Here is a 40,979-nt window from a genome sequence, read left to right as displayed (position 1 = left end):
GGAGCGGATTACAAGATTCGAACCTGCGACCTCAACCTTGGCAAGGTTGCGCTCTACCAACTGAGCTAAATCCGCGTCTGCTGGCTGCTCAGCCAATGCCCTACTTTCGTAAGGCGCTGCAAATATAGGGTAATTGAAAAGACCCTTGCAAGTGTTTGCCCGTTTTTAGGAAGAAGTGTTGCGGGGCTATTTCCTAAGTGCCCTGATTTTCAGGGAAATAAGGGCGGAACTGTCATAAAACTTTTTCCTGCCGCTTGGCCTCTGCGTGAATCAGTCAGCGAGCAAGTCCTCAACCGTGAGTGATTCGGTAACCGGTCCGACCCGGGTCAGTTTTCTCTCGGCCATGGCCCGACCGGCCAGGGCGCAGTCTCGCAAGTTCTTATCGGCCAGGTAAGCGGCGAGGAAGCCGGACCAGAAGGCATCCCCGGCTCCGGTCGTGTCGACGACATCGACGGGGCGGGCGGGGAGGTGGAAACTTTCTTCGTGGGTGAGGATGTGGCAACCTTCCTCGCCGAGCGTCAGACAGACCAGGCTAGCACCGAGCTTTAAGATGCGGTGGGCGGCATTTGCCGGAGCCGTTACGGGTTCTCCGAAGAGCCGTTCAAAGTCAACTTCACTGACCTTGACCATTCCCCCCGCTCCCGCGATCTTAGTGAGCGCAGCCAGGCCGGCGGCCCGGTCATCCGCCCAGAGTTTGTCGGCGTAATTAAAGTCCACACTCAACCTGGCACCCGCGACCGCGCCCTCCTGCATTGCCCCCAGGATGACGGAGCGCGCCGGTTCTTCACTGAGGGCGAAGGCCGTGGTGTGCAGGACTTTGGCGGACTTGAAACTGAGCCGCTCGAACTGAGCACGGGTAATCAGACGGTCCGCCAGGCGATAGGGTTCGAAGTTACTGACGGCACGGCTTCTGGTGACGAGGATCAGCGTGGTAGGAGCCGCCGCGCGCGCGATCCCGTCCGTGGACACCCCGGCGTCGCGCACGGCGTCGACTAGTAAATCGCCCGCGTCGTCCTGACCGACGGTAGCGATGAGACCAACGTCCCGGCCAAGTTTTGCCAAGTTCATGGCTAGATTGGCGGGGCTACCGCCGGGCAGTCGCTGATAGCGGTCGGCGGATTGAAAATCATCCGCGTATTCCGTACTGATGAGGTCGATTAATAACTCGCCGATGGCGATAATCTCGGGGCTGTTGCTCTTTTCCATAAGGACTAAATGTAAGCAGGTGGAGCGAAACCGGGGGCGTCCTTTAAACAATGACCGCGGCTTATCTTTACCCTTATTCAGTAACTCCCAACCGCATGACCGCTCTCACTACCCGTTCCGCCACGCTCAAAAAGCTCAGTACCCAGAAATTTGATCTCATCGTCATCGGCGGGGGCATCACCGGTGCCGGCGTTGCGCTGGACGCCGCCAGCCGCGGCCTGGACACCCTTATCATCGAGCGCAACGACTTTGCGTCCGGGACGAGTTCGAAGTCGACCAAATTGATCCACGGAGGGCTACGGTACCTGAAAAATCTCGAGATCGGACTCGTCCGTGAAGTTGGCCAGGAACGCGCGGTCGTCCACGAATTGGCCCCGCACCTGGTGCGCCCGGAAAAGATGCTGCTCCCCCTCGTCGAGGGCGGTTCGCTCGGCAAGCTGTCCACCAGCATGGCCCTTTGGGTTTATGATTTCTTGGCCGACGTGGAGGGAGACGATAAGCGAATCATGCTCACCAAAGAGGAGACGGCTAATTACGAGCCGCTCTTACGCGACGACATCCTCAAGGGCGGCGGTTTCTATGCCGAATACCGGACGGACGACGCGCGCCTCACGATCGAGAACGTCAAGACCGCCATGCGCCACGGGGCCACGGCGGTGAACTACGCCGAGGCGGTCGACTTCACCTACGATGAGCAAGAAACCATCAACGGCGTAGTTATTCACGACCGGCACACCGACCAAACGATTACCGTGCGGACGGAGCACGTAATCAGTTGCACCGGCCCGTGGGTTGATGACCTGCGCAAAGTAGATAAGAGCATGACGAACCGGGGCGTTTTCCTGTCGAAGGGCGTTCACATTGTCGTCAGCCGGGAGCGGTTGCCACTGCAGCACGCCGTTTATTTCGACGTAGCGGACGGGCGCATGCTCTTTGCCATCCCACGCCTCCGCTGCACCTACATCGGGACGACCGATACGCCCTACAAGGGCGATCCGAACGCGATCCCCACCTTTCTGGAGGACGTTCAGTATTTGCTCGACGGGACCAACGCGATCTTTCCGACCGTCAACTTGAAGGTGGAAGACGTTGAATCCAGCTGGGCGGGGGTACGGCCGCTGATTTACGAGGAAGGAAAATCGGCGGGCGAAATGTCGCGCAAGGACGAGATATTCGAATCTAAGAGCGGGCTGCTAAGCATCGCCGGGGGTAAGTTGACGGGCTACCGCAAGATGGCGGAGCGGGTCGTCGACCGGGTCGGCAAACAGATGAAAGCGGATGGCTCGAAACTGAAAAAAACGAGCACTAAGGACCTCGCGCTCACCGGTGGTCCCTTCGCCGACTACGAGGAAGTCCTGACCTACGAAGAGACAATTGCTAACCAATTACTCGCATCAAGTTTGGCTCCCGACCGGGCGGGCTACCTCGTCGCCAATTACGGAAAACAAACGCCCGCCATCATCGAAGCGGCGACCAAGCGTAGTGAAGGCACCGACGTTGCCCGCCTGGCCTGCGCGGAAGCGGCCTATTGCATCGACAACGAGTTAGCACTTTACCCCCTCGACTGGGTGGAACGGCGGTCCGGGCGGCTGTACTTCGACATGCCGTCAATCGAGCCGGTGCTCAATGAGGTAACGGACGTTTTCGTGAAAGCCTACGATTATACCGAGGCGGAGCGGGAACAAGAACTGGAAAAAGTCCGGGCGGCAATAAAGTGGGTGAGTGAGTTTGCGGCGGAACCGGTCGCTACTCTTTCGGAGTAAACCCTACACCCCCCTTAATATCTAAAAGAATCACTTCACTCGATTCTCACAAAGTCCTCACTGTAGAGGCCTTGAAGCAAGCTGTTTCCCGCCTTGTCGAGCACTAGTCCACCGTATCTTGCCGCGCCGTAATCCTCCGCCCTACCCTCCTGGAAAAAGTATGAGTCCGCGCCAATGTCCACACTCCAATCTTTTTTGAGGTAGCGGATCGGGAACTCGCGTGCAGCTAGCGGCACGTTGTGTTGCTGGACGCGCTCCAGGCGACCGAGGCCGTCGCCGTCCACGCTCACGATGAGAAAGCCGCGCTTGGGGTCGGTAGCGCGGTCGACCTCGCGGGTGATGGCGTAGTCGAGCCGCATGTAGTCGCCCTGCAGTAGTGAACGGGGGTCCGCCGGTGCGAGCCGGAGGAGTACGAGTTTACCTTCATCAAGCAGGCGCTCACTTTTCTGAACGCTGTAAGCGACGTAGATCAGCATCGCCAGTAAGTTGCCGACAATGAGCAGTTTAGTGAGCGGCTTCATGGACGGTTAGTTTGCGGTGAATGGCTAAATAGGTAAGGAGGAAGAATACACCCGAAGCGGCGAGCACGGCGGATTTGGCCAGTAGCGTCAAGTTCAGATCGTAGTAGTACTGACCCATAAAATAGATGAAGCACAAGCAACCGAGCGTCAGTCCGAGTCGGTGGTTGACGCGAAAACTAAGGATGATGATCAACAAGCCGGGCGCGGCCGCGGGTGCAAAGTAGAGTGGGGAGAGGAGCAGCGCTAGTCCAGCTACGTAACTCCAAGCAGGTACCGAATCCTCCTTCAACGTACGGATCGTATAATACGCAACGTAAAGGATAATGGGAATCAGCAGTGTGTATAAAACTGGCGTAAACCAACCTAGTTCAGCGATTTCCTGCGGCTTTGCCCACTGGTAGAAATAACCACAAGTGATGGTGGCGGCCAAGAATGATACAATCGAGCCGGTACGAATAGCTGAATACCTTGCGGCTAAGTACCGGCTACCGGTCACCAAGTGACTTTCCAAAAGCACCCATGCGGCGATGAGGTACCCAGTCACCGCGACGTACACGATGACCCAAGTTATGTCCTCCGTGAGCATCAAGTAGCTTACTATCGACAGGTGCACACCCAACACGGCTAGCAATTGCACTAAGCCATTGCGAAACAGGAGCAGAATCCCGGCACACAGGAGCAACGCAACTAGCGTAATCGCGGCTTCCGTAGCAAAGTATTCCGCGGATGCGTACAGTACCAGTAGCGTACCGGCCGTGACGCTGGCTACCTCCAGCGCACCCAGGAACGGTTTGTCAACGGATTTGTCCACCAGCAGCGCACCACTCACCAGCAGTACTCCCACGACTAGTCTCGCCACAATCTCATCCATCACCCCGATCAGGAACAGGAAGGCCACCAGCGTCACCATGGCCATCAGGCCACCGAACAGACTAAGTAGTTGCAAGCCGAGTGGATATTCGTTTTCTAAGGCAGCCTGGTATTCGTTTTCCAGTTGTGGCGTGCCGGCGAGGTCGGCTAAGTTTGTGACCTGCCATGGACTTTTCTCGAAACCTCCTTCGCCGTGGGCTTCGGCGGTAGCCTCGCTCCTTTCCCAATCCCCTGCACCCGCGGCCGCGCCCGTAACCGCAGTACTTGGCGACCATTCATTGCGCAGGGTGTTAATCGTGATGGCGGCGAAAGTCGTTGCCCCCAGCACCCACAGCCCGGCGAAGTAAAAGCCCGCATCATCATTCGATAAAGTAATGAGGACCGCCAGGCTGGCGATGACCGCCAGCGACATCACGCTCAGTAAGCCTAACCAACGCCTAAAATAGCCAATCGCTAAGCCCCCGAATAAAACGCCCAGTACGCCGAACCGCACGACGTAAAATAGTGAACTCATTTCATCCGACCAGGCCGTCAGGGCAATTGCGGCCACCGCCACCACGCCGAGGCCGAGCGCAATCGTATTGAGGAACCAGGCGGGGTAATTTTGCTCGCCGCGGTTGCTAAGTACGGTAAAGGTTAAAAGCGCCAGGCCACTCGTGACGACGGAAGCGCCCAGCGTTTCGTAAGTCCGCCAGTGTTCCAGCACCTGCTCGCCAAAGAAATACAGCGTCAGGTTACCCACGATGAGCCACAGAATCCACAACGCGGGGAAGTCCACGACCACCGCCCACACCGTCGTGAATACGAACCACGCCAGAAAGTACTCGTAGTTATCCGCCCCGGTTTGGTAGATCTGCCCGTAGACCGCAAACAGCGCCCCGACCATCATCGCGGCGGCGGTCATCAGCATTTTACGGATGAAGGGAGAGAAAACAGGAAATAGCGCCATCAGCGTCGGCACGACCACCCCGGCACCCGCCAGCGATAGCTTGGTTACAGTAGTGAGTACGTCCCAATTGAAGGCCAACAGGTAAACGAGCGCCGAAGTCACCAGGCCCAGCCCGAGCGTCAGTAAAGTAATGCGCACGAAAGTTTGCCACTGTGGTAGCGTAGCGTAAACGTTCTCTCGTAGCGCCCGACCGTAGACCGGTGCCCGAATGGCACCGCGACGCGCTAAAAAAAGGAGGTACTGGCGGGTGGTGACCATAATGGTGGGGTGATTCGTAGCAAATCGTCCGTCGGTCACCAGTGCGGCGCGCGAACGAACGCTAAACTCGGTGAAACCCTGGTTTGGTTCGGTGAGCAAAGCAAAACACCGTAAACCAAACCAAGACGCGAAAGATAGCGTTACGGTACGGAATTACACCACGCAACACCGGCCCCACGTGGCCGAGTCTATCTTCGTGCGCTCTCTATACCTACCTCACCTTACTCGCCCCGTCTATGAAATACGAAGTTAAAATTGGAATACTCGCCATTGTTGCCATCGGGATGGCCATCTGGGGTTTCAAATACATCCAGGGCAGCAATCTATTCTCGAGTTCCAACGAATACTTCGTTCTCTACGAAGACGTGGCCGGCCTGACCATCGGTACGCCCGTACAAATCAGTGGCGTCAACGTCGGCTCCGTCAGCAACATCAAGCTGGACCAACAGACGAAGCTGGTACAGGTGACCATGGACGTGCGCGATGACATCAACATCCCGACCACCACGACGGCCTACATCGTCTCCGTTAGTATGCTCGGTGAGAAAGCCATCGACCTTACTTACCAGCAACCATGCTTCGGCGAAGACGACTGCGCGCCGAGCGGCACGACTATTCAGGGTGCCACGAAGAGCATCCTGGCAGGTTTGTTGGGCACGGAAGAGGGGGATGACCCGCTGGGGGATATGAAAGGTCAATTCGGCACCATCGTCGATAGCCTTCAGTACACCTTATTCTCCCCCGAAAGCGATAACCCGATCGCCCGCTCTATGCACGACCTCGCCATTACGATGGAAAATTTGCGGGGCACCAGTACCCAGTTGAGACGGGTTATCGATAACAATACTGGCGAGATCAACCAGTCCATGCGTAACATTGCCAGCCTCACCGAAACGTTGGCCAGCAAGCAGGAGGCACTGGGCGGCATCATCGATAACGCCAGTGGTTTTGCCAGTAAAATAAACCAACTCGAAGTAGAGCAGACGGTCACGGAAATCAACGAGGCCGTCAGCGAACTAAAAAGTACGGTTACGAAGGCCAACGGTGCCATCGACGAAGTATCCGGCATCCTCGCGGATGTGGGTAACGGTAAGGGAACCCTGGGCAAACTGCTCAACGACGACGGTGTCGTTTACGACCGGCTCGAGTCGGCCACGATGGAAGCGGACACCTTGCTGAGCGATTTTCAGGAGCGCCCCTACCGGTACATTCCCTTTAAGAGCCGCAAACGCGTTTTAAAGCACGACCGTAAGGATCAAGCGCTGCAATCAGTAGGCCCGAAGCAGTAAACCAACTATTCGTTCAAGACTCCCGCCCCGAAGTACTACAACTTGGTTGGCGTAAATCCCTCCCACATGCAAATCCTGAGCGGCCAGCAGCTACGGGCGTTGGATGAGATGACGGTGCACGAGGAGGGCATCACCAGTCTGGAATTGATGGAGCGGGCGGTCACGGCATTCACCGGTTCATTTTGCAAGCAATTTCGGCCGTCCTCCGGTCCGATTTTGATCGTTTGCGGAACCGGCAACAACGGCGGCGACGGGTTCGCTACCGCCCGACAACTGCACCGTGCGGGCTACAATACCCACGTCGTCGCTGCGGAGTTTGGCAAACGAAGTCCCGATAATCAAGCAAATTTCAACGCAGCTAAGCGACTCGACTTTCCGTTTACGCTACTACGGGCGGGAAATCCATTCCCCAAGCCCGCCCCCGGGGTCATCCTCATCGACGCGCTGCTCGGCACGGGACTGTCCCGACCCCTCGAGGGCTACTGGGCGGAACTGATCGAACGGTGGAACGAAACTGAAGACATCACACGCGTAGCACTGGACGTACCGAGTGGTCTGCCGGCTGATGGCCCCGCGACGGGTGCGGTATTTATGGCGGATCACACATTCGTGCTTGGCTACCCCAAAGTCGCGATTTTCGCACCGGAGAACGCAGTTTACGTCGGCGAGATGTCGCTAGTCAAATTCAAACTATCGTCGGTACGAACCGTGCTACACGTGGGGCCGGAAGGAGACATTCGTCCGAATCAGATGTTGACGGAAGGCTACGTGGCTACGCTCGTAAAGAAACGGGGCAACAGCGACCACAAGGGAACTTTTGGTCACGCGCTGCTCGTCGCGGGGTCATTCGGCAAGATGGGGGCGGCCGTGATCGCGGCGCGGGCGGTACTCCGCGCGGGCGCCGGATTGGTAACGTGCCACGTACCCCGGAGTGGTTACGAAATTATGCAGATCAGTTTTCCGGAGGCGATGTGTACAGTCGATGCGCACTGGTACCAAACGACGGGAGTGGGTGATCTTTCGCAGTATGCAACAATCGGCATCGGCCCTGGCCTGGGCACGGAACAATTGACCGCCGCGGCGCTGCGGGATGTGCTCACGCGCTACGCCAAGCCCCTAGTCATCGACGCCGACGCGTTGAATTTGATCGCTCAGTCTCCCAGCTTGTTTGCCCTGATCCCCAAAGGTTCCATTTTAACGCCCCACCCCAAAGAGTTCGAACGGTTGTTCGGAAAAACAGCGGATAGTTTTGCCCGGTGGCGGGTGCAGGGGGAAGCCGCAAAGAGAAATGAGTTGGTCATCCTCCTCAAAACAAATCACACGACGATCGCCACGCCTACCGGTAAGATTTACGTCAACACCACCGGTAACCCGGGCATGGGCACCGCGGGGACGGGTGACGCGCTGACGGGGATCCTCACCGGTCTGCTCGCGCAAGGTTACGAACCCGCTACCGCCGCTACGCTCGGCGTTTATCTCCACGGGCTGGCCGGGGATTTGGCCGCCGAAGCACTGTCTCAGGAGTTCCTGCTCGCCGAGGATGTCGTCAACCACGTCGGCGCTGCGTATCAGGAATTAGCGCGGGTCCGAAACTAGCTTCGCACCTAGTTACCGACCTTTGCGCCGCACCTACTCCCCTACCCCACATGCACCGCTTTTTTCCACTTACCCTGCTCCTGCTGACGAGCCAACTCCTCATGGCCCAAAAACTCCCCCAAGCCTACAATCTCTTTGACGCCAAGGGCAAGGAAAAGAAGTACCGTAAGCTAATCAAAGCGGTGGAAGACGCCGACGTGATCCTGTTCGGTGAAGCCCACAACGACGCCCTCGGCCACTGGCTACAGAACGTCGTTATCCGCGACGTCGCGGCGGTCGACAACCGTCCCCTGGCGCTCGGGCTGGAAATGTTCGAGACCGATCAGCAGGCCGCGCTGGAGGATTTCCTGGCGGATAAGATCAAAGCCGCCGATCTGGATAAAGTGGGGGAAGGGCTGTGGAACAACTTTGCCACCGACTACGAACCGATCATCCGGTGGGCCCACGCTAATGACGTGGCCGTACATGGCACCAACGTTCCCCGCAAGTACGCCCGCATCGTGTTTAGCGAAGGCTTTGAAGGGCTAGAAGCCGAGCGCACAATGGCCGGCACCGAGTTTCCCGAGCTCCCCATCGCTTACGATCCCGACCTCAAAGCGTACCAAGAAATGCTGGAGATGATGGGCGGCGGCCACGGCGGGGCGAATTTCCCCAAGGCCCAGGCGATTAAAGACGCTACGATGGCCTGGCGGATAACCGAAGCGATTCATCCCGGTGGGCGCTTATTTCACCTCAACGGAAGCTTTCATTCTGACTTCCGCCAGGGTATCGTGTGGTACTTACGGCAATATCAACCGACGCTAAAAGTGTTGACCATCAGCGTCGTGGAGCAGGAGTCCGTAGATGATCTTACGGAAGAAAACTATGAGCGGGCCGACTACATCTTTGCCGTACCCAGCATCATGACCAAGACCTACTAAGTGCTGATACCCGTGATGTCTGATCTTTCCGAAAACAAACAGTTCTGGGCGTAGGATTACCGATTGCGATGCCCACGAACACGAGTCCCTATTAAAAGGACCAGTCGCGTTTCCACAGATCGATCAGGTCGAAGCTTACCTTAAAGGACGTCGTCGGCGCTGCATTATTCGCGTCCGCCAGCACGCCGTAGGCGCCCAACCGCAACCGTCGCCGCGCCCCGACTTTGAAAACGCGCTCCACGCCTACGAATAGTTCCTGGTAACGGAAGTTCTCTTTCGGCAGGTACAGAAGACCGCCACCGACGACCGTCTTGATGCGTGTCTTTTTCAGCAGCGGCACGTTGTTGATTAGCGCCCCGTTGAAGTGGTGAATGTGGTGGTATTCCAGGTAAAGATTGGAGGTCGTCAGGGAGGTATCCAACGACTGGAACGAATTTGTTGGGTCGGACATCAGCAGCGGGTCGGACTCCCGGAAGCGTTTGAAGTCGACGAAGCGCAAGTCGTTCGTATTGATAAATTTACCCACCCGAGCTTCGTAATGCGTGGTACCGAGGGCACCCAGGATGATGTTCTGATCGATGAAGAACCGCAGGTAATCAAAGTCAATATCGCTACCCAACGCGCCGTCGATACCCTTCTTGTGCATGAACGAGAAAGTCGGCCACTTGCTCCCCAAGCGGATCTTACGGTCCGGCTCCCGGAGGTATTTCAGGCCCGGTGTGTAGCTCAGTACGGTAGTGGCGATGAGGGCTTCGTAGGCTTCAAAGTCCAGTAATTCATCCCGGTCGCCGACCACGTCCTCCAGAAAGGAATCGGTATCTAAACCCGTCAGGGGCTGGCGGCGGCTCAAATCCAGCTCGTTGAAGACGAATAGCCCGTTCACCAACTCGATTTTATTGCTGATGCGCGCGGCATCCTGCAAAATGTAATTAGACGGGCGCAATTGGTTCAGGTAGGCGTCGTACTGATTGATCGACTCGAAACTCCGACCACCGGAGATAGACACGTCACCCAGTTTGAAGGCATCGTAGCGGTACCAGAGGTGCGCGTCACCCTGCACGTCCTGGTTTTCAAACCCGTAGTTTAGCGTACCGGAAGCGTTCAGCATGGTCCCGGAAGCGTAGCGCCGTTGGTAGCTGGCATAAGGGCCGATGCGCCAGCCGCCGACGGGCGAAAAGTCGATGAGAGAAGCGAGGGGCCCAAGGTACAAGTGCTGTTTTTTGGCATTATTGCGAAAACCCACCCCGTCCCAGGCGACTTCCAGCAGCTTCACCTTATTGTACTGCTCCTGGATGCTATCCTGGTACACTTCACTGTTCGTCACCGCCTCGATACTGTCGCGTAGCTGGACGAGTTCGGCTTCTTTGCGCGTCAGGGCAACCGTGCGGTTTCCTTTCCAGTAAGAACTGTCGCGTTCGTACGCCTCGCGGGTGGTGACGGCGATCTCGTTACCAAAAAACTTGGGCGGAAAGGTATAGTTGTGTTCGTAATTAGTGTAGCTCAGCGTGGTTTTACCCTTAAAGCTCAGCTTCTTACCCTGCTTGGCCGAGTAGTCAAATTCTTGCTCCCGCACGATCCAGAGACTGTCCCCCACCGGGGCGTACGTCTGGCGGAGTCGAAAGTCGTCGAAGAATTTCAGTGCGTACTTGGAAAAGCGCAGATCGATACTGTTGATCGTCCAGGAACCTTGGTTTACCTCCACCACCCCGGCGGCGGTGCTGTTGCCTTCCTTGCGGGGGATGACTTTGATCTTGTAGACGATCTGTCCGCCCACGAGGTCCGTGCTCAGTAGTTCGAACTTGTAGGACAAGATGGCCGTGTTGCTGAAGGGGCTGATCACGGGAGCGTCGGCGATGCCTTTGAGTGACACCATGTTCCGGTAAAAATTAAAATCGGTCTCCCCGAAGTTCGGGACGAAGAGCCCGCGGGTATCGCCGTATTTCTCCAGGCCGGTGCGCTCCTCCTTGTAACTCCTGGGCTGCTGGAAATTGAGCGTCAGGTTCATTTCCAGCAGGTTCAGGCTGGACAGTAGCTCCTTTTTGGCCCGTTCTTCCGCCGCGAAGGGATCGGGGACGCCGGTGTCCGTGACTTCGACGTCTGGTTTTTTAGTAGACTTTTTCCGATCGATCTCTTCGGTGGCCTTCACGTAGATTTGGGTACGGTAGCTGTCGGCGGCGCGGAGGTGGCGGGCCTTGTTTTGCACGACCTTGCGCATGATGCCGTAGGCGGGGTCTTTTGCGTTGGCGCGGACGGTAATTTCTTCGAGTTGTACGTTGGAGCTGAGGAGGTTGAGATCGACGACTATGTCTTCCGCACCGACAATAACGGTTGTCTTGTTCGTTTCGTAGCCCAGGCTGGAGATGATCAGTCGGTAGCTACCCTCGATGTCGAAACTGAACGTGTAGTTGCCGTCATCGTCCGAGATGGTGCCCGTCGCCAGTTCCTGCACGAAAATGTTGGCGTAAGGCACCGCTTCGCCGTTCTCGTTACTCACCCGGCCACTGACGGTTTGGGCGGTAGCGGCGAGCGTAGCGCAGAGCAAGGCCAGACTTAGTAAAATGCGTTTCATGTGTTGCTAGTGGTGGAAACCGCAAATGGTTCCGCTTACCTAAAGACACGACACGCTGATTAAGTACACCGGTTAGTCGGGTTTAACGGAGGTTTAGCACTAAGGGGGCGGTGGGGCGCGGTCGCCGGTGCCGGGTGAATTGGTTAAGCGCAGGGTCGCCCTGGCGACCGACGAGGCGAAACGCAGGCCGGACGGCAACCTGGTGCCGTTCCCTATCTTTGTGGTTACACCGAACGGCCGTTGATTATACTGAATACGCAACGGCTTGGTCGGTCGATCAAACAGCCAAAGTGCTCCGCCCATGCAGTTTACTTTTCGACTCGTCACCATTCTTTTGCTTCCAATTTTTCTGTTAGTCCCTTCCTGCGGCGAAGAGGTCAACCCCAATTACGCTGAAGAGATAGCGGACCCGGAATTTTATCACCGTTCCGTCAAGCAGTTAACCGACGTGATCGTGCACGACATCTTTTCCCCGCCCGTTGCCGGCCGTATTTACGCGTACTCCAGCATTGCCGGCTACGAAGCCCTGGCGGCGGGGTCCGATGATTTGGGGTCATTAGCCGGCCGCATTACCCACCTGGCACCCGCGCCCACGCCTCCGCAAGACGCCACGATTAGCTACGAACTCGCCGCCATCGCCGCCCAGCATAAGGTAGGAAAGCAACTGATTTTCAGTGAGGAAAAGCTCGAGACTTTTTTTGCGGAACTAATGGCCGACGTAAAAAAAATCGGCGTACCGAAAGAAGTCATAACCAACTCAATCAACTACGGCAACGCCGTGGCCGACCACATCATCGCCTGGTCCGACGGTGACCTCTACAAGCAGACCCGCACCTTCCCCAAGTACTCGATCACCAGCGACCCGTCGAAGTGGCAGCCCACCCCGCCCGATTACATGGACGGCATCGAACCGAGCTGGGCCAAGGTCCGCCCCTTTACCCTTACCAGCCCCGATCAATTTACCCCCGCCCCGCCCACGCCCTACAGCGCCGAGGAAAATTCCGCCTGGAACGAAGGCGTCCAGATCGTCTATAATGCGCTGAAGGTGGAGGACGAAGCGGAGCGCGCCGAACGCATCGCGATCGCTAAATTCTGGGATTGCAATCCTTACGTGAGCCACCACGTCGGCCACGCCATGTTCGCCACCAAGAAAATTACGCCCGGTGGTCACTGGATCAACATTGCGGCAATTGCCAGCCGCGTCGCCGAAGCTGATTTTGCGACGGCGGTCGAAGCCTACGCCAAGGTCGCCATGGCCATGCACGATGGCTTCATTGCCTGCTGGGACGAAAAGTACCGCTCCAACCTCGTCCGCCCGGAAACCTACATTCAGGAGAACGTCGACGAAGACTGGGCACCACTCCTCCAAACGCCGCCCTTCCCCGAGCACACCTCCGGCCACTCCGTCGTCAGCCGGGCCTGCGCCATCGTCTTGACCGATCTCTACGGCGACGACCTATCGTACGCCGACGACTCCGAAGTAGAATACGACCTCCCCGTACGCAACTATACAAGCTTTCTGCAAGCTAGCGAGGAGGCCGCCATCAGTCGCTTGTACGGAGGCATTCACTATTTACCGGCCATCACCGAGGGGCTCATCCAGGGTGAACAAGTTGGCAACCACTTACTCACCACACTGGGCGGTAAGGCAGTTGTCTCCAAAAAGTAAGCACCGGATGAATTACGTGCTCGCTTTTCTCGCCCAGGCGGTTTTGTACTTGGTTTGCCTCGTGCTCGACGAATACGCGGGAATGTTGTTCGCCATGATCATCGGCTCGATCTGTGGATTCATTTGGGTAGTTAGTTTAATCGTGGAATTGATCGAACCCAGCCGGGTAGCAAAAGCGTATTACCGGTACATCACGACCGGGTGGCTCGCCCCGGCCTCTGCCCTCGTTCTTTACGTGGTTTTGCGGGGGGGATTCGAGTGGATGCGCTTATGAACGACTTTATCAACTTTTGCAGATCACGGTGGGCGGCTTTTGGCTTCGCCTTCAAGGGCGCTTACGACCTCCTCGTTAACCACGCGCCTTCCAAAATTCACCTGGCTGCCTTCGTCTTCATGATGATCGCGTGCACCGTACTCGACTTTCCACTCTGGAAATGGACGGTCGTGATTATCTGCGTGGGCATGGTGCTCTGCGCCGAGGCGCTGAATACGGGGATCGAGTACGTCGTCGACTTAGTTTCGCCCGACTACAACATCCTCGCTGGCAAAGCCAAGGACGTTGCCGCCGCCGGGGTCCTTTTCGCTTCGATGTCTTCCGGCGTCGTCGCCATCCTACTCATCGGTGACGCCCTGCTGAACGGCTAGAATTGGCTATCTTCGTGGCCTCACCACCGCAGCTTTGACGCCCACCGAAGTACTACAAAAATACTGGGGTTACCCCGCTTTCCGGCCCGGCCAGGAAGAGATCATCGATGCCGTCATGGCGGGTCGGGACACCCTGGCCCTCCTGCCGACCGGCGGGGGGAAATCAGTGTGCTTCCAGGTCCCGGCCGTCGCACTACCGGGCGTCACGATCGTCGTTTGTCCGTTGATCGCGCTGATGAAGGATCAGGTAAGGCAACTTAAAGCACGTGGCATCATCGCCGAAGCCATCTACAGTGGGCTGCGCCACCAGGACATCGACCGCATCCTCGACAATGCCGTCTACGGTAAAACGAAATTACTCTACCTAAGCCCCGAGCGCCTCCGCACGGAACTGGCCCAGGTGCGGATCGCGAAGATGAACGTATCACTCATCGCCGTCGACGAGGCCCACTGCATTAGCCAGTGGGGTTATGACTTTCGGCCGCCCTACCTGCGCATCGCCGAGATCAGGGAGGCGCTGCCGCGGGTGCCGGTGATTGCGGTAACGGCAACGGCCACGCCCGAGGTAGTTCTGGACATTCAGGAGAACCTCAAGTTTCGTCCCAACGCACTAATCGTCCAGCAGAGCTTTGGCCGCGATAACCTCGCCTACGTCGTGCGCCGTCCGGGGGGTAAGGAGCGGCAGATGCTGAAGGTGCTGGAAGGCGTACCAGGTTCCAGCATCGTTTACGTCCGCAGCCGCGGGCTCACAAAAAAACTGGCCTTGCTGCTCCGTCGTAACGGGATCAATGCGGCCTCCTACCACGCCGGTCTCGAACCGAAGGAAAAGGACGAACGCCAGGACGCCTGGATCAGGGGGGACCTCCGGGTAATCGTGGCGACCAACGCTTTCGGGATGGGCATCGACAAGCCCAACGTGCGCAGCGTGATCCACTACGGGCCTCCCGACAGTCCGGAAGCCTACTTTCAGGAAGCGGGACGGGGCGGGCGGGACGGGAAGATGTCCTACGGCATCATGCTCTACGGTGACGGTGACGGAGAGCGGTTGCGGCAACACTGGCGCGACAGCTTCCCTGATTTAGCGGAGATCCGCCGTGTCTACCGCGCCCTCGGAAGCTATTTGCAGATCGCGACCGGCGTGGGGGAAGGGGTGGCGTATGATTTTGACGTCGTGGAATTTTCTAACCGATTTGAATTTGACGTCCGCCCCGCCCTAGCCGGCCTGAAGGCACTGGAACGAGCCGGCTACATTCTCCTGACCGACGCCGTCCACCAGCCGGCTAAAATTCGCTTCCTGGTCACGAAGGAACGACTGTACGACTACCAAATCAAAAATCGCCACACCGAGAAACTCATCAAGACCATCCTGCGGACCACCCACGGATCCTTTCTGGAGCCGGTCAGAATCGACGAAGGTGCGCTGGCCAATTTCCTCAAAGTTCCCATTCAGCAACTGCAACGCACGCTCGTGACGATGGCGACCGGCGAAGTAGTCGAATACTTCCCACAAAAGGACGACCCGCAGGTAATCTTTCTGGAGAACCGCGTGAAACCCGAGCACCTGCACATCGATCAGCAAGCCTACAAGTTCCTCAAGGACCGCCACGAAATTCGCATCGAAACGATGATTGCTTACTGTTCTAAGGACCTCACGTGCCGGTCCGTGCTGTTTCTCCAGTACTTCGGGGAGGCAGATGCCGTACCGTGCGGCATTTGTGACGTATGTCGGTCGCAGACAACTTCTACGGCAAGCATCACGCCACGGGCGCTGTACACGATGATCCAGCAAAAGCTGACGGAGGGGAGTAATCTTAAAGTCGAAGAGGTCATCACCGCCTACGGAAACGTTCACCGCCCAACGACGACCGAGGCGCTGGAGCGGCTATTACGGGAGGGTCTCGTCATCCGGCAGGGCGATCAACTAAAACGGCCGTGAGAATTATTTGTACGGTCATCAACGACCTGTCTCAGGACCAGCGGATGGACCGCATCTGCACCAGCCTGGCGCGCGCCGGCCACGACGTGACCTTGGTCGGTCGGCAGCTCAGCACTAGTCTTCCGCTGCCGGAGCGTGACTTTCGCCAACTACGGATTCCCTGTAGTTACACGGCGGGTAAAATGCTTTATTTAGAATACAACTGGCGGCTGGTGCTAAATCTGCGCGGCCGCCCGTTCGACGCGATTTGCTCGGTGGACGTCGACACGCTGGCGGCGGGGGCAGCCCTGACCCGGCACGTCGATAAACTACTGGTGTTCGACGCGCATGAGTGGTTTCACCTGACGCCGGAGGTGGTGGACCGGCCGCTGATCAGGGGGTTCTGGAAGGGGCTAGCAAAGATGTTGATGCCCCGGACGGATTTGCGGTACACGGTTGCCCCGCGGCTGGCCGGTGAGTTAGCTAAGGACTACGGGTTTCCGTTCGGGACCGTGCGCAATCTTCCGGTTAGGAATAAAGCTGCATTTAATCCGACACCCGATAAGAAAATCATTCTATACCAAGGCATGTTTAACCCTGGTCGTGGGTTGGAAGTCGCCATTGCGGCCATGGACGGGTTACCAGAATGTGAGTTGTGGTTAGTAGGCAGTGGCCCGGAGGAGGGCGCGCTGCGCGGGTGCAGGGCTAATTTGCGAGCGCCGGAGCGGGTGAAGTTTCTCGGCTTCGTACCACCGGCCGAGCTACCGAAGATCACCCGTCAGGCCTGGTTGGGTCTAAATCTCCTGGAAGCGCGTAGCCCGAGTTACTACTACAGCCTGGCCAATAAAGCACTCGATTACGTCCAGGCGGGCGTCCCGTCGGTGCAAATGGATTTCCCGGAGTACCGAGCGCTCACCGACCGGTACGGCTGTTACCAGTTGATTAGCGAACTCACCGTCGCGGCCCTGGTGGCGTCGGTAAGTCCACTAACCCGCAACGCTGATCTATACCGTGATTTGAAGAGCGCCAACGAACGGGCGGCCGTCGAGCTTTGCTGGGAACGGGAAGAAAAAGTGTTGTTGAATTACTGGTCCTCACTGCAAAAACCCAAACGCTAAATCATTTTTGTACGATTGATCAATTACGTAAAGATTACCGCCGGTCATCCATTAACCACTCCATGGCAACCTTTGAAGAATCAGACCTACTGTTCACCTTTCCCGACGACTGGACGGTACGCAGTTTCGACGGAACGCGGGCTTATCAATCCCTGAGCGGTCACGGGTTGAAGGGCGTCGACTTCATCGCCATCAGCCCCGACGAGCGACTGTGGTTGATCGAAGTAAAGAACTACCGGCCCCGGCGGAAAGGAAGTAAGGAATACCGCGCCAACCGCAAACCGCCGGAAGTCCTGGCCCAACAGATCGCAAAGAAATTCACCGACAGCGTGCGCTTGATCAAGATCGTGAATACTTACCTCCGCCGCTCCTGGCACAAAAGGTTACTCATCTGGTACCGAACCCGGGTGAGTGCTAACCCGGAATCGAATTACTGGTTTTGGTCCGTCGCCCACCAACTTTGCACTCCCGATAGAAATCGGGACCGCGCCCAAAAAGTAGAATACGTCCTCTGGATGGAGACACCGGAAGCCAACCGAGATTATGACCTTAAACTACGAGTGGAAATCAGTAAGCGTATGCCCGCGGGCACCTCGGTTACCGTGGCGGAGAGCGACCAACCCCGGGCACTACCATTTTCCGCGGTGCCCCTTGCTATCGGCGAGTAACTTACCTTGCACGTCACAACCTCCCTCCATGCCTAGCACCTACGAACTGGATGACCTCGACCGGAAGATTCTGGCCCTGCTGATGGAAAACAGCCGCCGCCCCTATACTGAATTGGGCGCAAAACTTTTCGTTTCCGGCGGCACCATCCACGTACGCATGAACAAGTTGATCGCCGCCGGCATCGTGACCGGCCAGACGCTCATGGTGGACCCCACCAAGCTCGGGTACGACGTAACGGCATTCCTCGGCGTCTATTTAAAGAGTAGCAGTGAATACCAGCCAGCGACGGCCTATTTGCGCGACATTCAGGAGATCGTCTCGGCCCATTACCTTACTGGCGTGTACAGCATATTTTTGAAGGTGGTGTGTCGGGATACCGAGCACCTACGCGACGTACTCGGTAAAATCCAGGCTTACGAAGGCATCCAGCGGACGGAGACGTTCATGTCGCTCGAAGAAAGCATCAATCGCCCCGTGCAGATTATCCCCATGGACGACCTCCGGGAGCTCCGCGACTGATAATGTCGAAATCCTGTCGCCTTTTCGGACACTAAGCACCCCGGTGGTGAACGTTACCCGAAATGTCAGGTTGAAGACGGACGAATGCCAAACCGGTATATTTGCCCCCGGTGGCGACGCCGCCACTTTCCGACGCCAACTCAGCTACCCACAGAACACAGTTTATCCCGTATGAATTACGCCCCCACCCCGGTCGTACGCAGCCTGCTCGCCGGCTTCACCGGTCTGCTTTTATTGCTTTCGACCCCTATTTCCGCCCAGTCCACAACGGTGTACACCGAAGCCTGGCGCATCTTTAAAATAGCCGAAGCGGACTATTCCGACGAGCTGCTGGCGAAGGCCCAGCGGGAGTACGAAGAAGTAATCGAGATGCTGCTGCCCATTCAGACGCCGGATGCGGAACAACTCCGAATCCGCGCCGAACTAAACCGCGCCAAGATCGCCGTGCGGCTCGACAAGATCGAAGGGGAGAAACTCATCCTGGATTTCGTGCGCCGCTACCAGCCCGCGCCCGTAGCTAACGACGCGCTGCTGGAGATCGCTAACTTTTATTTTAACGAGGGGGACCTGGAAAAGGCGACCGAATATTACAAGCGCGTCCCGGCGGACCTACTTACGGTCGACCAGCGGGCCGAGCTGAATTTCCGCCTGGGCTACTCCGCCTTCGTGCAGAAGAATTTCAGTGAAGCGAAGCGATATTTTCAGTTCAGTAAGGCGAACCCCGGTGAGTTCTACTACCCGACGAACTATTACCTCGGGATGATTTACTTTTTCGACGGTAACTACGAGTCGGCCCTCAGCCAGTTCAAGATTGCGGAAAAAGACAAGCAGTACCAACTCTACGTGCCGTACTACCTCGCGCAAATCTATTTCGCGCAGCGCCGTTACGACGAGCTGATCGCCTACGCCGCGCCGCTCGTGAACGGTTCGGGCATCCGCAACCAGAAAGAGATGAATCAGCTACTGGGGCAGGCTTACTTCGAGAAAAAGAATTACCAGGAGGCTTTGCCGCTGTTGGCAACCTACGCACAGGGTAACCGGCGGATGCAACCGGAAGAACTCTACCAGTTAGGTTTTACGCAGTACAAACTCGGGATGTACCAGGAGGCCGGTACGTCGTTCCGCGAGTTAGCGGGGGAAAATTCCCTAGTCGGTCAGTCAGCGAGCTATTACCTGGGTGACGTGCTGCTACGCCAGGGCGACGGGCCGTCCGCGCGCAATTCGTTCGGTACCGCCAGCCGCCAGACTTTTAGTCCGGAGATCCAGGAAGAAGCGCTGTTCAACTACGCCAAGTTAAGTTACGAATTGGGGTACCCGACGGACGCGACGACGGCCATCGAGAAGATTAGCCCCAGCAGCCGCTACTACATTCAGAGCCAGGAGTTGCTCGGTAAGATCTTCAGTTCGAACCGGGATTTCCAGGCCGCGCTCGACATATTGGAGCAGATGCCGAACCGGACGCCACAATTACAGGAAGCTTACCAACGCGCCGCGTTCGGTCGGGGTATCGAAGTGCTAAAGATGGGCGATGCCGCGGGTGCAAAGGTTCTTTTGGATAAGAGCCTGGCTAAGCCGGTCGATCCCTTAATCCGCGCCCAGGCCCTCTACTGGAAGGCCGACATCGAGCATTCACAGGGCAACTACCCACAAAGTATTAACCTCAACAATCAGTTTTTGGCGCTCGCGACCGGAATGCAGGGTTTACCCGACCAGGCGAGTGTTTACACCGGTAATTACCTCCAGGGGTACAACTACCTCAAGCAAAACAACTACCCCGCCGCGCTGGACTACTTCGTCAAGACGGTCACCGGTATCGAGCGGAACATCGCCTATATTCCGGATGCGGACATTCGGGAGCGGGTGCTGGGTGATGCCGTACTGCGCGCGGGCGACGCCCACTTCAGCCGCAATCAGTACGATCAGGCCGCGCGCTACTACGACGACGCGATCAACCGGAAAACGAACGGATTCGTATACGCCATCTACCAGAAGGCAATCATCGAGGGCCTGCGCAACCGCAACGCCGACAAGATTTTGGCGCTCGAGCAACTCGTCCAGAGCTACCCCGACAACGAGTACGCGGACGACGCGCTGTTTCAGCTGGCGCTCACGTACGGTGATATGGGTCGGCCACAGGAGGCGCTGGTTCCCCTCCGCAGAATCGTGAGTGACTACAAACTCAAGTCTCCGCTCGTCAACCAATCTTTACTGCAACTCGGCTTACTGAGCTACAACCTCGGCACGAGCGAGGCTTCGATCAACTACTACAAACAAGTATTTAGCAACAACCCAACCCCGAAGGAAGCGCAAGTTGCCAAACAGGCCCTGGAGGAGATCTACGTAACCAACATGGGTCGCGATGATCTTTACCTGCAATTCCTTGCCACCATTCCGGGCCAGGAATTGGATGCGGACGGGCGGGAAGCAATTTCCTACAAAGCCGCGGTAAGCCAGTACGAGAACGGTAACTACGAACGCGCCGTCCCGGCCCTGACGAATTATCTCCGCCAGTACCCACGCACGACCAATGCCCTGGCCGCTACCTTTTACCGGGCCGATAGCCACCTCGCCCTGCGGGAATACAACCGTGCGTTGCCGGATTACGAAGCGGTGATTGCCGCGGGCCCGAGTAGTTTTTACTTACCAGCCGTGCGCAAGGGCAGCACGATTGCGTACAATAGCTTACGGGACTTCGAAAGGAGCTTCCGCCTGTACAGCCTGTTCGAGCAAGCCGCCGAGAACGACGACGACCGGGTCGAAGCCCAGATCGGTGCGCTGCGGTCAGCCTACCGGCTAAACAACGTACAGGCAACCGAGGCTTACGCCACCAAAGTTGCCAATAACCCCACCGCCCCGGTTAAGCAACGGACGACGGCGAGTTTCTACCTGGGTAAGATTGCTTACGACCGCCAGGATTTCGCTACGGCCCGCCGGGCTTTCGAGCAGGTCAAGGCGAACTCGGACGACGAACAGACGGCGGAGGCCCGCTACCTCGTGGCCAACACTTACTTTATGGGTCGAGACTTCAGTACCGCCCAGCAACTCGTGGAAGAGGCTAACGTAGAGAGCTCCGCGTACCCCTACTGGGTGGCTAAATCGGTCATTTTGTGGAGCGATATTTTTCGGGAGCAGGGTGATTTACTCAACGCCCGGGCGGTGCTGGAAGCGATGCTCGACAAGTACGACGGCGACCCCGCCCTCGTTGCGGAGGCACGCACGAAGTTACAGTTATTGGAAAGGGAAGCTGACGGGAAGAGCCGGTTGAACACCGCCCCGGCACCCAGTACGCGCCCCGGATACCTGGAGCTCGACACTAGCCAAAATTGATCACGGGCGGCGAGCGAAAAACCTTTGCTCGTCCGCACACTTCCTCGCACCCGCGACCGCGCACCTTTCTACTAAAACTTATGCCGCCTTTTCCTTCATCGGCAGCTTTACAATACTACTCCATGCTTCGTTTCACCCTTTTACTCGGCGGTCTTGTCCTCTTCGGATCGGCCACCGCCCAGACTGGAATCGACAACAGCAACGTCACCGTCGTTTCGACCTTCAACGCCCGATTATCGGACGCCGAACGCGTGAAGGTGACCCCCACCCCACCCGTGCCGGATACGGTCATCCAACGGCAACAGTACCTGGTTAACGACCGGCCAATTTCGATTGAGTACCCCGCGCCGGTGATTCGCCCGCGGGGCATCGCAAAGGAGAAAGCACCGGATGCGAAGAACGGGTTCGCGAGCATTGGCGTCGGTATTCCTAACGCCCTTTACGCCGATTTGAGCTACGACATGAGTGGCATCGATAATGCGGAACTCGGCGTGTTTGCGCGGCACCACAGCCTCAACAACGACGGCAACGTCGAAAACCAGAAGTCGAGCGACACCGAGTTTGGTGCGCGCGGAACCTACCTCTTCGACCAGGGCTACGCGGTGAGTGGCGGAATCGGGTACGAAACGCAGAGCCGTTACTACTACGGCTACAATTTCTCCCCCGTGGCGGAAGGGGAAGAGCCACTCACGTTCACCGACGACGACGTGCGCCAGCGGTTCAATACTTTCTCCCTCGACGCGGAGATTTTTAACGGCACACGCACGGCTGCGGACATCGATTACACCGCGGGAATCTCCATGTACCTGATGGACGGAGACCCCGCGGTGCGGGAGAATAACGTGGATATCCACGTCGGTGCCACGAAGTGGATTGCGGACGACAAACCGCTTGACGTCAAGTTTCGGGCGGACTTTACTTCCTTCAAGGATACGAGTACCCAGAACCTCACCAACTTTTACCTGATGCCGAGTTTCACGACACCAATTGCTGGCATCTACCGGCTAAAAGTCGGTGTTAACCTCACTACCCAAGAAGATGATTTTGACGTGTTCCCCAACGTCAGCGTCCACGCCCCCTTCGTGAACGGAACGCTCGCCGGATTTCTTGGTTGGGACGGTAACCTGCAGAACAATAGCCTGCGGACGTTGACGGATTACAACCCGTGGGTGGATACTCGCCTCCGGGTCAAGACGGCCGAATACTGGCGCTTCTACGGGGGTGTCGACGGGCAATTCTCCGGCATCAACTACCGCCTTGAGGCGGACTATAAAAACGTGGACAACCTCGCTACGTATTTACTGGACCGCAGGCAAGAGATCCCCAAGTTCGACGTAGTGTACGATGATGCTACCATCGTTACCCTGCAGGCTTCCGGAACCATGAACCCGCTCGCTGACTTACGGGTAAACGGCAGCGTCGCCCAGCGATTTTACTCGATGGAAAATCAGGAAGAGCCCTGGCACCTACCCTCTTTCACGCTGAACGTCGGTGCCGCTTACCAATTCCTGGAAGGTCGGCTGACGACGGGGGCGGACTTTTACGTGGAAAATGGACTGCCCTACCAAAATGCGAACGGCGACAAGGATAATCTCAACGGCCTCTTCGATCTGAGCCTGAACGCGGACTACTCGATCAACGATCAGTTCTCAGGTTGGCTGCGGGTTAACAACTTATTGAACAACAAGCGCGAACGCTTTGTCCAATATCCCACAATTGGCACCAACCTTTTGGTGGGTGTAAGTGCAAAATTTTAGGGCAGCATTCTACCGGTTACCCCGTAGATTTAACCTTAAGTAAATATACCGCGCGGCTTTTATTGCCACCTTTGCGCGCACAACCGGATGACCGTGCTCAACGTACCGTCATCCGGTTTTTTATTTTCCCAAACCAAACCTCATACATGAGATATTTTTACCTACTGCTTACCCTGGCGGTCAGCTTTTCCCTTTCCGCCCAACAAGTCATAATGACGGGTGTCCTGGACGGCACGGCAGGCGGCACGCCGCGCGCCGTAGAATTATACATCGACGGCACCGTTGATCTAAGTGCTTACCAACTCGTCCGCTACGCTAACGGAAGCGATGCGCCCGGTAACCCTGACGCCCTGAGCGGTACGTACACGGATGAATTTGTCTACGTAGTCAATAATACGAGCGTGGAAAACTTCCAGTCGGCCTTTGGGTCGACCGGTAAGTTTGCGAACCAACTCACTGGTAACGGCATCCAGGGAACTGGAGATGATATTTTTGCCGTAACGCTACTCGACGGAACCATTGTGGACCAAGCCGGCGGCGTGATCGGCGAGCGCGTAAACCTTTATCAGGACAGTTATATCTACCGCGTCTCCGGCACCGGACCCGACGTTGTCTGGACTCCCGAAAATTGGTTAAACGTCGGTATTAACGACGTACTGGATGGAAAGGAGCTCAGCGAATACGCGACAATCGTACCTTTTAGCTCCTACACACCCGGCGCGGCCGGGCCGTCAATTACCGTGGCGGCCGGAGATAATTTAGCGGAACCCACAACGAATGGTGGATTTACCGTTACCCTGAGCGAACCGGCCACGTCGGATCTTACCATTACTTACACTGTTTCCGGAACGGCTACCGTAGGGACGGATTATGTCGACCCAAAAAGCGGAAGCATCTTTTTCGAACAAGGAGCGACGGTCCTTGCGCTGCCCATCGAGGTTCTTGACGATAGCGAAGCGGAATCGGTGGAGACAATTACCATCACGCTGGATTCCGCAACTGACGGTACCTACTCGCTAGGCGACTCGGCAACGATCAGTATTATCGACGACGAGCCGGTTACCCTCACGCTCATCAGCGCCGTCCAGGGTACGGGAATGTCTAGCCCTTCCGAGGGCCAGTTTGCTTCCGTTCGGGGTGTTGTAGTCGGTGATTTCCAGGGGGCTTCGGGCGTCGGGCTCGGTGGCTTTTTCGTGCAGGAAGAAGATAGTGATGCCGACGGCGATTCACTTTCTTCGGAAGGCATCTGGATTTTCCAGGGCGACACGGGCGTAGTGGTTAACGTCGGTGACCTCGTTACCGTCACCGGGGCGGTTCAGGAGAATCGTGGCCTCACTCAATTAGATGCTACCGTGACCGGTGGCAAAATCTCGATAGAGTCGATTGGTAACAGTTTGCCGACCACGATCTCTTTGTTCCTCCCGCTCACGAGTGATACTGTATACGAAGCAGTCGAGGGCATGCGGATCACCTTGGCACAGCCCGCTTACGTGACCAACAATTTCAGCCTCGGTCGCTTCGGGGAAGTCGAGGTTAGCGTGGGGCAGCGCCTCATTCAGTTTACCGAATGCAACGCGCCGGACGCTGACGCGCTGGCAATCTACAATGCCGAGCAAACTGCACGCCGACTGATTGTGGACGACGGAAGAAGCGGATCAAATGTCTACCCGCTCATCTTGCCTGATGGCACCGAATTATCCGCCACCAATACCCTCCGCGCCGGCGCGGTGTTTACCGGACTAACGGGCATCATCGACGAACGCTTCACCGGCTACCGGCTCCAGCCAACGGGTGCGGGCGTGCTGTCCGAGAACGAACGCCCCACAACTTCGCCGGAAGTAGGTGGGAATCTTAAAATTGTCGGCATGAACGTCCTGAACTACTTCACAACGCTCGGTAGAGCGGGAAGGGGAGCCGACAACCAGGAAGAATTTGACCGCCAGGAGGCTAAGATCGTCGCCGCCATTTGCGAACTGGACGCGGACATACTCGGCTTAGTCGAAATTGAGAACGACACGGCAAACGAAACGACGCAGGCACTCATCGCGGCCATCAACGCTAGCTGCGGCAAGCAGTACACCGCCGTTGCCGTTGACGAAACCGGAACCGATCAGATCAAAGTCCAACTCATTTATGACGCTGCCGTAGTTGACACGGTAGGCGCCTCGGCTTTCATCCAACTCGCTCGTGGCAACCGCGTCCCGGTTGCGCAAACTTTTGAGATCATAGAAGCGACCAATAGCGGTCTCGGCGAGCAGATCACCGTGGTAGTCAATCACTTCAAAAGCAAGGGTGGCTCCTGTGGCGATGGCGATGACGACCTTGGGGGAGCAGGCTCCTGCAACGGTACCCGGGTAGCGGCTGCGAACACGCTGAGAACCTGGCTCGCTACGGACCCAACTGGCACCGGCGTCAGCGCCCAACTGGTCATAGGCGACCTGAACGCTTACCGGATGGAAGAGCCCATTATCTCCTTCACCGATGCCGGGTACATAGACCTGGTTACCGCTTTTGCACCGGGTGAATCCTTCCCCTGTGGTAGCCGCCCGTCCTACGTCTTTGACGGAGAATGGGGCAGCCTCGATTACGCGCTGGCCAGCCCCGAGCTCGCCCCGTTCGTCACCGGCGCAGCCCCCTGGGAAGTAAACGCCAGCGAGCCTACCGTACTGGACTACAACACCGAGGACCGAGATTCGATGCTCTACGACACTAGTTTCTACCGCTTCAGCGACCACAATCCGGTCGTCGTTGGCGTTCAACTCGGTACTTCCGTTACCGCGCAGATTACCAGTTTCACCGGAGAAGCCGTCGACGGAGACGTGGTGCTCGCGTGGACGACCAGCGCGGAGCGTGGAACGAGCACTTTCGAAGTGCAACGGCAGGGAATACTGGACACATTCAATACCATCGGCACGGTTACCGCCGCTGGTGATAGTGACGTGGAGTTAGCCTACACGTTTACGGACGAGGACGCTACGGTAGGCAGTAATGTGTACCGTTTGCGGACCCTTGCCGTAGATGGGTCAGTTGCGATCAGCAATACGGTTACAGTTTCAGTGGAAGCAACTAATTCGGTACGCATTGCCCGGACCGGTGCCGGTAGCTACCGACTTTCGGAAGCACCGATCGGTACGGTGTACGCACTCACCACCGTGGGTGGTTCGATCGTTCAGACCGGTCGGGTGGACTACGCAACCGCCGACGTCGATGGTACGGCTTTGCCGGCGGGGATTTACTTCCTTGGCTTGACGCTGCCGGACGGTCAACTGAAAGTGTTTAAGTTGCTCTTCGGTCGGTAGGACTCGATTTAATGGAGGTAACGTTATCGGCTCCGCCGTCTTTGGTAAAATATTTACCTTGGGCGGCGGGGCTTTTTTGTTTGCGATCAGCTATACATTTGATGAACGCTCCAGCGCAGCGTAGCTACATTTCAGAGGTTGTGACCACGCAGCTCCCCATCAAAAATGCATCCAATAACGCCTGATTTCACACTATTACGTGGTCCCAATTTATCAACCTAAGAAATAGTTATGAACAAACCATTTCGCGTCCTACTCTCGGCGGCGACGCCCTTCGAGATCGCCCCCACGCTTGACTGGTTGCGCTCCGCGGCGGATGGCGCGCGGGAGAACGTACTGCTGTTTCCGACTGTGGAAGTGGAAGTATTCTTCACCGGAGTAGGCTTACCCGCTACGGCTTTTGCGTTGGGCAGGTGGATCGGTACGGGTGGGAAGGCTGATTTGGCCATCCAGGCCGGGATTGGTGGAGCCATCGATAGGAATCTCCAATTAGGAGAAGTCGTGCAGATTATTTCGGAGTGTTTTGGGGACGTGGGGGCGGAGGAACGGGACGGGCGGTGGCTGAGTCTGGGAGATATCGGACTGCCGCCGGGCGGTGTGTTTGGACAGGATGAATGCCTAAAACTGCCGGAGGGCACGGGGCTCACGCCCTTCAAGTCGGCGGAAGGAATTTCAGTCAGCCAGGTGACCGGAACGGAGCAGAGCTTGATGCGCTTGCGTACGCGCTGGCCGACGGCGCAGGTTGAGTCGATGGAAGGCGCGGCTTTCTTCCGGGCTTGTTTGGAGGAAGGAATGGTACCCGTGCAAATTCGATCGATCAGTAATTACGTCGAGGCGCGTGATCGTTCTCGCTGGGAGATGGCACTGGCGATTCGCACGCTGAACGACGCACTCGGTAAACTGATTGGCGGCTTCATAAACCGATAGACTATGGAACCCCACCTAAGTGGCACATAGCCGCACTGATATTAGCTCCGACGTCTATTCTCTTTAATCTTTGCTCTATCCTCGAAAAAACCCCGCACCTGCGAGGCCAAAGCAAGTCCCGCACTCAGTCGGGACGTCCGCGCCCAAAAATTATCTGAATACCCAAAACAGAATTCCGCTCCCCAAATCAACAGAATCAAGTACCTTTGCCCCATAACCCGCCCGGATGGCGGAATTGGTAGACGCGCTGGACTTAAAATCCAGTTTCCAGCATTGGAAGTACGGGTTCGACCCCCGTTCCGGGTACCACACGGGGGAAGCTGCTGAATCTACCCCAGCAACCCCACCACCCGATCGAAGTAACACTACTCCGGTCGGGTTTTCTATGTCGGCTGAAAGCTGCGTATTCGCTGGGCTTAGGTGCAATACCTCCACCATATCGCTACCAATAGCCAACCCTGATAGATTGAAGATGCTGTTGATTTCGGCGGTTCTACAACTGTGGATGATGGCGTTAGGCTTTTCGGAGGCCACGTAGAACCCGGCCGGAAAGAACATCTTGAGCATCGCCCCACGCTGACCGTTATTAAGCCGGTCGAATATGTTCGTCAGGTTACCCAGTAGGGCCATCACCTTGGGGATCAGTTGGCGTTGGTTGTCCTTGACGAAGCGCTGGCGTTCGATCTCCGCGCGGAGGTTATCGCTGTCGGAGCGTATTTCGTTGTAGTCGTCCACAGTAAATACTTCATCGGCTAGGAGGCGCAGTGCTTTCTTTCGCCGGACCTCCATTGCGGTGAGGGAGTTAGTGAGGGATTGGATACGTTCGTTGATACCCTGCACCATACCATCCACCCGTTCGCCGGCTTTCTCTCTCAGGTAGGCGATAGCCGCAGGCGAGAGTACCAGGCTTTGCATCAATCGCTCGACAAAGTCGTGTACCCGATCTGTACGGACGCGGCCGTGCTTGGCATTACCACAGCACCGATAATAGTGGTAAACCAGTGACCGGCCCTTGCTCGATTCGTGAGTGACGGAGGCCGAACACCCGCACTTCAAACTATCTTTTGCGTAGTACTGATCGTCAAAAGTCGGCGTTTTTAGGCCTTTTTCGGCGTTTTTTAGGCGTTCCTGCACCATATCGAAGGTCTGAGGGTCAGTAATGGCATCGACTTTTAGCGTAACGCAGATGTCCGGAAGCTCCACTAGCTTGCTCGAATATTCCTTAATCCCAGCGTAGACGGAGTTACGGAGCGCCTTATAGTATGTAGTATCAACCCCAAAAACAGCCTTACCACCAAGCTGGCGGTAGACCGTCATCGGAGCCACACCGGCGGCCACCATACTGAATGCGTCGCGGTAGATCGGAGCCAGTTCCGGATCCTGGCAAAAGATGCGCTTTCCCCGGGCGTCCAATTCGTGCACGTACCGGTAACCTCGCATTGCCACGCCCTGGTGATAGCCTTCTTTCCAAGTGTAGTAGACACCCTTCAGCGACCTGCGTTGGCCCTCTAACCGCTCATCTTCCGCCATCCCTTCCCGTAGCGCTCGCATGGTTACGCTACCGGACTTCGATTTGTCCGTCCATTCCGTAGCCGCCTGCACTTCTACACCCAGCTCACGGAAGAGATAGCGGAAGTGGCCGGATTTATCCGTATCCCGAAACCAGCGAGATAGTGAGTGGATCACCAAGTACTGCACCCACTCCGCTTGCGGACGCTTAGCCGTGTTCCACTTCTTGCAGAACGCCAGCGCCTGGCGGACGGTCTTACGGTCCTTACCACCACTGATTTGCTCCGAAAAGCACTTCACGATGTCGAAACCCAAATTGTCCATCACCATCCGGTTTACATCATGCTGAGCCGCCAGCGACGTATTGTTCGTCTGATCAACATCACTTACCCGCGCCAGACTGATTGCGTTACCCCTCTTCATTTTCTAGTATTGTTTGAAAAGCCAAAATAAGCATCGTGTCGAGTTGTTGCTTTTGCTCGTCGGTAAGTTCGGTGGTCGCCCGTGGTAATTGTCGTTCGATAGCCATGATTAAACTAGATATGTCTTGACGTAGCTCACCGTATCACCTTCATCGGTAGACAAGTCACAACAGGCCTTGATATCTTCTCTATCAACTTTACTTTCAGCAATAATATGAGCAGAGTAATGCACGGCATCTATCATATCAATGATGACTCTCCTTACCCCATCAATTTTCAAAAGATTACTCTTCAATCTCTCTTTCGTGCCTATATCGAATTGAGCTGACGCACATTGAAATGCAACATTGGCGTTCATTCCCTTACCCATTATTTTGAGCATGTTGACAATGTTTGGAGTAACAAGCATAATTATAATGTTTACTAATATTCTACTTAAAAGACCCGACAGCAACAGCCACCAAGCCAAACCACCCCTACCCTACACGATTACGCATAGAAGCCGAAAGCCCCTCCTGCACCCAGCAAACATGCAAGAACTCCACAACCTGAGGCTTAACACCCGGGCTACAGTGCCAAGCCCTATGCACCTTGCTCCGACAGTGGTTCAGGATCAGCGTAAGCTTATGCCGGTAGCTTTCCTTGCAAATCACTTCGAGGCGGAAGTCGGCCTTGGCCTGACGCAGTTGCTTGTACTGATTTTCGGAGATGCTACCGTGGGTGAGCGTCAGGCAGGAAATACCGGAGTCCGCCAGGGAATGGAGTTGGTTGAGGTTGAGGTTGGTGTACCGAGCCAGTAGGCTGGGAGATTTGACGTTAGCCATGAATTCGTTGGTTTGAGAGTATTGAGTGTAAGTTGATTATGCCGAGGCGCTGGTAGCCTCGAGTAGCGGGTCGGCTTGCTTCGCACGGAAGCTTTCGCCGGTGATGAGTATGTCGTGGTATTGCTGCATCATCCGATCCTGTAGGCGTTCGTCGCTCAGCGCTTCGGTGAGCGACTTCGGCGGGATGTTGGTCGTGATGATCGTCTGAGCGCCGCGCTGTTTCCAAGCATGATGACGGACCAACAAGATGTCGGAAAGAATCTTTACGTCGTTACCGAAGTGCTTGTAGCCGATGTGCTCCGTGCGCATCTCGTCGAGGATCACGTTGCCCTTGCTCGCTTCCTCCACTTCGGAGAGGCTTTGGCGGGAGTAGACAGACATGATCAGCTCGTCCATGCTACGGTACTGGAGCGACATGCCGGTATTGTACTGCGCTTGAAGCTGGGTAGAAGCATAGTGCGCCGCCATGGCCAGGGTGCTTTTGCCCGTACCGAGTGGCCCGTACAAGTAGGGGCTTTTGCGGATCGGAATGAGCTTCACCGGGCGGGCGCACTCACACTGATCTCCATCGTGCCCGACTAACCAGTGCGCTATTTGGTGCATGGCCGTAAGCAGCTCCGGACGATCTTGCAGGTTAGGCTTCTTTCCGGTTTCGAACACTACTTGATTTTCAAAGGCCCGGTAAAGTAGAATCTTTGCCGCCCGGTACATGACGTCCGGCGGAACGATAGCATCCACGGAGCGCTTGTGCATAGTGCGAAACATCCGCGCCAGGGAGCTATCCACACGCTCGATTTCGGTGGGTTGCATTGGGTCGCTCTGGATCATATCCAAAAATTCGCGCTGCCTGTCTTGCTGCTCAGGGTTCATTTGCGAGAAACGCCATTCATCGAGCCAACGCTTTTGCTTCGGTCCGCCGGTGGCTTCAATCGTTTGGCGAGTAGCCGGCCCGGGGCCTTCGGAGCCTTCCTCGCGCCAGGGGTTTTCGGTGCTAAAAACCATGTTGGTCGGAATTTTGGGAGTAATCGTAATTGCTGGGGTTGTCCGTCACGGCGCTACTACCAGCCCGCTTTGCACCAGCGCCAGCGCCCGAACCCTTGCCCATGACACCACGGGCAGCCCGGCGGCGATCGTTGTCGAGCGTGACTTCGAGGAAGCTAGCCAGGCGGGGCAACAACTGACCGCGCCAGTCGCGCAGTTGCCACTGCTTGGATTTGTTCACCAGGTCCCACACGGCGCGGTGGGGGGTGTCGACCTCGTCGCCGGTGGCGCAAATCGCCTTCCGGCAAGCCGCGAGAAACGCAATGCCCTCGTCGACCTCGGTGAGGTAGTGATTGAGCAAATCGCTCACGTCGCCAATCACCATTTTCGCGTTCATCTGCACCCGCTGCAAGTGAAGATTTTCGAGGGGGAACATCGCCCGGTTTTCAGCGGCCGTTTCGGACGGGGAAAGGGGGGCTGCGGAACGGGGGTTTGGGGCCGCTTCCACGCCATCAAAATCATCGACGTCCGTCGGAGTAATTTTTAAAGTTCCAACTTCTTTTTTTTCGGCTCGCGCTGAAGTAGTTGTAGTACTTGTAGTATTCTTTGTAGTAGTCTTTGTATTGTCATCACCTCCAGGTAACGACCGTTGTTCCCTGGAGGTAAGGACCGTCGTTACTTCGGGGTTACGACGGTCCTTACCTCCACGTAACGACGGAAGACCGTTTAAGTAGGCAATTTTCGACGGCACAGGGCGCAAGAACATGGTCTGTGGTTGCACCATTCCGCCCTGCTGAAATGGGCGAATAATCCGGTGGCACAAATCAAGATCTTCTAGTATCTCCAGAGCCAACCGCGACTGCTTTCGTGTGAAGCCAAATTTGTTCTGAATATCTTCGTAGGACCGGCGCAAGAAAGGGCCCTCGAAACGCCGCACACGCTTCTCTATTTGCCCCGATTGCTCACCACGAACTTCCTTAGCCCGGTACCAGTAGATCACATCCGACAGCAAGATAATCGCCACCGCGTTCGGTTTAGGCACGGCGTTGCTCTTGCCTTTCTTGTTCAGGATGTAACTCCACCAGCTCTCTGGCACGATGTTACCGCGCCAAACTATTCTACTCATCTCGGCTACTTCCTCGGTGAGTCCACCGTCGGCCGGGCCGTGCTCATAAATCTCGTTATCAATCATTTGTTTGAAGTTTTCCGCTTACCTTGCGGCTCGTTATAGGATACTTCGGTCAGCCTAGGCCGGCCGGAGTTATTCACCATTTTCGAAGGGGCACCACACGGTGCCCCTTCTTTTATTAGCCCTCAGGCGGGCTCGTTATAGGATGCTCCGACCGGGGTCGTTGCTAGATTAGATTTTCGGTCCCGCACGAAGCGTAGCTCCAGCGGGTAGTTCAAGTGATTGTAGGAAGGCGCACGGCACACGATACCCGTCTCCGGCACCACCCCACCCCGTCCGACGTGTATGGCCCACCCCGCTTCCTGGCGTTGCTCGGCCATGGGGTTGCCGCCCAGCGTGTTTTCGAGGATGTCGAAGGTGAAGCGGTCCACCCGGTAGGTGCCCGTGATCGGTTTCACCTCCTGGCACCGCATGTCGTTGAGCATCAGCGTGGCGTTCCAGTAGTGCAGCACTTCGAGGGCGAGGTCACGCGGTAAAAAATCTCCGGCGCTAACGATCGGTTTGACGGGTCGCCCGTTTTGGGGGGTAGACAGGCTGTTGCGGTGGCTCTGGTATGACTTTAGGGTAGGATTCATGCGGCCGTCATTTGCTCGATTTCACTACGACGGTTCTTACATACTTGCAGGCGGTAGTCCATCGAGGACAGATCACCGGCCGCTATTCGCTCTTTTTCCTCCAACGCATCTTCCACCATCGTCACCATCGCCTCCAACACATCCGCCTGCAGTGGCTTACGCCCACACATCATGTTTTTGATGGCTTGAAGTTTGTAGCCCCTGCCCCGGTTCAGCCCCAGGTTGATCGTCTGACACGACACCATTTCAAAACTGATCTCGTAGGCCTTCATCTCCGCCAGCAGCGTTTTCACTACCAGTTTGGCCGTTTGTAGTTTATCTTCCATATTCGCACAGGTTTTGCACTTGTTCTAGTGCAAATATGAGCACAGTACAAGTATTATGCAAGTATTTAGTGTAAATACACGTATGATACACGTAAAAACCTATACATAAATACAATGAAACATCCTGACAATGAGGACTTTAAGGAGTGGCTTCACTTTTTGAAAAAAAAACACGGTGTTAAGTACTCCGATGCTGGCAATCAATCTGGAATAGGCGTAACCAGACTTTCTAATATCAGATACGACCGTACGCAGGCGACAATTGAGGACTTCAAAAAGGTTGTAATTGCGTTTCCGGCACTACGTGGGAGAGCGAGAGAGTTGGACATAAATCCCAACCCTAAAAAGTTATCCGATGTCGAGGCCTTGAATCAGGAGCAAGCGGACGCATTGGCGGGTAGCATGCTAGAAGAAATACGTAAGGCTATGGCGAGTAAAGACAAACGAATTTCTTACCTCGAATCAGAGAATCAAAGATTGCACGACATTATCACAGACCACCAATCCACAATCACTAAGTTACTTGACCGATAATCAGAGAAAGTCTTCTTCTTCGTCGTGATCAGTGTCGTCGTTTAATGTGGCGATCTGCAATAGTAGATCGGCGTTACCGGCGCTAATGCCGGTGGGATTTGAAGAATTCATGTTGGAGTGAGTATGCTAATAGGGGTGTACCGTTGCCCAAAGAACAACAATTTGTTTTAAAATACCAAACTTTGTTTAATATGAAAGTAGTGATGATGGTTATAGGTTTGATGGTCGCCAACGCCTGTTTCGGACAGGATCGCCCCCAAGTAGTGATAGATTCGATTTATGGGGTGGCGTATCCGTACAAGAAACAAATTCAAACCCTCAAGACTATAAAGGGTGTGAGTGTATCAATCATTCGAATCACCGAGGAATCATCCAATAAGTCGGTTGCCCGTGTCCGCCTAATAATTACCGACTTTCTCGCAGCCGGGTCAAACAACTCCGAGATTATCGCCCTATCCCCTGATGATGTTGATTACTTAGTCAGTAGACTATCGCATTACTACGTGCTCGGGAACACTGATGCACCCAGGAACTATGAAGAGCACACTGACATCTTAGGGAGTTTAGGTAACAGAGTTAAGCTATCATTATTTTCATCTGAAAACACCGGTAAGTGGACTTTCAAGCTTATCGCGGTCAGACCAGTTCGAAAAGATGTTATGTGTCATTTGCAGATTAATGATCTACCTGAGCTAGCCAAACTCTTCAAGCAAGCCAGCAACATGGTAAAAGCCATGTGACGTATTGGACTACCCCAACCCCCCACCTTTTAAAACAAAACCAAACTTTCCCTAAAACTTAGGTCTATTTAATCCGCTCGTTCGTCCGCTAGATTTGTGACATTCTATAACGAAAGCGAATTAAACAATGATCCACCAGAACAAGGAACGTCCGTTCCTCAACCTCACCGCCGGTTCCGACGCCGGCTACCAGGTCCTCACCAAGGCCTGTTTCCTCTTCCTCGCCACCACCACGGCCGCCCTCACTTACTCAAGCTACCGCGAGGCCGTCAGCGGTTTCCTCCCCGACTGGGCGTTCATCACCGGGCTCGCCTTTACCATCATCGGGCTCTACGTCATCATCGACCACCGGCTCGACGGCGACCTGCTCGACCACTGGAAGACTAAGGACCAACTCCGCAACGCCGACCTGCGCATCGCCGATAAGCAGTCCGCCCGCCGTTACCTCCGCAAGCGCGGGGCCGTCCTCTGGATCCGGTTTGCCCTCACGCTCACCTCCAGCATCTGGGCCGGTAGCGAAATCTCCTACCTCAGCACCCCGCCGCCCGACTACGACGGCTACACCACCCACATCACCGACCACTCCGAGCGCCAGGCGATCCGCGAAACCGAGGCGTTGGCGAGCTTTCGCTACGTGCAGTCGCGCCACTCCGGCGACGTCAGCAGCGCGACCCGGTCCGGTAAGCGGTTGGTGGCGGCGGCGGTCGCCAGCGGCAACCCCGATCAGCGGTCCATGTACGCCCGCAACCCCGGCTACTTCTCTCCCCCGCCCCGCGGCAAGTGGTACGCCACTAATCTGGCCTACGCCAAGCGCATCGACGCGGCCCGCACGGAGCAAACCAAGCTACTGGCGGCGGCCACGGCCGACCTGACGGAGGCAAAGGGGGCGCTGGCGCGGGTGCAGGGTTCTTTGGCGAGCGACAGCACGGCCACGGCCATCCTCTCACTAGCTAGGCACCAGGTCGGCAGCTACGACGCTACCCTGGCCAGCCGCACCAACTTCATCATCCTTCTCGACGTCGTGGCCGCCCTGCTTGGCTTGCTCGGACTCCGCATCCGCTACCTACGCCTCAAGGCAGCCGGTTGGGAAGAGCCCGCCGCCAAGCGCAACGTCTACAGCCTCATCGCTCAGTGGCGCGATGCCCAGTGGGAAAGCTTCCTTTCCCAGCTCGAAGAGTGGCTGGGCCTCGACATCGATGGTAACGGCACGATCGGCACCACCGGCATGACCGCTACCCCACCGGCGTCTGCAGGGTTTCAGATCGTCGCCGCTCAGGGCACCCCACCCCAGCCGGCGCCCATTCCGGCGGGTAGTGCGGGCTTCTTTTTCCGCCGCTCCCCTACCCCATCGCCGCAGGGTACACCCCTCACCCCGGCACCCGCGTCCACGCCCGTAACCAGCGTAGCTACGGGTAGCTACGGCGTAACAAGCAACATCGTAGCTACACCGGCACCCAACCCACTTGTAGCTACGAACGCCCCGCAAACCGTAGCTACACCGATCACCGAGGCCATCCCGCCGCCCGATGCCGTCACGCGGCTCAACGGTTGGAAGTCGATGATGTCCAGCTACAACAGCTACATGAACCCCACGCGCAAGGAAACCGAGATCGTCCTCAACCGCCGCGCCGACCTACTCGACGGCATGGCTTGCGAATCCCGCGCCCTGGCGGAGATGGGGTGGGCGATCGATAAGCGCGAGGGCCGGACGGGGGCTTACTTTTTGCGGCCGGTTTGAGGTTAGGAACCAGTGTATTTAAGCGTGATTTTCCGGCGGCGCTGTGTGTTGCGGTGCCGCCCTTTTGAAATCAATAAATCAAACTACCATGCAAGGCAATTATTTAATCACCACGAATAACTGGTTTTACGCTCCGGACGGTAAGAAATACAAAGCAGTCTACGGGCCGGTCGAGATTATAGCTGACACCGTCTTAAATATTAAAACTAATCGCAACAGCAGTAACTGGTTTGTGAAAGTTGGCACCCATCATGACCACCTGATCGTAGCGGGCTGCCAAATCTACTATGCCGTAAAATGTCCTAAGACGCCGGAATCAGGACGAGTACAGGAGCACCAGTATTCTGACGACGGGTGCAGCATGTTCGACCGTCCGTGCGAAATCTACTTCGCTGGGTAAACAATAACATTTCACCAATTAAACAACCTACTCAATTAAACCTCTCATGATCGAAGATTGCGTATTTTAACCTAATCAAATAAATTAAGGCATGAACGAAGCACCCCTGTATTTCCTGGCCTGTCTCGTCGCTTTAGTTTGCCTTCACCCCGAAAACGAACCAACCAATGCCGTACAACCCACTAGACTTCTACAAGAAATTGATCATTGCACTTGCGGGCGGCTTTGCCCTGGCGTGCCTGTTGATTCCACTGGGCTTGTGGGGCCTCTGGAAACTACTGGCCTACTTCGTATTCAACAATTAACCCCACAAAATTAACCCGGCGTACCGCGCCACAATCCCTTTTCCTTATGCCTAAGATTAATCTCGATTACACCGTCAAAGCCCACTGGCTATTCGTCGTCCTCGGTGCCGTCATCATCGGCACCAGCGGGTACCACCTCGGCACCTCCCAAAGAGCTGGCAAATGATTGCGCGTTTCATCAAGGCCGGTAGTAAAAACTACCGGCCTAAACACCAACGAAATTTCCGCATCAGCTTTTCCCGTAAGGGTGGCTTCGTCATCACCGCCAAATTCACCGCGTCCGCGTGGATCGACCCCGCCACCATCCCCCGGGATCCGGACGGCAAAACGAACCACAAAGACTGGAACAAGTTGGGTGGCCACACCTTCTTTCGCCTTTTCTCTCCGCGCCCTAACCAAGACGCGGTTCTGGTGGGATTCCGTAGCGGCTTAGAGCGGGGCACCTTCGAGGTTTGCGGTTATCTCAACCACTCAGACACCGGCTTCACGACCACGGACGGCATCGGTACCTTCCGGGCTGGAGAAACCGTCAAAATTCCGGTCAACTACGGTAAGGACGGCGCTCACTACTTCTTTGACCGCCCCGGCCAGCGCCCCGCCAAGCTCGGGGTAGTCCCCATTGCCGGCTTCGCGAAGCTGTGGGGCATCCGCTACAACGTCGGCGTCACCTACGGCGGCAACACCGCCACCCCGAAAGCACATTCCCTTCAGGCCAGTATCGAAAACAATTAATATGCAATTCTCACCCAAATTAAAAAAAGCAGCCCAAGAAATTAAGGGCATCCTCGAACGGTACGACATCGCCGGGGCGGTAATAATTCACACGCCTGGCTATTCCGAGTACGTGTTGAAAGTTAACCCCAGTTATTCTTGCGCAAAGATCGAGGGCGGTATGCTGAGATTTAAGACTAAGGGCCTCCCATTATCTCCAGCACTCAAAAAACAGATGATTGCTGACACCTCTAATATGATGGCGGGGCTAAGCCAAGTCAGTGGCACGATGTCACTCAACTTAATGGCCGGTTCCGAAAAGATTGATAAGATGGTACGTGCTCGTCATACCGATATGGGTCATACATCACAAACCGAACTAGATAATTAATTAGCATGCTCGATCAACAACCATTATTCGACCACTTCGCCAACCAACATGACCTGTCGCTGCTGCACGGTGAAATGGATGACATCATCATGCTGGTGCTGGAGGGCTTGCGTAAGGAGGGCGTATCAACCGTCCCGCCGCCCGGCTACCGAATTCCTAAACTAGCCGGTAGATTTAGGTTAAGCGCCAACGCTAGCGTTTTCGTGCAGCTCAACGATCCGGCTACGCGCAGCTCGCCAAAGAATACAATTCACGCATCGGCTACACCAACCGGGAGCGACGAATACCATACTACTACAAAGAACTAGCCGACGAGAATGGGTACAGCCACTTCCCCCTTTGGACGTTCATGAACGTATTTGGGCCAATGATGAAGCTGGGGTGCCGCCAGCCTTTCGATACGGCGGTGGTGGTTGAGGGTGCTTCTCTTTGTTTAATATCTAAATAAATTTTAAAATAATAATTATGAATCATTTTGCAGGAGTAACTGCCAACGAATACTGGGCAGAAGGTAAAGACAAAAGCAAAGAATTAATCGTGGAACTCGTGCTTCTTTTCGACGCTCCAGATTATGCCCTGACTAATGACGGTCAAATTATTAGGAACAGAAAGTTGATAGAATCCCGGTTCGTGGTTTCAAAGCGAAACTTAGATACGCTGATTAGTTCGCTGGTAACTATTTCCGAGCAATTGCCAAGTTTTGATAAAACTTGATTAAATCGTTTGTTTCGACCCAATGACAGGTAGCGACGCAGCGCGATAGCGTTGGCGTTGCTACAATGTTGGGCTGCTGTCTTTAAATTATTACGCACTAAAGCGTAAATGATTAACCTAAAGTAGAACAACTTACGCAAAAGTGCGTTATATTTGCACAAGCGGCGCGGGAATGGTCTCGCGCTCAAATTGAAAAACTGTGATTTACTGCATCATTACTTCTCCCGGATATTTTCAGATTGGCGCTAATCCCTTCAACGAGGGCTTTGGCGGCGACAAAAACTACCTTTTAGACTCTGCTCAGTCGCTCCATGGCCGCGCATCGGCTATTTCCTATGTAACGCGCCCATATCGTGAAGGCTACACTAAGGAGGGTGAGACCCTACACGTTACAGGCGCTGATTACACTTTATCAATGGCCGACGAAGACTATACATTTGCTAGCCATTTTCAAGGATGGGACGATCTGAATCTCAAGAAGAAGTTTGGCGAGCTGCATCAAGCCAAGGTTCATTATCCAAACCAAATAGAAGGGAGCGTAAAGTCTCACTTTTCTGACGACGAGTGGAGATATTTGAATGGTGAAATGAAGGATGGACGTTTAAGTGATACAATCTTAAGCATGATTAACACGGGAAAGTAACCACCCTGACCGACATGCTCGACACCATAGGCCCGGCCAATTGTAGCCGGGCCGTTGGCCGTCGGATTCAGGATGGAACTCGCTACCTCAATGGGCTTAAAACCCGAGTGGATCAATTAGAGCAAATAGCCGAAGCGGGCAACTTTAAGATAATTGTTGAACCAATTTGATAGCGCCCAATGCGGAAGCAGCAAGCGCAGGCGCATTTTTAAACTAAAAACTATCAATAATTTAACTATGGATTCCGAAACACAAACCACCAAAAAACCCGATCAGGTGCTTGACGATTCTGCTTTATTGGGCGAGGTGGCGACTATAATTCGTAAGGGATTTACCCCACCATTCAGCTATGACATTCATGGTACCTGGATAATCGACGCCAACAGTAAGCATGTAATGGACGTGCGCGGGTGGGGTCACCTCCAATACCTCGGAACTGAGGCTGCGGACGAGATTCAAACGACTATTGGGAAATCAGTCGCCAGTCATCTTAATAAGGTCACTGGATGCGTCACGTCTGTATTTGTCGCGGGCGGCCAAGGGGCTGGAAAGAGCGCCTTGATGGCTGCTGCGATGGCACAACGGGAGCCAGTGGTAGTTGATTTTCGGTCACGGCACAAATATGATTTTTCCGAACACGACCCTATACCGTTTGGCGATTATTCAAACTCGGGGCTGCTCTCCCTCAAGAAACAGATTGATGCCAAAATCTGCAAACTCTCTCGGAAGGAGCGTACTGCGATTTTGGCTGAATGTACTCGGAGGGATTTAATTTAGGCATCTCGCCCAATAATTGGAACACCGCATTCGTAATATGCCACATGAATTGTTCCACGATATCTCCCCATATCACGCAACAAGCCCCGCCCTCAAAAGAGACGCGGGGCTTTACTAAACAACAACAAATTCAAAGTCCTCAAAGCTATCCGTATTTCGCAAGCGCCAAACGAGCACAGCCCCTTTATGCCCCTCGTCGCAATGCACCCAGGCAGGTTCGTCGCTATCAGGTACTTCGAAAAACGCCCCCGAATAGCCATTACCCGAAAGCATTTTCGGCTTAGGGTCGAACCGCCGTTCCGGGAATTGCCGCGCCGTCACCCCGGTTTGTGTGACGAACAACCCCCGATCCGAAAAGGCATAGCGGATATTCACCTGGAAGCTAGCGCGCCAGAACTCGCCTTGCGCACTTTT

At 55.6% G+C, this 40,979-nt stretch carries 36 protein-coding genes, 2 tRNA genes and 1 pseudogene (1 of these 39 cut by a window edge); 26 read left to right on the top strand and 13 right to left on the bottom strand.

All coding sequences use genetic code 11. The annotated features are described in order from the left end of the window. Window positions 1–2: 2 nt before the first annotated feature. Both GGR27_RS01635 and GGR27_RS01630 read right to left on the bottom strand, forming a co-directional pair. Window positions 3–75: transfer RNA gene (locus GGR27_RS01635), tRNA-Gly, on the bottom strand. Window positions 76–270: 195 nt separating this feature from the next. Next, on the bottom strand, window positions 271–1,206 hold the full coding sequence (locus GGR27_RS01630; protein WP_168035655.1) for a carbohydrate kinase family protein: 936 nt from the start codon (window positions 1,204–1,206) through the stop codon (window positions 271–273). A gap of 95 nt (window positions 1,207–1,301) precedes the next feature. On the opposite strand from GGR27_RS01630, the gene GGR27_RS01625 reads away from it, so the two are divergent. Next, the gene (locus tag GGR27_RS01625) at window positions 1,302–2,969 is read left to right on the top strand and encodes a glycerol-3-phosphate dehydrogenase/oxidase (protein ID WP_168035654.1); all 1,668 of its coding nucleotides are present in this window, start codon (window positions 1,302–1,304) and stop codon (window positions 2,967–2,969) included. A gap of 35 nt (window positions 2,970–3,004) precedes the next feature. On the opposite strand, the gene GGR27_RS01620 is transcribed toward GGR27_RS01625, so the two are convergent. Both GGR27_RS01620 and GGR27_RS01615 read right to left on the bottom strand, forming a co-directional pair. Next, window positions 3,005–3,490, bottom strand: a complete 486-nt coding sequence (locus tag GGR27_RS01620; RefSeq protein ID WP_168035653.1) for a GDYXXLXY domain-containing protein — start codon at window positions 3,488–3,490, stop codon at window positions 3,005–3,007. Further along, window positions 3,474–5,666 (bottom strand): DUF2157 domain-containing protein, encoded by a 2,193-nt coding sequence (locus GGR27_RS01615; RefSeq protein WP_168035652.1) that lies wholly within the window; start codon window positions 5,664–5,666, stop codon window positions 3,474–3,476. Before GGR27_RS01615 ends, GGR27_RS01620 begins: the two co-directional genes overlap by 17 nt. A 137-nt stretch (window positions 5,667–5,803) precedes the next feature. Here GGR27_RS01615 and GGR27_RS01610 point away from each other — a divergent pair, with 137 nt between their 5' ends. The 3 genes from GGR27_RS01610 (at window position 5,804) to GGR27_RS01600 (ending at window position 9,372) form a co-directional block, all read left to right on the top strand. Beyond that, window positions 5,804–6,856 (top strand): MlaD family protein, encoded by a 1,053-nt coding sequence (locus tag GGR27_RS01610; RefSeq protein ID WP_168035651.1) that lies wholly within the window; start codon window positions 5,804–5,806, stop codon window positions 6,854–6,856. 66 nt (window positions 6,857–6,922) lie between these two features. Then, window positions 6,923–8,452: an NAD(P)H-hydrate dehydratase gene (locus GGR27_RS01605; protein WP_168035650.1), complete on the top strand. Its 1,530-nt coding sequence runs from the start codon at window positions 6,923–6,925 to the stop codon at window positions 8,450–8,452. A 50-nt stretch (window positions 8,453–8,502) separates the two neighbouring features. Then, complete coding sequence (locus GGR27_RS01600) at window positions 8,503–9,372, top strand: ChaN family lipoprotein (RefSeq protein ID WP_168035649.1); 870 nt, start codon at window positions 8,503–8,505, stop codon at window positions 9,370–9,372. Window positions 9,373–9,463: 91 nt separating this feature from the next. Here GGR27_RS01600 and GGR27_RS01595 read toward each other — a convergent pair whose 3' ends face one another. Next, window positions 9,464–11,941: a DUF5686 and carboxypeptidase regulatory-like domain-containing protein gene (locus GGR27_RS01595; protein ID WP_168035648.1), complete on the bottom strand. Its 2,478-nt coding sequence runs from the start codon at window positions 11,939–11,941 to the stop codon at window positions 9,464–9,466. Between the two features lie 301 nt (window positions 11,942–12,242). On the opposite strand from GGR27_RS01595, the gene GGR27_RS01590 reads away from it, so the two are divergent. From GGR27_RS01590 to GGR27_RS01535, 12 genes are all read left to right on the top strand, one after another. Then, window positions 12,243–13,610: a vanadium-dependent haloperoxidase gene (locus GGR27_RS01590; protein WP_168035647.1), complete on the top strand. Its 1,368-nt coding sequence runs from the start codon at window positions 12,243–12,245 to the stop codon at window positions 13,608–13,610. Window positions 13,611–13,617: 7 nt separating this feature from the next. Further along, complete coding sequence (locus GGR27_RS01585) at window positions 13,618–13,884, top strand: hypothetical protein (protein WP_168035646.1); 267 nt, start codon at window positions 13,618–13,620, stop codon at window positions 13,882–13,884. Then, window positions 13,881–14,255: a diacylglycerol kinase gene (locus GGR27_RS01580; protein ID WP_168035645.1), complete on the top strand. Its 375-nt coding sequence runs from the start codon at window positions 13,881–13,883 to the stop codon at window positions 14,253–14,255. Before GGR27_RS01585 ends, GGR27_RS01580 begins: the two co-directional genes overlap by 4 nt. 34 nt (window positions 14,256–14,289) lie before the next feature. Continuing rightward, window positions 14,290–16,191, top strand: coding sequence for a RecQ family ATP-dependent DNA helicase (locus GGR27_RS01575; protein ID WP_168035644.1), 1,902 nt, complete (start codon window positions 14,290–14,292; stop codon window positions 16,189–16,191). After that, window positions 16,188–17,288 (top strand): glycosyltransferase family 4 protein, encoded by a 1,101-nt coding sequence (locus tag GGR27_RS01570; RefSeq protein WP_168035643.1) that lies wholly within the window; start codon window positions 16,188–16,190, stop codon window positions 17,286–17,288. Before GGR27_RS01575 ends, GGR27_RS01570 begins: the two co-directional genes overlap by 4 nt. Before the next feature lie 62 nt (window positions 17,289–17,350). After that, window positions 17,351–17,956: a hypothetical protein gene (locus GGR27_RS01565; RefSeq protein WP_168035642.1), complete on the top strand. Its 606-nt coding sequence runs from the start codon at window positions 17,351–17,353 to the stop codon at window positions 17,954–17,956. A gap of 28 nt (window positions 17,957–17,984) precedes the next feature. Then, window positions 17,985–18,476: an Lrp/AsnC ligand binding domain-containing protein gene (locus GGR27_RS01560; protein WP_168035641.1), complete on the top strand. Its 492-nt coding sequence runs from the start codon at window positions 17,985–17,987 to the stop codon at window positions 18,474–18,476. Between the two features lie 171 nt (window positions 18,477–18,647). Next, window positions 18,648–21,803, top strand: a complete 3,156-nt coding sequence (locus GGR27_RS01555; protein WP_168035640.1) for a tetratricopeptide repeat protein — start codon at window positions 18,648–18,650, stop codon at window positions 21,801–21,803. Between the two features lie 122 nt (window positions 21,804–21,925). Then, window positions 21,926–23,560: a TonB-dependent receptor gene (locus GGR27_RS01550; protein ID WP_168035639.1), complete on the top strand. Its 1,635-nt coding sequence runs from the start codon at window positions 21,926–21,928 to the stop codon at window positions 23,558–23,560. Between the two features lie 146 nt (window positions 23,561–23,706). Continuing rightward, a complete protein-coding gene (locus tag GGR27_RS01545; protein WP_168035638.1) occupies window positions 23,707–26,859 on the top strand; it encodes an ExeM/NucH family extracellular endonuclease in 3,153 nt (1,050 codons plus the stop codon). Between the two features lie 231 nt (window positions 26,860–27,090). Then, complete coding sequence (gene mqnB / locus GGR27_RS01540; RefSeq protein WP_168035637.1) at window positions 27,091–27,786, top strand: futalosine hydrolase; 696 nt, start codon at window positions 27,091–27,093, stop codon at window positions 27,784–27,786. 220 nt (window positions 27,787–28,006) lie between these two features. Then, window positions 28,007–28,095 (top strand) — tRNA-Leu (locus GGR27_RS01535). 1,161 nt (window positions 28,096–29,256) lie between these two features. Here the strand turns inward: GGR27_RS01535 and GGR27_RS20505 are convergent. The 7 genes and pseudogenes from GGR27_RS20505 to GGR27_RS01500 all read right to left on the bottom strand — a co-directional run. Further along, a pseudogene (locus GGR27_RS20505) lies at window positions 29,257–29,718 on the bottom strand (recombinase family protein); the annotation flags it as partial. 108 nt (window positions 29,719–29,826) lie between these two features. Then, window positions 29,827–30,099 (bottom strand): hypothetical protein, encoded by a 273-nt coding sequence (locus GGR27_RS01525; protein ID WP_168035636.1) that lies wholly within the window; start codon window positions 30,097–30,099, stop codon window positions 29,827–29,829. Between the two features lie 94 nt (window positions 30,100–30,193). After that, a complete protein-coding gene (locus GGR27_RS01520; protein WP_168035635.1) occupies window positions 30,194–30,541 on the bottom strand; it encodes a hypothetical protein in 348 nt (115 codons plus the stop codon). Window positions 30,542–30,577: 36 nt separating this feature from the next. Continuing rightward, window positions 30,578–31,543, bottom strand: coding sequence for an ATP-binding protein (locus GGR27_RS01515; protein ID WP_168035634.1), 966 nt, complete (start codon window positions 31,541–31,543; stop codon window positions 30,578–30,580). Then, on the bottom strand, window positions 31,533–32,714 hold the full coding sequence (locus GGR27_RS01510; RefSeq protein WP_168035633.1) for a hypothetical protein: 1,182 nt from the start codon (window positions 32,712–32,714) through the stop codon (window positions 31,533–31,535). Before GGR27_RS01510 ends, GGR27_RS01515 begins: the two co-directional genes overlap by 11 nt. Window positions 32,715–32,836: 122 nt before the next feature. Then, window positions 32,837–33,286, bottom strand: coding sequence for a hypothetical protein (locus GGR27_RS01505; RefSeq protein WP_168035632.1), 450 nt, complete (start codon window positions 33,284–33,286; stop codon window positions 32,837–32,839). Next, window positions 33,283–33,612 carry a hypothetical protein gene (locus GGR27_RS01500; RefSeq protein ID WP_168035631.1) on the bottom strand — a complete coding sequence of 110 codons (330 nt, stop codon included), beginning with the start codon at window positions 33,610–33,612 and terminating at the stop codon, window positions 33,283–33,285. The genes GGR27_RS01505 and GGR27_RS01500 overlap by 4 nt, the downstream gene beginning before the upstream one ends. 114 nt (window positions 33,613–33,726) lie before the next feature. Between GGR27_RS01500 and GGR27_RS01495 the strand changes: the two genes are divergently transcribed. From GGR27_RS01495 to GGR27_RS01450, 10 genes are all read left to right on the top strand, one after another. Next, on the top strand, window positions 33,727–34,146 hold the full coding sequence (locus tag GGR27_RS01495; protein WP_168035630.1) for a hypothetical protein: 420 nt from the start codon (window positions 33,727–33,729) through the stop codon (window positions 34,144–34,146). 191 nt (window positions 34,147–34,337) lie between these two features. Next, window positions 34,338–34,886 (top strand): hypothetical protein, encoded by a 549-nt coding sequence (locus tag GGR27_RS01490; RefSeq protein WP_168035629.1) that lies wholly within the window; start codon window positions 34,338–34,340, stop codon window positions 34,884–34,886. 127 nt (window positions 34,887–35,013) lie between these two features. Next, the gene (locus tag GGR27_RS01485; RefSeq protein ID WP_168035628.1) at window positions 35,014–36,624 is read left to right on the top strand and encodes a hypothetical protein; all 1,611 of its coding nucleotides are present in this window, start codon (window positions 35,014–35,016) and stop codon (window positions 36,622–36,624) included. A gap of 567 nt (window positions 36,625–37,191) precedes the next feature. Further along, entirely contained in the window at window positions 37,192–37,329 is a 138-nt protein-coding gene (locus GGR27_RS01480) for a hypothetical protein (RefSeq protein ID WP_168035627.1), read from the top strand. A 162-nt stretch (window positions 37,330–37,491) separates the two neighbouring features. Beyond that, window positions 37,492–38,061: a hypothetical protein gene (locus GGR27_RS01475; RefSeq protein ID WP_168035626.1), complete on the top strand. Its 570-nt coding sequence runs from the start codon at window positions 37,492–37,494 to the stop codon at window positions 38,059–38,061. A gap of 1 nt (window position 38,062) precedes the next feature. After that, window positions 38,063–38,431, top strand: a complete 369-nt coding sequence (locus GGR27_RS01470; protein ID WP_168035625.1) for a hypothetical protein — start codon at window positions 38,063–38,065, stop codon at window positions 38,429–38,431. A 5-nt stretch (window positions 38,432–38,436) separates the two neighbouring features. Further along, complete coding sequence (locus tag GGR27_RS01465) at window positions 38,437–38,739, top strand: hypothetical protein (protein WP_168035624.1); 303 nt, start codon at window positions 38,437–38,439, stop codon at window positions 38,737–38,739. A gap of 157 nt (window positions 38,740–38,896) precedes the next feature. Further along, a complete protein-coding gene (locus GGR27_RS01460) occupies window positions 38,897–39,145 on the top strand; it encodes a hypothetical protein (RefSeq protein WP_168035623.1) in 249 nt (82 codons plus the stop codon). A gap of 199 nt (window positions 39,146–39,344) precedes the next feature. Then, complete coding sequence (locus GGR27_RS01455) at window positions 39,345–39,788, top strand: hypothetical protein (protein WP_168035622.1); 444 nt, start codon at window positions 39,345–39,347, stop codon at window positions 39,786–39,788. A gap of 153 nt (window positions 39,789–39,941) precedes the next feature. Beyond that, the gene (locus GGR27_RS01450; protein WP_168035621.1) at window positions 39,942–40,565 is read left to right on the top strand and encodes a DEAD/DEAH box helicase family protein; all 624 of its coding nucleotides are present in this window, start codon (window positions 39,942–39,944) and stop codon (window positions 40,563–40,565) included. Window positions 40,566–40,679: 114 nt separating this feature from the next. Here GGR27_RS01450 and GGR27_RS01445 read toward each other — a convergent pair whose 3' ends face one another. Further along, window positions 40,680–40,979, bottom strand: the end of a protein-coding gene (locus tag GGR27_RS01445) for a hypothetical protein (protein ID WP_168035620.1). 1,983 nt of this gene lie beyond the right edge of the window; only the last 300 of its 2,283 coding nucleotides appear in the window; its start codon lies off the right edge, out of view; its stop codon occupies window positions 40,680–40,682.

Source organism: Neolewinella antarctica (genome assembly GCF_011927835.1).
Classification (GTDB): domain Bacteria; phylum Bacteroidota; class Bacteroidia; order Chitinophagales; family Saprospiraceae; genus Neolewinella; species Neolewinella antarctica.
This window is presented reverse-complemented; position numbering and strand designations above follow the sequence as displayed.

Coding starts and splice junctions, on each gene's coding strand:
- GGR27_RS01580 (WP_168035645.1), top strand. CDS start 13,881: ATGAACGACTTTATCAACTTTTGCAGATCACGGTGGGCGGCTTTTGGC.
- GGR27_RS01590 (WP_168035647.1), top strand. CDS start 12,243: ATGCAGTTTACTTTTCGACTCGTCACCATTCTTTTGCTTCCAATTTTT.
- GGR27_RS01600 (WP_168035649.1), top strand. CDS start 8,503: ATGCACCGCTTTTTTCCACTTACCCTGCTCCTGCTGACGAGCCAACTC.
- GGR27_RS01475 (WP_168035626.1), top strand. CDS start 37,492: ATGATTGCGCGTTTCATCAAGGCCGGTAGTAAAAACTACCGGCCTAAA.
- GGR27_RS01565 (WP_168035642.1), top strand. CDS start 17,351: ATGGCAACCTTTGAAGAATCAGACCTACTGTTCACCTTTCCCGACGAC.
- GGR27_RS01495 (WP_168035630.1), top strand. CDS start 33,727: ATGAAACATCCTGACAATGAGGACTTTAAGGAGTGGCTTCACTTTTTG.
- GGR27_RS01500 (WP_168035631.1), bottom strand. CDS start 33,612: ATGGAAGATAAACTACAAACGGCCAAACTGGTAGTGAAAACGCTGCTG.
- GGR27_RS01560 (WP_168035641.1), top strand. CDS start 17,985: ATGCCTAGCACCTACGAACTGGATGACCTCGACCGGAAGATTCTGGCC.
- GGR27_RS01605 (WP_168035650.1), top strand. CDS start 6,923: ATGCAAATCCTGAGCGGCCAGCAGCTACGGGCGTTGGATGAGATGACG.
- GGR27_RS01550 (WP_168035639.1), top strand. CDS start 21,926: ATGCTTCGTTTCACCCTTTTACTCGGCGGTCTTGTCCTCTTCGGATCG.
- GGR27_RS01555 (WP_168035640.1), top strand. CDS start 18,648: ATGAATTACGCCCCCACCCCGGTCGTACGCAGCCTGCTCGCCGGCTTC.
- GGR27_RS01510 (WP_168035633.1), bottom strand. CDS start 32,714: ATGATTGATAACGAGATTTATGAGCACGGCCCGGCCGACGGTGGACTC.
- GGR27_RS01610 (WP_168035651.1), top strand. CDS start 5,804: ATGAAATACGAAGTTAAAATTGGAATACTCGCCATTGTTGCCATCGGG.
- GGR27_RS01545 (WP_168035638.1), top strand. CDS start 23,707: ATGAGATATTTTTACCTACTGCTTACCCTGGCGGTCAGCTTTTCCCTT.
- GGR27_RS01505 (WP_168035632.1), bottom strand. CDS start 33,286: ATGAATCCTACCCTAAAGTCATACCAGAGCCACCGCAACAGCCTGTCT.
- GGR27_RS01520 (WP_168035635.1), bottom strand. CDS start 30,541: ATGGCTAACGTCAAATCTCCCAGCCTACTGGCTCGGTACACCAACCTC.
- GGR27_RS01620 (WP_168035653.1), bottom strand. CDS start 3,490: ATGAAGCCGCTCACTAAACTGCTCATTGTCGGCAACTTACTGGCGATG.
- GGR27_RS01485 (WP_168035628.1), top strand. CDS start 35,014: ATGATCCACCAGAACAAGGAACGTCCGTTCCTCAACCTCACCGCCGGT.
- GGR27_RS01460 (WP_168035623.1), top strand. CDS start 38,897: ATGAATCATTTTGCAGGAGTAACTGCCAACGAATACTGGGCAGAAGGT.
- GGR27_RS01630 (WP_168035655.1), bottom strand. CDS start 1,206: ATGGAAAAGAGCAACAGCCCCGAGATTATCGCCATCGGCGAGTTATTA.
- GGR27_RS01525 (WP_168035636.1), bottom strand. CDS start 30,099: ATGCTCAAAATAATGGGTAAGGGAATGAACGCCAATGTTGCATTTCAA.
- mqnB (WP_168035637.1), top strand. CDS start 27,091: ATGAACAAACCATTTCGCGTCCTACTCTCGGCGGCGACGCCCTTCGAG.
- GGR27_RS01465 (WP_168035624.1), top strand. CDS start 38,437: ATGCTCGATCAACAACCATTATTCGACCACTTCGCCAACCAACATGAC.
- GGR27_RS01480 (WP_168035627.1), top strand. CDS start 37,192: ATGCCGTACAACCCACTAGACTTCTACAAGAAATTGATCATTGCACTT.
- GGR27_RS01585 (WP_168035646.1), top strand. CDS start 13,618: ATGAATTACGTGCTCGCTTTTCTCGCCCAGGCGGTTTTGTACTTGGTT.
- GGR27_RS01595 (WP_168035648.1), bottom strand. CDS start 11,941: ATGAAACGCATTTTACTAAGTCTGGCCTTGCTCTGCGCTACGCTCGCC.
- GGR27_RS01625 (WP_168035654.1), top strand. CDS start 1,302: ATGACCGCTCTCACTACCCGTTCCGCCACGCTCAAAAAGCTCAGTACC.
- GGR27_RS01470 (WP_168035625.1), top strand. CDS start 38,063: ATGCAATTCTCACCCAAATTAAAAAAAGCAGCCCAAGAAATTAAGGGC.
- GGR27_RS01490 (WP_168035629.1), top strand. CDS start 34,338: ATGAAAGTAGTGATGATGGTTATAGGTTTGATGGTCGCCAACGCCTGT.
- GGR27_RS01515 (WP_168035634.1), bottom strand. CDS start 31,543: ATGGTTTTTAGCACCGAAAACCCCTGGCGCGAGGAAGGCTCCGAAGGC.